General features: G+C 67.6%; 56 protein-coding genes (1 of these 56 cut by a window edge). 22 read left to right on the top strand and 34 right to left on the bottom strand.

What is annotated here, in order from left to right; translation table 11 throughout:
• From ACIBO2_RS54075 to ACIBO2_RS54065, 3 genes are all read right to left on the bottom strand, one after another.
• Positions 1-136: the start of a type II toxin-antitoxin system PemK/MazF family toxin gene (locus ACIBO2_RS54075; protein ID WP_358558248.1), read on the bottom strand. 188 nt of this gene lie to the left of the window's left edge; the window shows 136 of its 324 coding nt (coding positions 1-136); the start codon lies at positions 134-136; the stop codon falls past the left edge of the window.
• A complete protein-coding gene (locus ACIBO2_RS54070; RefSeq protein WP_358558246.1) occupies positions 133-441 on the bottom strand; it encodes a hypothetical protein in 309 nt (102 codons plus the stop codon). The genes ACIBO2_RS54075 and ACIBO2_RS54070 overlap by 4 nt, the downstream gene beginning before the upstream one ends.
• A gap of 163 nt (positions 442-604) precedes the next feature.
• Positions 605-763, bottom strand: a complete 159-nt coding sequence (locus ACIBO2_RS54065) for a hypothetical protein (RefSeq protein WP_358558244.1) — start codon at positions 761-763, stop codon at positions 605-607.
• Between the two features lie 85 nt (positions 764-848).
• Between ACIBO2_RS54065 and ACIBO2_RS54060 the strand changes: the two genes are divergently transcribed.
• From ACIBO2_RS54060 to ACIBO2_RS54035, 6 genes are all read left to right on the top strand, one after another.
• Positions 849-1,457 (top strand): TetR/AcrR family transcriptional regulator, encoded by a 609-nt coding sequence (locus tag ACIBO2_RS54060; protein ID WP_358558242.1) that lies wholly within the window; start codon positions 849-851, stop codon positions 1,455-1,457.
• A gap of 377 nt (positions 1,458-1,834) precedes the next feature.
• Entirely contained in the window at positions 1,835-2,227 is a 393-nt protein-coding gene (locus tag ACIBO2_RS54055; protein WP_358558239.1) for an ester cyclase, read from the top strand.
• A gap of 82 nt (positions 2,228-2,309) precedes the next feature.
• Entirely contained in the window at positions 2,310-2,996 is a 687-nt protein-coding gene (locus ACIBO2_RS54050) for an SDR family NAD(P)-dependent oxidoreductase (RefSeq protein ID WP_358558236.1), read from the top strand.
• Between the two features lie 231 nt (positions 2,997-3,227).
• Positions 3,228-3,584 carry a hypothetical protein gene (locus ACIBO2_RS54045; RefSeq protein ID WP_358558233.1) on the top strand — a complete coding sequence of 119 codons (357 nt, stop codon included), beginning with the start codon at positions 3,228-3,230 and terminating at the stop codon, positions 3,582-3,584.
• 22 nt (positions 3,585-3,606) lie between these two features.
• Entirely contained in the window at positions 3,607-4,170 is a 564-nt protein-coding gene (locus ACIBO2_RS54040; protein ID WP_358558230.1) for a DUF4303 domain-containing protein, read from the top strand.
• A 217-nt stretch (positions 4,171-4,387) separates the two neighbouring features.
• Complete coding sequence (locus tag ACIBO2_RS54035; RefSeq protein WP_358558227.1) at positions 4,388-5,020, top strand: GNAT family N-acetyltransferase; 633 nt, start codon at positions 4,388-4,390, stop codon at positions 5,018-5,020.
• 111 nt (positions 5,021-5,131) lie between these two features.
• On the opposite strand, the gene ACIBO2_RS54030 is transcribed toward ACIBO2_RS54035, so the two are convergent.
• A complete protein-coding gene (locus ACIBO2_RS54030; protein WP_358558224.1) occupies positions 5,132-5,989 on the bottom strand; it encodes a LysR family transcriptional regulator in 858 nt (285 codons plus the stop codon).
• Between the two features lie 68 nt (positions 5,990-6,057).
• Between ACIBO2_RS54030 and ACIBO2_RS54025 the strand changes: the two genes are divergently transcribed.
• Complete coding sequence (locus ACIBO2_RS54025; protein ID WP_397304963.1) at positions 6,058-6,948, top strand: EamA family transporter; 891 nt, start codon at positions 6,058-6,060, stop codon at positions 6,946-6,948.
• A gap of 10 nt (positions 6,949-6,958) precedes the next feature.
• Here ACIBO2_RS54025 and ACIBO2_RS54020 read toward each other — a convergent pair whose 3' ends face one another.
• Positions 6,959-7,729 carry an SDR family oxidoreductase gene (locus ACIBO2_RS54020; RefSeq protein WP_358558218.1) on the bottom strand — a complete coding sequence of 257 codons (771 nt, stop codon included), beginning with the start codon at positions 7,727-7,729 and terminating at the stop codon, positions 6,959-6,961.
• Positions 7,730-7,852: 123 nt separating this feature from the next.
• On the opposite strand from ACIBO2_RS54020, the gene ACIBO2_RS54015 reads away from it, so the two are divergent.
• On the top strand, positions 7,853-8,455 hold the full coding sequence (locus tag ACIBO2_RS54015) for a TetR/AcrR family transcriptional regulator (protein WP_358558215.1): 603 nt from the start codon (positions 7,853-7,855) through the stop codon (positions 8,453-8,455).
• Here the strand turns inward: ACIBO2_RS54015 and ACIBO2_RS54010 are convergent.
• A complete protein-coding gene (locus ACIBO2_RS54010) occupies positions 8,452-9,147 on the bottom strand; it encodes a hypothetical protein (protein WP_397304961.1) in 696 nt (231 codons plus the stop codon). The genes ACIBO2_RS54015 and ACIBO2_RS54010 overlap by 4 nt on opposite strands.
• A 31-nt stretch (positions 9,148-9,178) precedes the next feature.
• The gene (locus ACIBO2_RS54005; protein WP_397305019.1) at positions 9,179-10,063 is read right to left on the bottom strand and encodes an amidohydrolase family protein; all 885 of its coding nucleotides are present in this window, start codon (positions 10,061-10,063) and stop codon (positions 9,179-9,181) included.
• Between the two features lie 187 nt (positions 10,064-10,250).
• Between ACIBO2_RS54005 and ACIBO2_RS54000 the strand changes: the two genes are divergently transcribed.
• Positions 10,251-10,457 carry a hypothetical protein gene (locus ACIBO2_RS54000; protein ID WP_358558210.1) on the top strand — a complete coding sequence of 69 codons (207 nt, stop codon included), beginning with the start codon at positions 10,251-10,253 and terminating at the stop codon, positions 10,455-10,457.
• A 56-nt stretch (positions 10,458-10,513) separates the two neighbouring features.
• Here ACIBO2_RS54000 and ACIBO2_RS53995 read toward each other — a convergent pair whose 3' ends face one another.
• From ACIBO2_RS53995 to ACIBO2_RS53980, 4 genes are all read right to left on the bottom strand, one after another.
• Positions 10,514-10,870 carry a hypothetical protein gene (locus ACIBO2_RS53995; RefSeq protein WP_358558207.1) on the bottom strand — a complete coding sequence of 119 codons (357 nt, stop codon included), beginning with the start codon at positions 10,868-10,870 and terminating at the stop codon, positions 10,514-10,516.
• Positions 10,871-11,958: 1,088 nt separating this feature from the next.
• Positions 11,959-12,972, bottom strand: coding sequence for a hypothetical protein (locus ACIBO2_RS53990; RefSeq protein ID WP_358558202.1), 1,014 nt, complete (start codon positions 12,970-12,972; stop codon positions 11,959-11,961).
• Between the two features lie 169 nt (positions 12,973-13,141).
• On the bottom strand, positions 13,142-13,708 hold the full coding sequence (locus ACIBO2_RS53985; protein WP_397304960.1) for a dienelactone hydrolase family protein: 567 nt from the start codon (positions 13,706-13,708) through the stop codon (positions 13,142-13,144).
• Between the two features lie 96 nt (positions 13,709-13,804).
• Positions 13,805-15,076, bottom strand: coding sequence for an MFS transporter (locus tag ACIBO2_RS53980; protein WP_397304959.1), 1,272 nt, complete (start codon positions 15,074-15,076; stop codon positions 13,805-13,807).
• A 636-nt stretch (positions 15,077-15,712) separates the two neighbouring features.
• On the opposite strand from ACIBO2_RS53980, the gene ACIBO2_RS53975 reads away from it, so the two are divergent.
• On the top strand, positions 15,713-16,414 hold the full coding sequence (locus tag ACIBO2_RS53975) for a Uma2 family endonuclease (protein ID WP_397304958.1): 702 nt from the start codon (positions 15,713-15,715) through the stop codon (positions 16,412-16,414).
• Between the two features lie 11 nt (positions 16,415-16,425).
• Here ACIBO2_RS53975 and ACIBO2_RS53970 read toward each other — a convergent pair whose 3' ends face one another.
• Both ACIBO2_RS53970 and ACIBO2_RS53965 read right to left on the bottom strand, forming a co-directional pair.
• Complete coding sequence (locus tag ACIBO2_RS53970) at positions 16,426-16,608, bottom strand: hypothetical protein (protein ID WP_358558190.1); 183 nt, start codon at positions 16,606-16,608, stop codon at positions 16,426-16,428.
• Between the two features lie 108 nt (positions 16,609-16,716).
• On the bottom strand, positions 16,717-18,090 hold the full coding sequence (locus ACIBO2_RS53965; RefSeq protein ID WP_397304957.1) for an RNA-guided endonuclease InsQ/TnpB family protein: 1,374 nt from the start codon (positions 18,088-18,090) through the stop codon (positions 16,717-16,719).
• Between the two features lie 27 nt (positions 18,091-18,117).
• Between ACIBO2_RS53965 and tnpA the strand changes: the two genes are divergently transcribed.
• The 3 genes from tnpA (at position 18,118) to ACIBO2_RS53950 (ending at position 20,363) form a co-directional block, all read left to right on the top strand.
• The gene (tnpA, locus tag ACIBO2_RS53960) at positions 18,118-18,534 is read left to right on the top strand and encodes an IS200/IS605 family transposase (RefSeq protein ID WP_397304956.1); all 417 of its coding nucleotides are present in this window, start codon (positions 18,118-18,120) and stop codon (positions 18,532-18,534) included.
• Positions 18,535-19,050: 516 nt separating this feature from the next.
• On the top strand, positions 19,051-19,593 hold the full coding sequence (locus ACIBO2_RS53955) for a GNAT family N-acetyltransferase (RefSeq protein ID WP_358552240.1): 543 nt from the start codon (positions 19,051-19,053) through the stop codon (positions 19,591-19,593).
• Positions 19,594-19,721: 128 nt separating this feature from the next.
• A complete protein-coding gene (locus ACIBO2_RS53950; RefSeq protein WP_358552222.1) occupies positions 19,722-20,363 on the top strand; it encodes a methyltransferase domain-containing protein in 642 nt (213 codons plus the stop codon).
• Here the strand turns inward: ACIBO2_RS53950 and ACIBO2_RS53945 are convergent.
• The 4 genes from ACIBO2_RS53945 to ACIBO2_RS53930 are packed head-to-tail and all read right to left on the bottom strand — an operon-like array spanning position 20,360 to position 23,922.
• The gene (locus ACIBO2_RS53945; RefSeq protein ID WP_358552220.1) at positions 20,360-20,908 is read right to left on the bottom strand and encodes a GNAT family protein; all 549 of its coding nucleotides are present in this window, start codon (positions 20,906-20,908) and stop codon (positions 20,360-20,362) included. The two genes, ACIBO2_RS53950 and ACIBO2_RS53945, sit on opposite strands and share 4 nt — an antisense overlap.
• A 35-nt stretch (positions 20,909-20,943) precedes the next feature.
• Positions 20,944-21,774 (bottom strand): carbohydrate ABC transporter permease, encoded by an 831-nt coding sequence (locus ACIBO2_RS53940; RefSeq protein ID WP_357958237.1) that lies wholly within the window; start codon positions 21,772-21,774, stop codon positions 20,944-20,946.
• Positions 21,764-22,675 carry a carbohydrate ABC transporter permease gene (locus ACIBO2_RS53935; protein ID WP_397305018.1) on the bottom strand — a complete coding sequence of 304 codons (912 nt, stop codon included), beginning with the start codon at positions 22,673-22,675 and terminating at the stop codon, positions 21,764-21,766. Before ACIBO2_RS53935 ends, ACIBO2_RS53940 begins: the two co-directional genes overlap by 11 nt.
• Complete coding sequence (locus ACIBO2_RS53930; protein WP_397304955.1) at positions 22,642-23,922, bottom strand: ABC transporter substrate-binding protein; 1,281 nt, start codon at positions 23,920-23,922, stop codon at positions 22,642-22,644. Before ACIBO2_RS53930 ends, ACIBO2_RS53935 begins: the two co-directional genes overlap by 34 nt.
• A 165-nt stretch (positions 23,923-24,087) precedes the next feature.
• On the opposite strand from ACIBO2_RS53930, the gene ACIBO2_RS53925 reads away from it, so the two are divergent.
• A complete protein-coding gene (locus ACIBO2_RS53925) occupies positions 24,088-25,032 on the top strand; it encodes an ATP-dependent DNA ligase (protein ID WP_358552216.1) in 945 nt (314 codons plus the stop codon).
• Here the strand turns inward: ACIBO2_RS53925 and ACIBO2_RS53920 are convergent, their stop codons facing one another.
• From ACIBO2_RS53920 to ACIBO2_RS53900, 5 genes are all read right to left on the bottom strand, one after another.
• Positions 25,033-25,407, bottom strand: a complete 375-nt coding sequence (locus ACIBO2_RS53920; protein ID WP_397304954.1) for a hypothetical protein — start codon at positions 25,405-25,407, stop codon at positions 25,033-25,035.
• Positions 25,408-25,571: 164 nt separating this feature from the next.
• Entirely contained in the window at positions 25,572-27,521 is a 1,950-nt protein-coding gene (locus tag ACIBO2_RS53915; protein ID WP_358552212.1) for a beta-galactosidase, read from the bottom strand.
• Positions 27,522-27,537: 16 nt separating this feature from the next.
• A complete protein-coding gene (locus ACIBO2_RS53910; RefSeq protein ID WP_358552210.1) occupies positions 27,538-28,380 on the bottom strand; it encodes a carbohydrate ABC transporter permease in 843 nt (280 codons plus the stop codon).
• Positions 28,380-29,261 (bottom strand): carbohydrate ABC transporter permease, encoded by an 882-nt coding sequence (locus ACIBO2_RS53905; protein WP_397304952.1) that lies wholly within the window; start codon positions 29,259-29,261, stop codon positions 28,380-28,382. The genes ACIBO2_RS53910 and ACIBO2_RS53905 overlap by 1 nt, the downstream gene beginning before the upstream one ends.
• A 20-nt stretch (positions 29,262-29,281) precedes the next feature.
• Positions 29,282-30,574: an ABC transporter substrate-binding protein gene (locus ACIBO2_RS53900; RefSeq protein WP_397304951.1), complete on the bottom strand. Its 1,293-nt coding sequence runs from the start codon at positions 30,572-30,574 to the stop codon at positions 29,282-29,284.
• A 172-nt stretch (positions 30,575-30,746) separates the two neighbouring features.
• Here ACIBO2_RS53900 and ACIBO2_RS53895 point away from each other — a divergent pair, with 172 nt between their 5' ends.
• Positions 30,747-31,736: a LacI family DNA-binding transcriptional regulator gene (locus tag ACIBO2_RS53895; RefSeq protein WP_397304950.1), complete on the top strand. Its 990-nt coding sequence runs from the start codon at positions 30,747-30,749 to the stop codon at positions 31,734-31,736.
• Between the two features lie 373 nt (positions 31,737-32,109).
• Here ACIBO2_RS53895 and ACIBO2_RS53890 read toward each other — a convergent pair whose 3' ends face one another.
• A complete protein-coding gene (locus ACIBO2_RS53890; protein WP_358552202.1) occupies positions 32,110-32,517 on the bottom strand; it encodes a hypothetical protein in 408 nt (135 codons plus the stop codon).
• A gap of 612 nt (positions 32,518-33,129) precedes the next feature.
• Between ACIBO2_RS53890 and ACIBO2_RS53885 the strand changes: the two genes are divergently transcribed.
• Both ACIBO2_RS53885 and ACIBO2_RS53880 read left to right on the top strand, forming a co-directional pair.
• Positions 33,130-33,936: a UTRA domain-containing protein gene (locus ACIBO2_RS53885; RefSeq protein ID WP_358552200.1), complete on the top strand. Its 807-nt coding sequence runs from the start codon at positions 33,130-33,132 to the stop codon at positions 33,934-33,936.
• Positions 33,937-34,609: 673 nt separating this feature from the next.
• Positions 34,610-35,434, top strand: a complete 825-nt coding sequence (locus ACIBO2_RS53880) for an IS5 family transposase (RefSeq protein ID WP_397304949.1) — start codon at positions 34,610-34,612, stop codon at positions 35,432-35,434.
• A 46-nt stretch (positions 35,435-35,480) separates the two neighbouring features.
• On the opposite strand, the gene ACIBO2_RS53875 is transcribed toward ACIBO2_RS53880, so the two are convergent.
• The 6 genes from ACIBO2_RS53875 to ACIBO2_RS53850 form a co-directional block, all read right to left on the bottom strand.
• Positions 35,481-36,032, bottom strand: a complete 552-nt coding sequence (locus ACIBO2_RS53875) for a hypothetical protein (protein ID WP_358544091.1) — start codon at positions 36,030-36,032, stop codon at positions 35,481-35,483.
• A 278-nt stretch (positions 36,033-36,310) separates the two neighbouring features.
• Positions 36,311-38,053, bottom strand: coding sequence for an ABC-three component system protein (locus ACIBO2_RS53870; protein ID WP_397304948.1), 1,743 nt, complete (start codon positions 38,051-38,053; stop codon positions 36,311-36,313).
• The gene (locus tag ACIBO2_RS53865) at positions 38,043-38,309 is read right to left on the bottom strand and encodes an ABC-three component system middle component 6 (protein WP_358552194.1); all 267 of its coding nucleotides are present in this window, start codon (positions 38,307-38,309) and stop codon (positions 38,043-38,045) included. Before ACIBO2_RS53865 ends, ACIBO2_RS53870 begins: the two co-directional genes overlap by 11 nt.
• Positions 38,310-38,312: 3 nt before the next feature.
• On the bottom strand, positions 38,313-39,260 hold the full coding sequence (locus ACIBO2_RS53860) for an ABC-three component system protein (protein ID WP_358552192.1): 948 nt from the start codon (positions 39,258-39,260) through the stop codon (positions 38,313-38,315).
• A 351-nt stretch (positions 39,261-39,611) separates the two neighbouring features.
• Complete coding sequence (locus ACIBO2_RS53855) at positions 39,612-40,736, bottom strand: NAD(P)/FAD-dependent oxidoreductase (RefSeq protein ID WP_397304946.1); 1,125 nt, start codon at positions 40,734-40,736, stop codon at positions 39,612-39,614.
• Positions 40,737-40,854: 118 nt separating this feature from the next.
• A complete protein-coding gene (locus ACIBO2_RS53850; RefSeq protein WP_358552188.1) occupies positions 40,855-41,637 on the bottom strand; it encodes an SDR family oxidoreductase in 783 nt (260 codons plus the stop codon).
• An 86-nt stretch (positions 41,638-41,723) separates the two neighbouring features.
• Between ACIBO2_RS53850 and ACIBO2_RS53845 the strand changes: the two genes are divergently transcribed.
• Entirely contained in the window at positions 41,724-42,581 is an 858-nt protein-coding gene (locus tag ACIBO2_RS53845; protein ID WP_397304945.1) for a helix-turn-helix transcriptional regulator, read from the top strand.
• A gap of 34 nt (positions 42,582-42,615) precedes the next feature.
• On the opposite strand, the gene ACIBO2_RS53840 is transcribed toward ACIBO2_RS53845, so the two are convergent.
• Complete coding sequence (locus ACIBO2_RS53840) at positions 42,616-43,605, bottom strand: aldo/keto reductase family protein (RefSeq protein ID WP_358552184.1); 990 nt, start codon at positions 43,603-43,605, stop codon at positions 42,616-42,618.
• 338 nt (positions 43,606-43,943) lie between these two features.
• Between ACIBO2_RS53840 and ACIBO2_RS53835 the strand changes: the two genes are divergently transcribed.
• Both ACIBO2_RS53835 and ACIBO2_RS53830 read left to right on the top strand, forming a co-directional pair.
• Positions 43,944-44,771: a hypothetical protein gene (locus ACIBO2_RS53835; protein ID WP_358552182.1), complete on the top strand. Its 828-nt coding sequence runs from the start codon at positions 43,944-43,946 to the stop codon at positions 44,769-44,771.
• A complete protein-coding gene (locus ACIBO2_RS53830) occupies positions 44,768-45,148 on the top strand; it encodes a GntR family transcriptional regulator (protein WP_358552180.1) in 381 nt (126 codons plus the stop codon). The genes ACIBO2_RS53835 and ACIBO2_RS53830 overlap by 4 nt, the downstream gene beginning before the upstream one ends.
• Positions 45,149-45,218: 70 nt before the next feature.
• Here the strand turns inward: ACIBO2_RS53830 and ACIBO2_RS53825 are convergent, their stop codons facing one another.
• Together ACIBO2_RS53825 and ACIBO2_RS53820 are read right to left on the bottom strand one after the other, a co-directional pair.
• Positions 45,219-46,409, bottom strand: coding sequence for a MarP family serine protease (locus tag ACIBO2_RS53825; protein ID WP_397304944.1), 1,191 nt, complete (start codon positions 46,407-46,409; stop codon positions 45,219-45,221).
• Positions 46,410-46,499: 90 nt separating this feature from the next.
• Positions 46,500-47,162: a GDSL-type esterase/lipase family protein gene (locus tag ACIBO2_RS53820; protein ID WP_397304942.1), complete on the bottom strand. Its 663-nt coding sequence runs from the start codon at positions 47,160-47,162 to the stop codon at positions 46,500-46,502.
• Positions 47,163-47,339: 177 nt separating this feature from the next.
• Between ACIBO2_RS53820 and ACIBO2_RS53815 the strand changes: the two genes are divergently transcribed.
• Entirely contained in the window at positions 47,340-48,569 is a 1,230-nt protein-coding gene (locus ACIBO2_RS53815; RefSeq protein WP_397304941.1) for an RNA-guided endonuclease InsQ/TnpB family protein, read from the top strand.
• An 18-nt stretch (positions 48,570-48,587) separates the two neighbouring features.
• Here ACIBO2_RS53815 and ACIBO2_RS53810 read toward each other — a convergent pair whose 3' ends face one another.
• On the bottom strand, positions 48,588-50,102 hold the full coding sequence (locus tag ACIBO2_RS53810) for an FAD-dependent oxidoreductase (RefSeq protein WP_397304940.1): 1,515 nt from the start codon (positions 50,100-50,102) through the stop codon (positions 48,588-48,590).
• A 191-nt stretch (positions 50,103-50,293) separates the two neighbouring features.
• Between ACIBO2_RS53810 and ACIBO2_RS53805 the strand changes: the two genes are divergently transcribed.
• Complete coding sequence (locus ACIBO2_RS53805) at positions 50,294-53,707, top strand: AfsR/SARP family transcriptional regulator (protein WP_397304939.1); 3,414 nt, start codon at positions 50,294-50,296, stop codon at positions 53,705-53,707.
• 8 nt (positions 53,708-53,715) lie between these two features.
• Here the strand turns inward: ACIBO2_RS53805 and ACIBO2_RS53800 are convergent, their stop codons facing one another.
• Positions 53,716-55,086: a PhzF family phenazine biosynthesis protein gene (locus tag ACIBO2_RS53800; RefSeq protein WP_397304938.1), complete on the bottom strand. Its 1,371-nt coding sequence runs from the start codon at positions 55,084-55,086 to the stop codon at positions 53,716-53,718.
• Positions 55,087-55,297 lie beyond the last annotated feature (211 nt).

Raw genomic sequence — 55,297 nt, 5'->3', positions numbered from 1 at the left:
TCCGCGCTACCAGGCAATCATCGATGGCGTTGTTGCGGGCATTGTTGGAGACAACGAGCCATGGCTTGAGGCCGAAACCGAGATCGGCTCGATAGATCCGGCCGCGGACGGGGACGATGTTGGGGGCAGCGTTCACGCTCGCGTTCCACCACCCGTCTCGTTGCCACGGTCCCAGCCACGGCGGGCGTTGCGGTACGCGCGGTCCTCGTCGTCCATCTCGGCTGCCCACGCCGCATACCCGGTGATTCCCATCTGCTGAGTGACGGCATCCCGTCCTGCGCGGACCAACGCGGCGAGGATCTCTGCGTCTGAGGCGCTGGCCTTCAACTCCTGGCCGGTGAGCTGCGCTAGGGCCTGGCGCTCGGGGCTGACAGGAGCGTGCATGCGCTCCAGGGTGGTGACATCCTCAGGTCCCATCGGGACGCTCTTGCGAACGCTCATGCAGCTAAGTGTATAGCAGGGAGTGCAACAAATGATGCTGCATAGTATGCTGCATTGAGGTGGGATTGCTGGATCTTCGCGGCAAGGACATCGCACCCGCCACTTGCCGCGCTCGCACAGAGGCGAGGCGAGGTGGTGGCGGGCCGCGCACGCCTATCGATCGTCACCATTGAGCGAAGGGCGCTCCGGTTGCGGCCGGGGTGTTGTCGTGGCCGTTCCTGGCCATCAGGCCGGATGCTGTGGGCAGTCTCTTCCTACGACCACCAGGTTCGTCGTTGGCGGCCGCGCCGAGTTCGGTCTTGCGCCGGCCGGTGATGAACACGTGTGCGCCCTCGACCGCCGGTCGTACGGCACTGGCCTGCCAGCACCTTCCGCATCGATCGTTGCAGAAGGGTTAGACTGCGGAGGTGGAGACCAGGCAGCGCCGCCCAACCGGCCGACCGCGGGGATTCGACGCCGACGAGGCGCTCGAGCGCGCCCTGCTGGTGTTCTGGGAGCAGGGCTACGAGGGGGCCAGTCTGGCCAACCTGACCGACGCGATGGGCATCTCCACCACCAGCATGTACGCCACCTTCGGCAACAAGGAAGAGCTGTTCCGCAAGGCTCTGGAGCGCTACACCGAGGGCCCGAGCGCATACCTGGCCCGAGCCCTGGACGAGCCGACCGCCCTCGGCGTCGCCACGGCGATCATTGCCGGCACTGTTCGAACCACCACTCGCCCGGCAGGTCCCCACGGGTGTCTGGGTGTCCAGGGTGCCCTGGCCACCGGCGACTCCAGTCGTGGAGCCCGCGACCTCCTCGTCGCGTGGCGCGACAGTGGCTACTCCCGCATTCGAGAGCGGTTCGAACGAGCCGTCGATGACGGCGACCTGCCGCCGGAGGCCAACCCGGCGCTGCTCGCCCGCTATGTCACCGCCTTGGGCTACGGCATCGCCGTACAAGCCGCCAGCGGCGTCGACCGCGACGAACTCCAGGACATGGCCGACGCCGCCCTGCGCAACTGGCCGCCCTGCTGAGAGCCGCCCGGTGTTCGTCTTCGCGAACAACCGTGTCATTAGCGACCTGGTTTCGCGCCGAGGGCATCAGGTGCTGCTGGCGGAGAGTCCCTTGCCGCATCTCGACCAGGCTGATCCCTGAAGCAATGACTCCTGGGTTCTGCGCAGCCTGTCCGGGCTATGACGGTTCCTGACGTTCGCGAGCGAGCCGTCCCGGCCGGTGTCGCATGTCTCCATCCTTACAGGTCCACGCACTTCTGCAGTGATCGATGCGGAACGTGCTACGGTGTAGTTCTGCATCGATCGATGCGGAAGTCGGCCGCGGGTCGACTCCGTGGGACCTCCCGAAGGCAAGCACCGGGATCGCCTTACCCGGTGCCGTACAGAAGGGGACAGCGATGTCCGACAGTGATCTGCGCGGGTTCTACCGGCGCTACATCAGTGAGCTCAACGCCCACAGGTTCGATCAGATGGACCAGTTCATCGACGACCGGCCCACGTTGAACGGTGAGCCTGCCACCCGGGACGATCTCATCGCGGTGCAGAAGGCTGACGTCGAGGCGGTTCCGGACCTGCGCTGGGAGCTCAAGGAACTGCTCTTCGACGGTGATCGCCTGGCCGCGCGGCTGGTCAACACGGGCACGCCGGTGAAGGAGTGGCTCGGTGTGGCACCCACCGGCGCCTCGTTCGAGATCACGGAGTACGCCATCTACCAGGTGCGCGACGGGCGGTTCGTGCACATGACGGCCCCGCACGATGCCGGTGAACTACTCCGGCAGCTTACCGGCTGACCCTTCGGGGGCCGAGGCCCACGACGTGGCGACCGGCCGCACCCAACGGTCCACTCGGGCCACACACTTCGGGAGGGAACCCATGACCGTCACACTGATCACCGGAGCCAACAAGGGCATCGGTTTCGAGACAGCCAAACAACTTCTGGAACTGGGGCACACCGTCTATATCGGTGCGCGCGACATCGAGCGAGGCGAGAAGGCCGCAGCCGCCCTCGGCGCACGGTTCGTGCGGCTCGACGTGACCGACGACGCCTCGGTGCGCAACGCGCTGGCGACGATCAACGCGGCCGAGGGACGGCTCGACGTCCTGGTGCACAACGCGGGCATCCTCGGGAACGAACCCCTCGACGGTCCCACGGCCCTGCGGGTGTTCGACACCAACGCGGTGGGGATCGTACGCGTCACAGAAGCGGCACTCCCCTTGCTGCGCAAGTCCTCGAACCCCACCGTGGTCACCGTATCGAGCAGCGCCGGATCGTTCTGGGCGGTGAACAACCCTGACCGGCCCGAGTTTCACCTGCCGCTGGCGCTCTACTCCGCGTCCAAGGCGGCGGCGACCATGCTGACGGTCCAGTACGCCAAATCCCAGCCCGGCATCAAGTTCAACGCTCTGGAGCCCGGCACCACAGCCACCGACATGACCGCGGCCTTCGGGATCGGAAGATCGCCGGAGGAGAGCGCCAGAGCCGTCGTACGCCTGGCCACTCTCGATGTGGACGGCCCGACAGGAACCTTCCAAGACGAGACCGGGGAACTGCCCTGGTAGTCGCCACGCGGGCGTAGCCCGGTGGTGGCGAGGGGCCGGGGGAGCGAGCCGGTTGCGACATCGCAGCCCGAAACTCATCGCCGAGGCGCGAAAGGCCGCCAGGCGTATCCAGCACACGGCACAATCCGGTCCTCTGCCATCGTGTGAGGACGTCTCCTCCGACCAATTCGTGGCGAGCGGCATGCTCCCGGAGCGGCGGGAAGACGAAGCCCCTTCTCCTGGTGGAATGAGATGCGGCCACGGTTCTTCAACGGCTTTCACCGATGCCTGCCTGTCCTTGCGACCGCAGGCAACGACCTGATCGTGGAACACGTCATCGAATACCGGACCTGGCGCGAGGAGCTATCACGCCTCTTGACTGACTTCGATGTGTTCCTGGTCGGGGTGCATTGCGACCTTGCGGAGATCGACCGAAGAGAACACGAGCGCGGGGACCGTCGTGCCGGGGAAGGCCGTGGGCACGTCGAAATCAACGGTATGCATACGTTCGGTCCGTACGACTACGAGGTGAACACTACGAACGGCGTATCAACCACCCTCGTGCAGTCAGTCGTGACCGCTTGGCGCGCGACGTGCGCTGACCTTTAAGATCGCGCGCTAGCATGCGGCGATGGATTGGGGCGCATTCGAGAAGGCATGGCATGACAGCGGATGTCGCATCCTGAGTGACCTTGCGGCGACGTGTCCGGGCGAGCGACTGTACGGTGCGGCGTTCCATCTCTTCTACATGGACGGCGCCAAGATCCTGCCGCCCGCCCTTGCCGCCAACACTGAGGCAGCGGTGCGCGAGGACTATGGATACTCGACACGGTTCGTCGCGCCGGAGTGGCGGTGGGATGTCCTGGACGCCACGAGCGATGCGATGTCGCCGTGGTATCAGCGTCTCACTGAGGAGTATCTGGCGCCCGCCACCACCGAGCCCGAACGGGATGCGGCGATGGACGCACTCGAGGCGGCGCACGACAGCGCGATGGCCAACGCCTGCAAAGCGATGACCACGACAGCGCGCCGGGGCGGCATTCACGGCTCGCTTCCGCCCGGGTTCGTCGTCGTCATCCTCGAAGGACAACGCGGGGATGAGGAGGCCGGTCTGATCCGGAAGAGCGTAGACCCGCAGATGCTGCCGACAGTCCCCGAACTGGCCGGGTACCTGCGGCAACTCGAGGAGACGTGAGCCCCGACCTGGCCTTGATAATTCCAGGAGCGTTCGCTGAGCCGCCGTGCGGCGGCCCGTCACATCGGCAGGCTACGGGATCGGCTCCAGGCTGTGACTCAAGAGCTCCAGGTCGCTGACGAAGCAGACCGCTTCACCACTGTCCGAGCGTCCGATCCACGTGGGATACACCCCGTCTTCTCCGAGTCCTGAGAGGTCCTGGCCCGGTCGCAGCGCCATGCAAGACCTCCTCGGTATGCCCCCGGCGATTACCGGCTCTATCAGCGACTATGCCAACCTCTATGCCATGCAGATCAGATCCGGTACCCAAGACGACGCCGAGCAGATCGCAGAGCTCCACACCCGTAGCTGGCTTACGGCATATGCCGAGATCATGCCCGCCAGCTATTTGAATGGGCCGCTGCTCGACGAGCGCAAGGCCATGTGGAGCATCCGACTCGCCACCCTCGCCTCGGAACCGGATCGCGCCCGCTGCTTGCTCGTTGCCGTCGATGGCAACGCCCTGCTGGGGTTCGCCTATCTCGCCGCCGGAACCGACGGGCGCCTCTTGCTCGATAACCTGCACGTCCAGCCGGAGCGCAAGCAGTCCGGCATCGGCCGCCAACTCGTGTACCACGCTTTTGGCTGGGCCTCCGAGCAACACCCTGACAAGACGGTCTACCTGGAGGTGCTCCGCGACAACGTCGCCGCGATCACCTTTTACCGGCGTCTCGGCGGCCATCCCACCAATGAGTTCATGGAACGCTTCCCTACAGGATTCGAACTACCTGTCGTCGAGTACACATGGGGTCCTGACATCGTCCAAACCCTCGCCGACAACCGTTCCACTACCGATCAGCTTGCGTCCTAGAGGTCCCCGGCGGGGCAATCTGGCTCCGAGATGATCGACGCGTCGGGATTGAGATCCGTAGATGGCTGAGGTGGAGGCCTTCCGATGCGCCGGCGGACGCCTACTCCGTCTTCAGCCGCCCCGGTAGAGGGCGGTGAGCAGTTCGATCGCCGCCTGGATCGCCGGATGCGGCTCGTCTCGCCACCAAGTGAGGCGTACGGCGATGGGTTCGGCGTCGCGGACCGGCCGGTAGACGACGCCGGGCCTGGGGTACTGGTGCGCGGTCGACTCCGCCGTCATGCCGACACAGCGTCCACTGGAGATCATGGTCAGCCAGTCGTCGACGTTATGGGTCTCCTCAGTCGCCGGGCGGGAGCCGGGTGGCCACAGCTCGGGTGTGGTGGTGCCGGTTCGCCGGTCGATCAGGAGGATGCGCTCGCTGAGGTCGGCAAGGCGCAGCGACCGGCGTGTGGCCAGGGGGTCCTCGGCGGACAGGCCGCACAGGCGCCGCTCCAGGCCGATGATGGCACTCTCGAAGCGGCGGTCCTCCAGGGGATTGCGGATGACGGCGAGGTCGCAGGCGCCCTCCGCCAGGCCGGCGGTCGCGGAGTTGACGCGTACCAGGCGCAGATCCGTCCCGGGGTGCGTCGCGCCCCAGCGGCGCTGGAACGCGGGCGTGTGGCGGCCGACCGCCGACCAGGCATAGCCGATCCGCAGGATGCCGTGGCCCGAGGCGGCCTCCTGGACCAGGTCGTGCACCTCACCCAGCACCCGCCTGGCCTGGGCGACCACCCGCAGCCCGGTCGTGGTCGGTGTCACCTCGCGTGAGGTACGTCTGAGCAGCCTCACCCCCAGTGCGCGTTCGAGCGAGGCCAGAGTCCGGGACACCGCCGCCTGGGAGACACCCAGAGCGATGGCCGCGTCGGTGAAGGTGCCTTCGTCGACGATGGCGACGAGGCACCGCAACTGCCGCAGCTCCACATCATCCATGACTCAAGTGTATAGATCACGCAATAAACGCATTTTGTGCAAGTATCGCGAGGTCCCACCATCTAGTCATGCGAAGCGCGTCCGACACGGTTTCCCGGTCTTCGGGGCCCTTGGTCCCAGCGCCGTCCAAGGGGCGGCTGGCCGGCGTGGTCACGATGGCCGGCAGCGGCCTGTCGAACCAGGTCGGCGCCGCGATCGGTGCCCTTGCCTTTCCCGTACTTGGGCCGGTGGGCGTCGTCGCGGTCCGCCAGTACGTCGCCGCGTTCGTCCTGCTCGCCGTCGGCCGCCCCCGCCTGCGGGACTTCACCTGGGCGCAGTGGCGGCCGGTGCTGGGGCTCGCCGTGGTGTTCGGGACCATGAACCTGTCCCTCTACACCGCCATCGACCGCATCGGCCTTGGCCTGGCGGTCACGTTGGAGTTCCTCGGCCCGCTCACGATCGCCCTCGCCGCCGCGCGTCGCCGCGTCGACGCCTTCTGCGCGGTGATCGCCGCGGCCGGCGTCGTCGTACTGATGCGCCCCCAGCCCTCGGCCGACTACGTGGGGATGGGCCTGGCCTTGCTGGCCGCGTGCTGCTGGGCGTCGTACATCCTGCTCAACCGCACCGTCGGCCGCCGCATCCCGGGTGCGCAGGGCACCGCCACGGCGGCCGGGATCTCCGCGCTGATGTTCCTGCCGGTCGGCATCGTTCTCGTCCTGCACCGGCCGCCGACCGCCGCTGCCGTCGGCTATGCCGTCGCGGCCGGTGTGCTCTCCTCGGCGGTGCCCTACCTCGCCGACCTGTTCACGCTGCGTCGCGTACCCGCCCAGGCGTTCGGGCTCTTCATGAGTGTCAACCCGCTCCTCGCGGCCCTCGTCGGCTGGATCGGCCTGGGCCAGAACCTGGGCTCGACGGAATGGGCGAGCATCGGCGCCATCGTGGCCGCCAACACCCTCAGCGTTCTCGTCCGCCGCGGCTGAATCCGTGCCACTACGCGGCGATGACGGCGACCCCGGTCCTGCCCCCGTCGACGTCCACGACGGTTCCGTGTACGAAGGCCGCTTCGTCACTGGCCAGCCAGACCACGGCATGCGCGATGGCATCCGGCGTGCCGATGCCGCCGGCCGGGGTGCCCTTCATCATGATCTCGCCCGGATGGGGCTCGCCGCCTTCCGCGGCCGGGGGGAGGATCACGCCCGGCGAGACGGCGTTCACCCGCACCCCCATCGGGCCGAACTCCGCGGCCCATGCCCGCGTGAGCGTCTCCATGGCTCCCTTGGTGGAGCTGTAGAGCGCGCCGAGCGGAACGCCCAGGCGCGCGATCCACGAGCCGAGGTTGATGATCACTCCGCCACCTGACTCAGCCATGGCCGGAACGACGGCGGCGGTGAGGAAGAACGGCGCCTTCACGTTCACTCCGTAGACCTTGTCGAACGTCTTCTCGTCGGTGGCGGTGGTGCTGGGGGCCGGATAGATGCCGGCGTTGTTCACCAGGATGTCGATCCGCCCGCCCAAGGTCTCACGGGCCCGATCTGCCAGGTCCTGGGAGGACTCCACGCTGCCATCGAGGTCCGCCACCAGGAAATCGGCCCGGCCGCCGGACGCGCGGATCCCTTCGATGACCTGGGCCCCGCGTTCGCGATTGCGCCCCGACACGATGACGTGGGCTCCCTCGGCGGCGAACGCTTCGGCGATCGCCTGTCCTATATTGCTGGTCGACCCCGTGACCAGCGCCGTCTTGTTCCGCAGTCGTTCACTCATGACGCGATCTCCCTTGTCTCGCTGTGTGTGGCCAACTGTGCCTCCCAGAAAATGGACCAGCAAGTCCAGACCAAAGCTCATGCCGGTATAATGGACCCGTTAGTCCAATGATCTGGAGGGTGGATGCCGGACGCGCCGACCGCGAAGGGCCGCGCCACACGTGCCCGCATCGTCACGGGCGCGGCTGAGGTGCTGCGCGAGCAAGGTGTCGCTCTTACGACACTCGACGACATCCGCAGTCGCACGGGTACGAGCAAGAGCCAGCTGTTCCACTATTTCCCCGACGGCAAGGACGAACTGCTGCTGGCGGTAGCCCAGTTCGAAGCTGACCGCGTCCTGGAGGACCAGCAGCCGCACCTAGGGCGCCTGGATTCGTGGGAGTCCTGGCATCAGTGGCGGGACTTGGTGGTGGAACGCTATGAGCGCCAGGGCGACCACTGCCCCTTGGGGTCACTGTTCCTGCAGGTCGGGCGGTCAACACCCGGTGCACGGGCAATCGTGACGGAGCTGATGCGCCAATGGCAGCGGCAGCTCGCCCGTGGCATGCGCGCCCTCCAAGCGAACGGACTGGTCGGGCCGGCCCTTGATGTGGACCGGACGGCCGCCGCGCTGCTGGCGGGCATCCAGGGAGGCGTGACCATCATGATGGCCACGGGCGACTCGACCCACCTCAAGGCGGCGCTCGACACCGGCATCGAACACCTCCGTGCGGTCAGTGAGATCTAGCTACACCCGTCTCGAAGACGTACGGAGAGGCGTTCTGTGAGCGGCTTGTAGTCGTGCCCGGGGAACAGGACCGGCAATGCGCCGAGCATGTTCTCCATTCGATCGCGCACGCCCTCGAACTCTTCATTGTCCAGCGGCGCTCGGGTGAACAAGAACTGCCAGGAGAAGGCGCCCTTGGTCAGCTGAAGCATCTCCAGGTACGTACCGTAGCCAAGGTCCATTTTCCAGGCGCCATAGCGAGGCTCGGCCACCCACCAGATTTCGGGTTCGCCCCCGCCTGGAAGCAGCCGCAGCGCGGCATAGTGCCCCGTACCTGTGATGGGGTGGCAATCGATAACGCGCAGCTGCGATGACGGGAAAAGCTCCTTGCCCGTCCACGACTCGATCCACTCCTCGCCCAGCCCCGGGCTGCCCGCCCGTGCGAGGTGGGTGAGGTAGAACTCACCGTTGACGTACGGCCCTTCACCCATCCACTGGCGCCCCAGCTCCCGAAAGCGCGGACCACACTGCTCCAGCGCGGCGGGCGCCTTGACCTCCTGCTCGCCTACGAGAGCCGCCCACGAGGCGGCGACATCGGTGAAACCCGTGTCGAGCCCACCCTCCGAAGCGTGAAGGATCTTGATCTGGGGATGGTTGTCCAGGTCGTCGCAGACCTTGCGCCAGCCGGCCTCGTACGCCGTCAGTTCCGTCACCACGTACCGTCCAAACTCACTTGGTGCAGTGCTATAGGCCGAACAGGGCCGCCGTGTTGTCGTGGCATACGGCCCGCAGCCAGTCCGGTCCGAGTCCCAGCCGTTCCAGGGCGTGGAGCTGGTGCAGGTACGGGTAGGGGGTGTTGGGGAAGTCGGAGCCGAGCAGGATGCGGTCGCCAAGCGCGGTGAGCCGTGGCAGGGCTTCGCGGGGGAACGGCATGAATCCCTCGGTGAAGTCGGTGAACGCCATCGTCGTGTCCAGCCGTACCTGGTCGTACCGTTCGGCGAGGTCGAGGAACTCCTCGTACTCGGGCATGCCCATGTGCGCGACGATCAGCCGCAGTTTCGGGTGGCGTGCCAGCACCCGCGCGATGGGCTCGGGGCCGGTGTGCTTGCCGGGCGCGGGTCCGGAGCCGCAGTGCATCACCACAGGGATGTGGGCCTCGGCCAGCAGCGCCCATGTCCGCTGGAGACGTTCGTCGGCCGGATCGTACGCGCCCACCTGGACATGAGCCTTGAACACGCGTGCCCCCGCTTCGACGGCCTCGCGGGCGTACGTCTCGACGTCCGGCTCGGGGTAGAGGGTGGCGGTGTGCAGGCAGTCGGGGGTACGGCGGGCGAAATCGGCCGCCCATTCGTTCAGCCACCTGGCCATGCCGGGTTTGTGGGGGTAGAGCATCGCGGTGAAGGCCCGGACCCCGAACTCACGCAGCAGAGCCGTCCGCTCCGCCTCCTGCTTCCGGTAGGTGATCGGCCACTTCAACCCACCGATCAGCGGCCCGGTGCCGTCGAAGTAATCCCAGACCTTGTGCAGGACACGCTCGGGCATGAAGTGGGTGTGGACGTCGATCAGCCCGGGAAGACCGAGCCCGGCCCAGAAACGGCGGACCTCGCCGGCCTCCTCGCCCAAAGCCATGGGGGTGGAACTCACCCGGTACCGCCTTTCTGTCGAACGACCTGCGACTGGTTCGTCACCTACACATGGCCCGATCTCTAGACGACGACTCTATGCACAATGAGAAGCCATCGCCGTGCTGAGGGCAGGGCCATAGGCGGCTCTTCAGACGAAGTCGTTCGGCGCGACCTACACCCCCAAAAGAGTCGTGTTCCACGGCAAGATCGTGACCGCCGCCGGCGTCTCCTCCGGTATCGATATGGCGCTGGCGCTTGTGGCGCGCATCGCTGACCAGACAACCGCGGAGGCTGTGCAACTCGCCATCGAGTACGACCCCCAACCGCCCTTCGACGCAGGCTCACCGGCGAAGGCGCCTCAAGCCGCCAAGGACCTGCTCGCTCGTGGAATCCGCTGAGGAGGTTCGGCCCCGGACGTACGGGCGTCCGGGGCCGGTCAATGGCGAGAACGCCGTCAGGAGAGGCGCTGAATGGTCCACATGTTCTGGGAGATCCGGGACGGGTGGCCGCAGCTCGTCGGATCCCACTGGGTGTTGATGGTGACCCAGCCGGTGGGCAGCTGGTTGGAGCAGACGGTCATGATCGTGCCGACGGGCTGGTCGTAGTAGGAGGCGATGTTCCACACGTTGTAGGTGATCCTCGACGGATTTCCGCAGCGCGTCGGATCCCAGAAGTCGTTCGTCTTGACCCAGCCGGTGGGCAGGCTTCCGGCGCAGACTGTGTTGACGGCCGCGCCGGCCGGGCTGACGGGCAGGAACAGGAGCGCGGTCAGTGCGCTCAAGACCACACTGATGAACTTGAGGCTTTTCACGGTCTTACCCCCTTCGACTCGACCTCCGCCGGTACGGCGGCTGGCTTGATCACCATTCGCCCCGAGCGGCGCGCTGGATGAGATCTGCCGTGAGTCGGTATGACGCCTCGGGCGGCAAGGTCCTCAGGGTTGGAGGTAAGAAACCGTGTCATGGCGCCGAGATCCCCTTCACGATCCGCCGCAGGTCACCCGCGGGCGCGGTCTCCACGATGGCCAGGCCGAACTCGGGCGTCCAGACGAACGTCCGAGTGGCTGTGGAGGCTCCCTGATCGAGCAGGTTCCCGGCCCGCCCGTTTCGTTACCGAGTCTTGGCAGAATCTCCTCATGCCTAACCTGGCGAGGGTTTCAGCACAGGTCCTGATGCGTGCTGTCGCGCTCTCCCTACTGACGGCCTGTGGAACTAAAGCACCGCCAATCGCGGACCCACCGAGTCCCAGCCGCGCCACCCCCTACGACGAATCGACACGCGTCGGCGGAGACGTGGCACCGCATCAAGCCGAGAACAACGCGTGGAAGTATCCGCCAGACCTGACACCTTCCCAACAGCGGATCGCCGACGCCGCCGCCGAGCGAATACGCCCAGCTCTGAAGAAACTGCGGGCCGCGCAGGACTTCGATCCAGACTCGGTAAAGGCTGCCCTGGAAGCGCTGGGCTATCCAGCGGATTCGATAGGAGCTCACGCATTTGACATCCCGACATTGTGGACGGAGCCTACGCCACCACCTGGAGTGGTCTTTGGCCTCAAAGTACGAGTCGGAGTGTGCCTCACCGGAGACGTACGCCCCGAGCGAGTGCTGATCGAATCTCGCGGCCCCAATGTAGAAACGGGCTGCATGCCCCTGCCGGTAACGCATTAGCTGTGCGTCAACAGCTCAACCGGCCGGCTCACCCTGCCATCCTTCTGGTCACCTCGGGTGGCGAGAAATGCGGATCAGCTTTCTTTGGAGTTGCCCCCTTGATTGATCGATGGCTCGCTTAATGGGAGCAGCTTCCGTAGAGGGCTGCCACAGACAGCCTTCGCGGAGTCGCTCTGGAGTGCTCGCGGTCCGGGTCTCTGATCAAAATGGCGTCACTTCGACCGGAGCGATCAGACGGGCAGGGTCGCGGCCAGCGGTGCGCCGATCTGGATGTTGAAGTACGCCACGAGATCGCCTCCGTCGACGGCTCCCCGATCCGCGTCGATGATCACGACCGTCCCGGCCACGATGCCGGCGAAGCCGGCGCCGGATCGCCGGGACTGCTCGATGCGCTCGGTGACCGGTCCGCGAACCGCCTCGGTGAGGAAGGCGAGGCCGTGCGGGAACTCCTCCTTGAGCGGATGCCGTTGCCGGCCTGCCTCGATCCGGCTGCCGATGCCGAACTGTACCGAGACGATCTGATCGTCATGGAGGGTGACGCGGAAGTAGCCGTTCGACTGGGGGCGATCGCAGTTCTGCTGGGGTGGATAGAAGCAGTCGTAACCACCGGCCCGAAGATCGTCCACGGCCGAGCTCATCGTGGTCGCGTAGTGCTCGGCGCCGAACGGCCAGCGCCGCACGGGGTTGTCGCGGGCGGTGACGACGAGTCCGTCGAGTCCGGAATAGCGGTAGTCCGCATGCGTGTCCCACCACGCGGTCCGAGGAAGGTCGTCGATGGATTGGTCCGTAAGGTCGCGATCGAAGTCGTCGATCTCCTGGCGTACGCGCTCGCCGGTGTCGGGCCAGATCGCGGTCAGTGCTGGTACCGCGGCGGCGATGACTTGATCAGCTGTCTCACGGTTCGCCGACTGCTCGGCGGGTGGGAACCACGCCCAAGCGAGGCGGTCGTCGTGGTCGAGCAGGAACTGCGCCACTTGCGGGTAGACCGTGTCGGCCTGGTCTCGGTGACCGATTCGGCACCACAGGGCACGGCCATCCACGTTCGTCCGGACCTGTGCGCAGAACCAGCCGGCCTGCGTCAACGGCCGAGTGACGGATCTGGCCGTACCGTTGGCCGGGACGGGTTCGGCTCGTGAGTTCTCGCCCGCTGCTTCGTGGTCGTAGACGCTGTTCGGCGGCAGTGACGGTGGCTCGTCCGATCGGGTGCAGCCGGTCAGCGCGAGCGGGCCGAGGATGATGATCATCGAGGCGATCATGATCGTGCGAAGGGCGGGCCAACGCCGGCGTGCGGCCATGGGGTACGGACGGGACACGGGGCTCATCGAAGCCGCTGGACCACTGGTTCGGCAACTTTGCGATCAGCGGAGTCGTATTCGATCTTTCCTGGGCACGAGTCTCCTCAGCATTCGCGACTCACAGATGGTGGAGGAAGGCCAAGCTTCGCTGCCAGGTGAGCTCGGCCGCTTCTTCGTCATGATCACGCAGGCTGGCGTCCGTGTAGAAGTGTCCGACTCCCGGATAAGTGAAGATCTCCACGGCGGCCCCCGCGTCCATGGCGGCCTTCTCCCACGCGGCGACAGCGGCGGGAAGCGCGAACTCATCCGGATCGGCGACGTGCAACCGCACGGGTAGGTCGGCCCGCGCTGACGCGGGAATCCCCGTGATGCCGTGCAGGAGCAGCACACCGGCCGTGTCGGGCCGGTCGGGCAGCAGTTCCCCGACCACCCCGGCGCCCATCGAGACGCCGGCGAGGACTGTGCTCGCGGGCATTTTCCGGACCGCGTCACGGGCTCGCTCCACGATGACCTTCCAGCCGATCCGATTCATCAGGGTGAACCCATGGTCGATCGTCGTGACGACCTGGCCTTCGTACAGGTCAGGAGTGACCACTTCGTGGCTGGCAGCACGAAAACGCTCAGCGGCGGCGCGTTCGACGGCGCGCAGCCCGTACACGGAATGCAGCAAAACGATGTGAGCCATCCCGCCATTCTCTCCAGATGGCAGCGACCCTCCGGGCCAGCAGCAGCTCAGCGGGGGCGCACAGCAGCACGACGTGGTCGACTTGCCGGCCCGGAGTCAGCCGGGGCCGTCCGCCGGATCAGGGAGCTGCCTCCCCAGACGGGCGAGAGGAGACAGAGCCATGAACACCGGAGACAGGGCCAGAGCGACAGCGGTCAGCAGCAGGCTCGTTCGCAGCCCCAGCGCGCCGGCCAGATAGCCGCCGAGAAGCGACCCGAGCGGGGTCAGGCCCATGCCAACGAAGTTGAGTGTCGCGACGACTCGGCCCTGGATCGGGATCGGGGTGATGGCCTGGCGCACTGTCACAACGGTGACGTCGACCACCTGGCTGAAGACGCCGAACAGGAAGTTGACCGCCATCAGCGCGCCGATCGTGACCGCGGAGGAGCCGTGCAGCGCGGGGACGCACAGCATCACGCCATCGGCGAGCACCGCGGCGGAGACCAGTACGGCGCCGTACCCGTACCGCCTCGGCAATCTGGCCGACAGCAGGGAACCCACCAGCGCGCCCGGCCCCATCGCCGCCAGTACGAGCCCGACGGCGGCGCCCGACAGGTGCAGCGTACGCGGCAAGAAGAGCAGGTAGATGGTCATCACGGCGGCGAAGGAGAACTGGAAGAGGGCCGAGGCGATCCCTACCGCCCGCAATGAGGCGTCGTTGACGACGAGGCGCAGACCCTCGTGGATCTGCCGCCACACGCGCGACTGCCCTGAGGCCGGTCTGGGCATCGACTCGGGACGGCGGATCCGCCGGATCGACAGGACGGACAGGGTGAAGAAGAAGACGCTCGCCAGGATGGCGATCGGCGCGGTGACGAGCGACACCAGCGCGCCGCCGATCGCGGGGCCGGCGATCTGCGCGGCGGACCTGCTGGCTTCGAGCGCACTGGTGCCCTGGGCGAGTTGGTCGCGTTTCACCAGTCGTACGAGGGAGGTCTGGTAGGCCACGTCGAAGTACACGGAGAGGGCACCGACGAGGAAGGCGACCAGGACGAGCAGCGGGATGTCGAGCATGCCGAGGAGGTAGAGGACCGGGACGACGGCCAGCACCACGGTACGGCCGACGTCGGCCAGCACCATCACCTCGGGGGAGCGTCGGCGGTCCACCCCGGCGCCGGCGAAGAGCGAGAGCAGCAGGATCGGTGCCTGCTGGACGGCGCGGAGGAGGCCGACCTGCTCGGTGTCGGCGCTGAGCGTGACGACGGCGATGAGCGGCAGGATGACCTGGGCGGCCTGAGCCCCCAGTTGGGAGGTGGTCTGGCCGATCCAGAGCCGGCGGAAGTCTCCGTCTCGCCACACGCTGGGCGGAGTCGGGGCGGGTCCCGTCATCGGCGGCCTCGCACGGGCGAGCACACGAGCACGGCAGGGGACGTCGGCACGGCAGGGGACGTCGGCACGGCAGGGGATGCGAGCACGGCAGGGGAAACGTACGGCACAGGGGTCCTTGAGTCGCTGAGAACGGTGCCCGTCCCGCAGGATCTGGGCAGGAAGGTGCGCTGTGCCGCAGTTGGAGTGCAGCACGCGGTGACAGGTCGGGAAGTGACCTAGAACGTCAGCGCGTGCTCGATTGACCGGGCATCTCAGCTCCTCGAAGGATCATTGGCTGCTCGAGACTAGCCGTCGGCCCATGCGGCGGACAAGGCAATTGATGGCCGCTCATCTCCGTACTGGGTGTAGGCCCATAGGCGGATCCACAACCGGCGGAGGCGCTTCTGATGCCCCCGGGCTACTACTCTCCTCGCGGGAAAGTAGGTGCTATTTTCCTTCCGCCCGCGCTCGTTCTGGGTGCCCACCCGCTTGAAGCTGCTGTTCTACATAGGGTGGCCGGTCAGTCCGCTGCTGGTCTTCTTCGTCGCGGCTGCCCGCTCTCATTACGAGAAGTCGGGTTAGGCGCAGAGGCTGGCGGTGCGGCTCATCGGTCAGGGAAATGAGGGTCGCGTCGCCGGCCAGACGCCTGGTGGTACGGTGACCGTGATCGGTGCGGTGCCCAAGCCGACAGCACGGGTTCGATTCCCGTACCCGCTCCACGTCTTCCAGTTGGCCGAGTTTCGACGTCAGCCCCAAGCGAGGGAGACCGGCATGGCAACACCTTCATGGTACGAGTCGCTTCCCGAAATCATTGGCGAAGCAGAGTATCGAGCGTTGCCCGAGGACATCGCCAGGAGCATCGAAATAGTGCATGGGCATGTGATCAAGTGCGAGTCGCCTGCCCCGCAGCACAACCGCATCGCGCGTCGTCTGGCCGGTTCGATGGAAGCCGCCCGGCCGATCAGCGGGCCGCGTTTGAGCGTTGAGACCGACATCGACGTGGTGCTCTGGCGGGTTCCCAAATTCACCTTCCGACGCCCGGACGTAGTGGTCTACAGGTGCCTGGACGACCCTGGTCAGAAGTCGGATGCGTCCCAGGTCCTGGCCGTCGTCGAGGTCTCCTCACCTGGGACCGTGCAGGAAGATCTCACGGACAAACGCACGCAGTATGCCGCCGCAGGCATACCGCTCTACCTCCTTGTCATGCTCGACGAGAAGTACGAGATCGTCGAAACGAAGGAGTTCCATCTCGACGCCGTGGCCTCCGAGTACAGACTTCATCGGGTGCATCAGGCGGAGCTCGAACTTGAACTTCCCATCAGAGTGACCGTCCCGTTCCTCGTACTGACCGCTCCCTGAGGGGAGATCGGTCACAGAGTGTTCGTGCGGTCGCGGGCCGCGATGGCCAAGGCGATGAACTCGCGGAAACGCGCGAACTCCTCCTGGCTCATCTTCAGCTTCACCCCGCCGTAGACGTCATCGCCATGCCCGGTGCCGAGATGGACCTTGAAGCCGTCGCCGTGCGGTCGGGCGTCGACTCCGAGAAACGCCACGTGATAGCGCATGCTCTCGGACAGGCCCCGGTGAAAGATTTCCAGGGTCCGTCCTGCACCAGGATTTGACCTGCTCCCCGTCCTGAAGGGGCGGGGATTCCCGTGCCGCTATGCGGCAGCTCGTGCCGCTTGCGCGGCCCGCGCTGTGGAACGGGGTGCTTGACGTTTCGCGGACCCGGGTGGGTCTCCACGCCCTGAGACGACCAGCCCGGCCGCCTGTCCTTTGCTCTTGATGTTCCTCGCCCCGACGATGTCGGCGTGCTCGCTGTGCCCGCAAGAGGTGCAGGAGAAGATCGCTTGGCTCTTGCGGCTCTTCCCGTCCACCTTCCCGCACGCAGGTTCCGGGCACGTCTGGGACGTGTACGCAGGGTTGATCTTATGAATGACGCTGCCGGTGTAGCGCGCCTTCGAGCGGAGAGCGACTTCCAGCCCGTACCAGCCCTTGTCGAGAATCGCCGTGTTGAGCCCGGATTTCGCCGCCGCGCCGTTGCGCAGGAACCTGCCCGACCGGTCGGGGTCGGGCTTGGGCTTGACGGCCGTGCTCATGGCCTTGGTGTTCAGGTCTTCGATGACAACGTGCCCGTAGGCGCGGGTGAGCCGGTGCGCGGCCTGGGCGTTGAAGTCAGCGCGCCGCCACCGCACCCGCCGCATGACCTCACTCATCGCGACCCTGACCCTCTTGCGCCGCTTCGATCCCTTCTGCGTGCGGGCGAGTCGGCGTTGCAGCCGTAGATACCGTTCCGCTTCGCCGGGCGTGACATACCCCAGGTCGTCCTTGCGGTCCTGTTTCGTCTCCCGTGGCAGCCGCCTGGAGGAGACACCGCCGCTTCCGGCGTGGCGGCGGTCGAAGAACTCCCCGTCCGAGGTCACGGCGGCCGTGACCACCCCCCGGTCCACGCCCACCCATCCAGGGCAGGCGTGTTCCTGCCGCTCGGCGATCCCATCGTCGACCAGGAAACTGATGAACCAGTGCTTGCCGTCCCGGGACACGGTCGCGGACTTGACGCTCCCCCCGAGCGGGCGCAACATCCGAAACCGCGCCCACCCGAACTTGGGCAGGAACACTCGCCCCCACCTGCGGCCGATCGGCTCCACGGGCAGGTGTCCGGCGGTGGGGAAGCGAAACGAGGGCCGCCACTTCGCCTTCGACTTCCAGCGCACCTTCCACGTGCCATGCTTGCGGCACGCCTGGTCCAGGTCCTTGAGGGTCAGCTGGATCACCTGGGCGGGCGCATCAGCGAGCCAGTCGCAGTACGGGTCCTTCTTCGCCTCGGCGAGCTGCCCGCACTGCTCGGCATAGGTGATCCACCCTCCGCGCCGCCGGTAATCCCGCCGCTGTTCGAGACCGGTGTTCCACACGGCCCGGCAGATCCCGCCCAGCCTTTCGGCGAACGCGGCCTGCCCGGAGTCGAACTCCAGGCGATACTTCCGGCCCGCCAACATGCGCAACACCCCCTCTTCCACGGGATGCTCACGTCTCACCGATTCGAACACATTATCATCTGGTCTATGAGCCAGGAAGCGGAATACCGACGAGGCAGACACGTGGTTTCCGCGATGCACGTCCATCTGGTCTTTGTCACCAAATATCGCCGAAACGCCTTCGACGACGCGATGCTGCGCCGCTGCGAAGACATCATGATCGAGGTGTGCGACAGTTTCGAGGCCGAACTCCGCGAGTTCAACGACGAACACGACCACGTCCACCTGCTCATCCACTACCCGCCCAAGGTCGCGATCAGCAAACTCGTCAACTCGTTGAAAGGCGCCTCCTCGCACTACCTGCGCAAGGAGTTCACCAGCCGCATCAACCACGCCACCATGCACGACCCCTTCTGGTCACCCAGCTACCTCGCCGCCTCCTGTGGCGGAGCACCCCTATCGATCATCAAGGCGTATATCGAACAGCAGCGCCGCCCCACCTGAGGTCCCAAATCCACGCTCCGCGCTCCGGGATGCCCCGTCTACGGCGGGCCATCCCCCAAAGGGGGACCGCATTTATCCCCGGCCTGAAGGCCGAGGCTTTCTGCGGACCTTCGGTAATCGCCGAGCTCGAACTCTGCCGCCATAGCTCCCGCTTCTAGACCGTGTGGATACCGGATCTTAGAGAAGGCCCACCGTACGCTGCGCCAGCACGCGGAAGAAGGGGGGCCCGTCCGGGGTCGCGTACCGCGGCCACCACCTCCGCCCGGGTCCGCAGCTGGTCGATGTCGAGGCGGCCGAGCGCACCCGACGCGGCCAAGGTAACGATCATGGAACTTCCTCTGAAAGGCAGCTCACCGATGGGCAGCTGGAGGACACTCGTTTTCCTACGGTCGGCCGCGGCGAGAGGACTCAACCGGCCGAAGTCGATCAGCTAGCCTGTGGGCTGTGATTCAGAACGATGGCGTCAAAAGCAGCGATGAGAGCATCCTGACCGGTTTTGGGGGAGATTCCGGTCGCGTGACCTTGCGCCGGATGACCGTCGATGATCAGGCTGAGTTCACCGAGCTGGTCAGGTCCAGCGCCGACCTGTACGGCCCGTACATGTCCCTGCCCACCACGCCGCAGGATTTCCACGTCTTTCTCGGAAAATTCGCCGACCCGCTGCTGGCCGAAGGCCTGGTGGTCTGCTTGCGCGACACCGGTGCCATGGTGGGCAACATCAACATCAACAGCATCATCCGCGGGCGCGCCCAGACCGCCTCCCTCGGCTACGCTGCCTTCGCCCCCACCGCCGGTCAGGGGTACATGTCCGAAGGGCTCCGCCTGGTGCTGCGTTACGCGTTCGAGGAGCTGCGCCTGCACCGGCTGGAAGCCCAGATCCAACCCGGCAACCAGGCCTCCCTGAAGCTGGTCCAGCGCCACGGGTTCCGCAGCGAGGGTTGCTCACCCGAGCTGCTCTTCATCGACGGCGCCTGGCGGGATCACGAACGGTGGGTCATCACCAACGCCATGGCCGGCATGGTTCCCAGCGAGCCGCATCCGACCCAGCCCGCGCGTTGAGGATTCCGTCGGGTTCGAATAGCCCACCGAGCTATGAACGGCTCGTTGAGCAGGCCACGGAGGCATCCCTCGGCGGGTGGGATTTCAGCTGGCTGCGCGGGCGGACGAGCGGTGGACAACCGTCGTGGGTGTACGCCGAGCGAGCCTCGTCGCTCCTTCCGACGGCGCGGCGGCTGCTCGACATGGACACCGGCGGAGGTGAGCTGCTCGCTTCGCTGTCTCCGCTTCCCCGGCACACGGTCGCCATGGAGGGATGGCCGCCCAACATCCCCATCGCCGGCAAACGGCTGAGAGCGTTGCGGGTGGCGGTGTTGGGCGCTGCCGCCGATCGGATCCCCGTCCGCGAGGCCACCTTCGATCTCGTGCTCAACAGGCACGGCGCGCTGAATGCCGCCGAGATCGCGCGCGTTCTCGTCCCGCAGGGACGGCTGCTCACCCAGCAAGTAGGCAGCCGTAATGGGCTGGAGCTGAATGACGCCCTGGGCGCACCGCCGCCGATCGATCCGGCGAGCTGGACATTGGAAGTCGCGGTCGATCGGCTCCGCCGCGCCGGGCTGCGGGTGCTGGACGCGCGCGAGGAGATGGTCGAGTACGTCTTTCACGACATCGGCGCTGTCGTCTTCCAGTTGCGCGCGGTCCCATGGCAGGTCCGCGACTTCGACCTCGACCGTTATGACCGGCGGCTACGCGCGCTGCATGAGCGCATCTGTTCCCAGGGCGCCTTCACCGCTCGCGATCATCGCTTTCTCATCGAAGCCGAGCTCCCTTAGCGAAGGCGAAGGTGCTCGTCGATGAGCTTCGAGTACAGGTACATGTCGCGACGTTCACCACCCACCTCCTGCCAACTGCGCAAGAGCCCCTCCCGCAGGAACCCCGCTCCCTCGGCGGCCTTCCAGGACGGCGTGTTCCACGGCTCCACGTGCAACTGCAGCCGTGGAATCCCCAGCCGCTCCAAGCCCCACGACGAGATGGCCCGCAGGGCGGTGCCCGCGACGCCTTGGCCTCGGGCCGACTTCGCCACCCAGTAACCCACCGAGGCCCGCCCATGAAGACCCGGCCACAATCCGATCTGGCCCACGGCTCGGTTGTCGCCGGAATTCGCGATCGCGAAGGAGTAGCCGATCCCGTCGGCGGCCTTGGTCCACTGACGTTGGATGAAGGCGATGCCCTCGGCGGCCGAGTAATTCGGTGGCACGCCGGTGACCAGGGGGATGTAGGCGTCCTCGGAAGCCTCCTGCACCGCCACGACGTCATCCAGCCGCCACGGGCGAAGCAAGAGTCTGTCGCCCGCCGGAAGTTCGGGAACTACCACCATTCCCGCATCATGCCACCCGAGCTGAGCAAAACCCGTCAGCCCTTGAGACCGGTCGTGGAGATGCCCTCGGTGATGCGCCGTTGGAAGATGAGGAAGAAGCCCAGGATCGGCACGAGCGACAGCACGGCCATGGCCAGCATGGGCCCCCACGTGGAGCCGCTGCTGGAGTCGAGGAAGGCCCGCAGCGCCAGCGGCACCGTGTACGTCGACACGTCGCTGAGGTAGACGAGCTGGCTGAAGAAGTCGTCCCAGGTCCAGATGAAGGTGAAGATCGCGGTGGTGATCAGCGCGGGGCTCGACAGGGGCAGGATGATCCGCCAGTACACCTGGATCGGCCCGCAGCCGTCGATCCTGGCCGCGTCGTCGAGCTCCCTGGGCAGCGACCGGATGAACTGCACCATCAGGAAGACGAAGAACCCGTCCACGGCCAGGAACTTCGGCACGATCAGCGGCAGGAACGTGTCGACCCAGCCCAGCGCTTTGAACAGGGTGTACTGCGGCACGATCAGCACGTGGATCGGCAGCATGATCGACCCGAGCATGACGCCGAACCAGACGCCCTTGAACCGGAACGACAGCCTGGCGAAGGCGTAGGCCGCCATCGAGCACGACATGACGTTACCGATGACGGCCGCCGTCGCCACGATGAACGAATTGGCGAAGAAGCCGGTGAAGGGCACGCCGAGGGCGTTCCAGCCATCGGTGTAGTTGTCCGTGACGACGGTCTGGGGCACCAGGCCGGGATCGGCGAAGATCTCGTCGTTGGGCTTGAACGACGAGCTGATCATCCAGAACAACGGGTAGAGCATGGCCAGCGCGCCCACGACGATCAGCACGTGAACGGCCCAGCGTGACCTAGTCGGCATAGTGCACCCAGTACCTAGACGAACGGAAGGCCAGAGCGGTGAAGACCGCGGTCACCAGGAGCAGGATCCAGGCAAGGGCCGAGGCGTAGCCCATGCGGAAGTTCCCGAACCCCTCCTGGTAGATGTAGAGCGTGTAGAAGAGCGTGGAGTCCGCGGGGCCGCCCGTCCCGCCGCTGAGGATGAACGCCGGGGTGAACGCCTTGAACGCGTTGACCGTCTGCAGCACCAGGTTGAAGAAGATGATCGGGCTGAGCATGGGCAGCGTGATCCGGAAGAAGGCCCGCACCTTGCCGGCCCCGTCGACCGCCGCGGCGTCGTACAACTCGGCCGGGATCTGCTTGAGGCCGGCCAGGAAGATCAGCATGGGCGAGCCGAACTGCCAGATGTGCAGCGCCACCAGGGTGTAGATGGCGTACTGAGGCGTGGAGATCCAGCTCGGCCCGACGATCCCGAACGCTGACAGGACGTCGTTGACCAGCCCGTCCGGCCCGAAGATCTGCCGCCACAGAATGGCGACCGCCACGCTGCCGCCCAGCAGCGACGGCAGGTAGTAGGCCGCGCGATACACGCCCACGCCGCGCATGGGCCGGTTCAGCAGCACCGCCACGAGCAGGGCGAACCCGCCAGAAAGCGGCACCGAGGCGACCACGTAGATCATCGTGACCCGCACCGCGTTGCCGAAGTGTGGATCGTCCATGATCCGCGCGTAGTTGTCCAGACCCACCCACGACGGCGTCGTGAGCAGGTCGAAGTCGGTGAACGAGAGGAACAGCGAGGCCAGGATCGGCCCGCCGGTCAGCAGGAGCAGCCCCGCGAACCACGGCAACAGGAAGAGGTACGCCGACCGCCCTTCTCTCCTCTTGGCTGTTATTTCAGTACGCGGCGCGCTTCGTCGAAGAATCGGGACACCCCCTCGGCAACGGACAGCTTCCCGAAGCCCACCTGCTGGTTGATGTTCATGAGCACCTTGTTGTGCAATTCGCCCGCGCCGAGCGGCTGCGGAGGCGGCAAGGGGCCGACCTTGTCGGAGAGCGACTCGATGTAGGCGTAGACGAGCTTCTCCGACGGCGACGCCTTCGGCTCCAGCGCTGCCCGGATCGCCGAAGAAGGCGGTACGCCGCGTTCCGAGCCGAGCGGCGTGGCCACATCCACGTCACTGACCAGCGCGTTGACCAGCGCGATGGCATCCTGCGGCCGTTTGGTGGCCGCGCTGACCGTGAGCAGCATGGACGGCTTGTAGTACTGGCCAGGTTTGTCCCCGGTGGGGAAGGCGTGGACTGCTATATCGTCCTTGGTGACGCTCATGTAGGCGGTGAGCTGGTTGGACCAGGCCCAGTCCATCACCGCCTTGCGGGTGGCGACCAGGCTGTTCTGTACATCGCCCAAGGCCGTGGCCTGCACGTCGGGCGGGGCCGCCGCGCCCGCCTTGCGCAGCCCGTCCCAGAACGTGAACCACTCGGTGAGGTCCTTCTCGTCGTAGGCGAGCTTGCCGTCGGCGGTGAAGAACATCTTGCCCCGCTCCAGCAGCCAGTTCTCGAACGCGCCGCCGTCCTGGGCGCCGTCCTCGCTGGCGTAGACGCCCTTGGGCGCCTTCTCGGCGATCTTCTTGGCCAGTTCGCCGAACTCCGGCCAGGTGAAGGTCTCGGGCACCTCGACGCTGATCTCCTTGGCCAGCGTGCGGTTCCAGATGAGGGCCATGGAGTTGATGCCGAAGTTGACGCCGTACTGCTTGCCGTTGATCTTCCCGGCGTCGACGACGTCCTTCGCGAAGCCGGACAGGTCCAAGCCCTTGCCGAGGTACGGGCCCAGGTCGAGCAGGCTGCCACGCCGGGCGTACTCCCCGATGTAGGAGTAGTCCATCTGGATCACGTCGGGGGCGTTGCCGCCAGCGGTCTGCGTGGCCAGCTTCTCCCAGTAGCCGTCCCAGCCGGAGAACTGCGTCCTGACCTGGACACCGGGCCGCTTCTTACGGAACGCCGCGAGGGCCTGCTGGGTGGCGTTGTGCCTGGCGGTGCTGCCCCACCAGGCGAACTGCATGCTGGCCGCCCCGCCCGATCCGCCGCCACCGCCCGCGCAGCCCGCCAGGGCTAACGCCCCGGCGGCTGCCACACCGACCCGCAGGAATCCGCGTCTGCTCAGATCGCTCATGGCCACGCCCGTTCGTTACACCCAGACAATATTTAACTTAGGACGGTAATGAAAGGGCTACGGGACGTCAATCATTTGCAGTGGGTTGTTTCCCCCGCAAATCCAGCCCCACCCGTGTTGGGCGGAAAGTTGACCTCACGTCCGTATCTCGGCATCGTGAACCGGGTGACCAGCGATGAGACGCGGGACGGAGTGTCGCTGACCAATCTCGACCAGCCGCTGTTCGACGGATCGAACGCGACCAAACGGGATCTGGTCGACTACCTGGACGCGGTACGCGACCGCATCATCCCGGTCCTGCGGGACCGCGCGCTGTCGGTGATCCGCGTACGGCCCGGCCAGGCGCCGTTCATGCAGAAGAACGTGCCCAAGTACGCCCCCGACTGGATCCGTACGGTCTCCGTCTGGGCCGAGGCGTCGCACCGGCAGGTGTCCTACGCCCTGTGCGACGACCGCAGGACCCTGCTCTGGTTCGCCAACCAGCGGGCAGTCGAATACCACCCGGCGCTGTTCCGCGGCGAGCATCCCACCCACCTCGTGCTCGACCTCGACCCGCCGGAAGGGGACGCCTTCCCGCAGGTCGTCCAGGCCGCCCGGCTGGTACGCCAGGCCCTCGACGACACGGGGCTGGCCGGGGCGGTGAAGACCAGCGGGGCGAAGGGACTGCACGTGTTCGTGCCCGTGGTGGCGGGGACCGCGATGGACGACCTGGCCGCGGCCACCCGAGCCCTGGCCACGCGCGCCGAACGCGTCGACCCGGCGCTCGCCACCACGGCGTTCATCCGCGAGGACCGCGAGGGCAAGGTGTTCCTCGACTCCACCCGGGCGGGTGGGGCGACGGTGGCGGCCGCCTACAGTCCGCGCATTCGTCCGGGTACGCCGGTCTCCTTCCCGGTGGCGTGGGAAGACCTCGACCGGGTCGTGCCGTCCGACTTCACCGTCCACACCGCCGCGCGGCTGCTCGCCGACGGCGATCCGTGGGCGGAGCTCATGCCGGAGCCGCAGCGACTGCCCGCGGACCTGGTCGAGGAGGGGCACACGATCCCGATCGCCCGCGTCCAGGCGATGCACGAGGGCAAGCGCCGGGCGAAGGCCAGAAGAGAGGGATGATCACAGGGCGTACGCGAACGCCGCTTCCGCGATCACCAGCAGCGGCACGAGCGGCACGGCGTACAGGGCCGCCTGGCGAGCGCCCGTGTGCCGCTCGGGGATGGCCGTGAGCAGGGCGAGCAGCACCGCGCAGCCGATCGGCGCGAGCAGCCAGGTCGAGAGGGTGATCGTGCCCCACGTGCTCGCCGCGTCGCACTCCGCGGTCTGGTCATAGGTCAGCGCGCCGAGTTCGCACGCCTTGTCCCCGAGGAGCGACACGGCCATCCAGGCGACGAAGCCCGCCAGCCAGATGACGACGGCGAGGACGGAGACCAACGCGACGGTCGTGCCGCTCGGCGAAGTCGTGCGGCTGAAGGACGGGGAGGGGGCGATCACGCCAGGACTCTAATGCTGATCAACCTCGGCGGGGCCGAATTTGATCAACCTCGCGCCCGGCGGACGGTCCTCAGCGCCCGATCGCCACCGAAGGACCCGCCGCGCGACGTGGCGCGGCGCCGAGGGCCCGCGGGGTCCTCCAACCCTCAGCGCCTTCAGCGCCCTCAGCGCACGACGGCCACCCCGCCCGCGGGGACCTCGCCCGTGAAGGGGCCGCCGGTCAGCAGGTCCGTGCCGGTCAGGCCGGGCACCGTGACGGGCGCGTCGCCGTGGTTGATGAGGAAGACGCAGGCGCCGCGCCGTACCAGCTCCAGGGTGTCGGGCAGGTCGCGCGGCCGGGAGACGCCCGCGCGGTCGAGCACCTCGCCCAGCAGGGCGCGCAGGTCGTCGCCGCCGAGCGCGGCGGCCAGGTAGCTCGCCGTGCCGCCGCCGAACGCGTTGGCGGTCATGGCGGGATGCCCGGCGTCGGGGCCGTCGGTGAAGTGCCGTACGGCCACCGCGCGTTCGAGGCGGACCCGCTCGGACCAGATCCGGCCGGTCGCCCCGCCGGTGAGCGTCACGGTCTCCAGCTCGCGCAGCGGGTGGAACTCCTCGACCGAGAGCCCGAGCACCTCACGCAGCGCGCCGGGGTAGGCGCCCGCGTGGACGGTGTCGTTCTCGTCGACGATGCCGGAGAAGTACGACACGAGCAGGTGGCCGCCCGCCTCGACGTAGCGCTGCAGGTTCTTGGCCGACCCTTCGGCGAGCAGGTACGAGCTCGGCACGACAACCAGCCTGTATCCCGAAATATCGGCGGAAGGGTGGACGAAGTCCACCGTGACGTGCTCCCGCCAGAGCGCCTCGTAGAAGGCGTCCACCCGCTCGTGGAAGCGCAGGTCGCCCGAGGGTCGCCACTCCAGCTCCAGCGCCCAGTACGACTCCCAGTCCCAGACCATCGCCACCTCGCTCGTGACCCGCTCGCCCTTGACGGGAGCCAGGCGGCGTACGTCGGCGCCGAGCGAGACGACGTCGCGCCAGATCTGCGAGTCGGTCCCCGCGTGCGGGATCATCGCCGAGTGCCACTTCTCAGCGCCGTACCGTGAGGCCCGCCACTGGAAGAACAGCACCGAGTCCGAGCCCCTGGCCACGTGGGCGAGGCTGTTGCGGCGCATCTCGCCGGGCCGCTTGGCGATGCCGCGCGGCTGCCAGCTGATCGCGCTCGTCGAGTGCTCCATGAGCAGCCACGGCCCGCCGCCGGCCAGGGAGCGGCTCAGGTCGGCCGACATGGCGAGGTGGATGTGGTTGTCGGGCTGCTCGCCGTTCAGGTAGTGGTCGTTGGCGATGACGTCCAGCTCGGGGGCCCAGCGCCACAGGTCCATCGACTTGCAGTTGACCGTGCCCGCGAAGTTCGTGGTGACCGGTTTGCCGCTGCGGCGCAGGATGTCGCGCTGCAGCCGGTAGTGCGACAGGTGCTCCTCGTTGGCGAATCGGGCGTAGTCGAGGCGCTGCGCCGGGTTGACCACGGTATGACTCCACCGGGGCGCGTCGATCTCGTCCCATTCGCCGTAGTGCTGACCCCAGAAGGCGGTGCCCCAGGCGGTGTTGAGCGCGTCCAGGCTCTCGTATCGGTGCCGGAGCCATTCACGCCAGGCTGCCACGCTCGACTCGCAGTAGCACTCGCCGAGCGGCGCCCCGTACTCGTTGTGCACATGCCACATCACCACGGCCGGATGCTCGCCGTAGCGCTCCACCAGCCGCTCGGCCAGTCGCGCGCTGGCCGCGCGGAAGGCCGGGTGGCTGGAGCAGGCGGTCTCGCGCGCGCCCGCGCCGACGCGCAGGCCCTCGCGGGTCATGGGGGAGGCGTCGGGGTACTTTCTGGAAAACCAGGCGGGCGGCACCGTGGTCGGGGTGCCCAGGTTCACCGAGATGTCCGCGCTGTGCAGGCGGTCGATGATGGTGTCGAGCCAGCCGAACTCGTACTCGCCCTCGGCGGGCTCCATCAGCACCCACGCGAAGATGCCCAGGCTGACCAGGTTCACCCCGGCCTGCCGCATCAGCCGTACGTCCTCCTCCTGCACCTCCAGCGGCCACTGCTCCGGGTTGTAGTCCCCGCCGAACGCCATGCCCTCGATCATGTAAGTCCCCCATTTTTCATGCCTTGACGGCGCCGCTGCTGAGGTCGGTGCGCCAGAACCGCTGCATCGTGAGAAAGAGCGCGATCAGCGGAATGAGTGCCAGAAACGTCCCGATGAGGATGAGGTTGTACAGACTCGGATGGTTGGCCCCGGCGGCCAGCATCGTGTAGAGCCCGACCGTCAGCGGGAACTTGCCGTCGTCGCCGAGCATGATGAACGGCAGCAAGAAGTTATTCCAGATCGCCACGAACTGAAACAGGAAGATGGTCACCATCCCCGGCCCCATCAGCGGCAACGCCACCCGGGTCAGCAGTGTCCAGTGCGAGGCCCCGTCGATGCGCCCGGCTTCGAGCAGCGAGTCGGGGATGGCCGCGCCGGCGTACACGCGGGCCAGATAGATGCTGTACGGATGCAGGATCTGCGGCAGCAGGACCGACCAGTAGGTGTCCGCCAGCCCGACCTTGGCGAACAGCAGGTATTGCGGGATCGCCAGCACCACCGCGGGCACCAGGATGCCGCCGATCAGGATGTTGAAGATCAGGTTCCGGCCGGCGAAACGGTACTTGGCCAGCGTGTAGCCCGACACCGCGGACACGGCGGTCGACAGCAGCGCCCCGCCCCCCGCGTACAGCAGGGTGTTGAGCATCCACAGCCAGAACACCCCCTCCCGATAGGCGGCCAGATCGGCCAGGTTCTGGAAGAACCCGGTGCCGGGCGAGAACATCGAGGTCGAGAACAGCTCGCCGGACGTCTTCGTGGCGGCGATCACCACCCAGCTCACCGGGAACAGGCAGTACACCGCGCCGACCAACAGAACCCCGGTCGGGACCAGCCCGTACGTAGAGGCGGAGCGGGCCATCAGGCCTCCCCGAACGCGCGGTTCTTCACCACGCGCAGGAACCCGAACGACAGCACCAGCGAGATCCCGGCGATCACCACGGCCGTGGCCGCCGCCGAATACAGGTCACCGGTCACGAAGGCGTCCCGGTAGATCTTCATCAAGGGGCTCCAGGTCGAGCTGATCGTGTTCGTGAGCGGCCGGAGCGCGGTGGGCTCGGTGAACACCTGGATCGTGGCGATGACCGAGAAGACGGTGACCAGGATGATCGCCGGAGCCAGGATCGGGATCTTGACCCGCAGCGCGATCTGCAGCTCGGACGCGCCGTCGATGCGCGCCGCCTGGTAGAGGTCCTGGGGGACGGCCCGCAGGTTCGTGTAGAGCACCAGCATGTTGAAGCCCGTGCCGCCCCAGACCGCCACGTTGGCCATCGAGTACACGACCGCGCTCTGGCTCAGCGGCGAGACCCCGAACAGCTCGCTGATCGGGCTGACGCTCGGCAGATAGAGGAAGCCCCACATCAGGCTGGCGGCCACGCCCGGCACCGCGAACGGCAGGAAGATCGCGATCCGGGAGAAGCGCGCCAGCCGTACCCTGGCCGCGTCCAGCATCAGCGCGAACACCAGCGCCAGCCCCAGCATCACGACCAGGACCAGCACGCCGTAGCCGAGCACCCGCAGCCAGCCGGTCCACAACTCGCCGTCGCCGATGGCGGCGGCGTAGTTGTCGAGCCCCACGAAGATCTCCCGCTTCGACCCCTTGCCGAGCCCGAGCCCCGACACCTTGGTCCGGCGCAGGCTGAGGTAGCCGGTGTAGCCGATCGGCAGGGCCAGGAACAGGGCGAACAGGGTGACGGCCGGGGTCAGGAACAGGTACGGCGCCCAGCTTTTCCTCGGGGTCATTGGGCGAACTTGACGCTTCGTCATTGGGCGAGCTTGAAGCCGGACTTGGTCATGTCCGCGACCGTGGCGTCCTGGACGCTCTGGAGGGCGCCGCTGAAGGAGGTCTTGTTCAGCGCGGCCTTGTCGAAGGCGTCCTTGAAGGCGTTGTAGGCCACGTTGACGTTCGGGCCGAAGGTGAAGCCGCGCGCCCCCGCGCCGAACCCGGCTGCCTGCTTCCAGAAGTCGGGGATGTTGGAGAAGTACGCGGGCGGCTCGGAGAGCAGGTCGGCGCCCTTGGTCGCGGCGGGATAGACGGCGCCCTCCTTCACCAGCAGGGCGAGCGCTTCAGGGTCGCTGTTGAGCCAGGTGGCGAAGGTGGCCGCGGCCTCCTTGTGCTTGGAGCCCGCCGACACGGAGACGGCCGAGCCGCCCCAGAAGCCGCTGAAGTTCTCGCCGGCGTTCCACTGCGGCAGCCGCGCTATCGCCCACTTGCCCTTGGACTTGGGCGCGTTGCTCGACAGGGGGCCGGGCGCCCAGATGGCCGACGGCCAGGTCAGCAGCTTGCCGTCGTTCAGGGCCTTGTTCCACTCGGGGGTGAAGTAGGGCATGTTGTCGATGACGCCCTCTTTGACCAGACCGCCCCAGTAGTCGGCGAGCTTCTTGGTGGGCTCATCGTTGATGGCGACCTTCCACGCCTCGCCGCTGATCGACCACCACTGCCCGCCCGCCTGCTGGGCCAGGCCCGCGAAGGAGCCCGGGTCCTTGCTGGAGAACGTGCCGAGGTACACCTTCGGGTCCTTCGCGTGCACGGTCCTGGCCGCGTCGGCGTACTCCTGCCAGGTCTTCGGTACGGCTATGCCGTACTTCTTGAACAGGTCTTCGCGGTAGTAGAGCAGCATCGGGCCGCTGTCCTGCGGGATGCCGTAGACCGCGTCGGTGCCGAGCGTGACCAGCCCCCAGATGCCCTCGCTGAACTGCGCCTTGACCGGATCCGCCGCCGTCTTGATGTCCGCCACCGCCTCGGCCGCCACGAACGACGGCAGCGCCTGGTACTCCGCCTGGACGAGATCCGGCGGGTTCCCGGCCTTGGCGGCGGTGAGGAACTTGGTGGCCGAGTCGTCCCCGCCCGCCTGGGTGCTGGAGGTGACCTGGATGTCGGGGTGCGCCTTGTTCCAGACCGCGACGACCTTGTCCATGCCGGGCACCCAGTTCCAGTAGGTCAGGGCGACCTTCTGTGTGGTGGAGCTCGATGGGGCGGCACTCTGCTGAGCGCCACCGCTGGAGCAGCCGGCCACGAGGGTGACGGCCGCGGCGACAGCGGCAAGCCTGTTCATGTGCATGGGTACCTCGACCTGGGGGAGTCAGTGTCCTGGGGGTCTGTGAACGTTCACAGCGTGTGTCCGGCCATCTGCGCCTGTCAACCCCTCGTTACGGGGTCGTTAAACGGCCCAAAAGGTGTGTGCACGTTCACAGCGTGTCGGCGTTGGACCGTGAGATGCTGAACGCGTGAAAAGGCCGACCATCCATGACGTGGCCGCGGCGGCCGGGATCTCACGCGGCACCGTCTCGCGGGTCCTGAACGGCGACCGTTATGTGAGCCCCGCGGCCCGGATCGCCATCGAACGCGCCATCGCCGAGACCGGCTACGTCGTCAACCGCAACGCCCGCAACCTGGTCAGACAGCGCGCCGGATCGGTCGTCATGGTCCTGTCCGAACCCCCCTTCGAGGACCCCAACTACACCACCACCATCCGCACCGCGATCCGCCGCCTCGGCGAACGCGACCTGTCGCTGGTCATGATGATCGCCGGCGACGACAGGGAACGCGAACAGGTCCTGCGCTACGTACGGGGCGGCCACGCCGACGGCGTCTTCCTCTTGTCCACCCACGCCGGCGACCCCCTGGTCGACACGCTCCACGGCGCCGGCATCCCGGTGGTCTCCTGCGGCGCCGTCATCGGCAGGGAGACGGTGATCCCGTACGCGGCCTGCGACGAACGGGGCGGCGCCCGCCAGATGGCCGAATACCTGGTCTCACAGGGCCGCAAGAAGATCGCGATGATCACCGGCCCGATGGACACGCCGGGCGGCATCCAGCGCCTCGAAGGCTTCGCCGACGTCCTCGGCCGCAAGGCGTCCAAGAAGCTGATCGAACACGGCGACTGGACCCACGCCAGCGGCGAGACCGCCATGGCCCGCCTCCTGGAACGCGTACCAGACCTGGACGCGGTCTTCGCCGCCTCGGACGTGATGGCTTCGGGGGCCCTGCACACGCTGCGGGCGGCGGGCCGGCGCGTGCCGGAGGACGTGGCGGTGGGCGGCTTCGACGACTCATCGGTGGCGATCTCCACACATCCACCGCTGACCACGATCCGGCAACCGCTGAGGGACGTGGCTCAGGAGACGGTACGCCTACTGCTGGCCCTGATCGACGGCGCCGACCAGGTCGACTCGATAGCCCTCCCCACCAGCCTGATCGTCCGAGAGTCGGCCTAGCCTCTTTCTCCCACCCCTTACCCGATTCGGTGGTTGGCCGTTTGCTGCCCGCCCGCCCACAAAGGCCCTCCGCTTCGCTCCGGACGTCCTCCCAGGCGGGCTGACGCCCGCCCCCTGAAGGGCCTCGCTGCGCTCGGACCGCCTTTCAAGAACGCTTCGCCGGGTTGGCTGGTTGGCGCGGCCTGACCTTGGCGGCAACATCATCTAGACCGGCACCGACTCCCATGGCCTGACCCAGACCCGAGGCGGAGTTGGCACCGTGGTCGGGACGCAATCGGGGGCGGGGACGAGCGGCCGTGGGAGCACCGCAGGATCGCAGGCTTCTGCCCCGGGCGCGGTAACGCTGGAGAGCCCACCGGCGCCGCCACATCTTCTATGGGGTCATCGCCGCCAGACGGACGCAGGTTGGACATGCGCGAGCAGCGATGGGGGAGAACGGCATCGACCAGTCGCAGATCGGCAGCGGAGACACCGGCTCCAAGCACAGGCTGAGCTTCGTGTCGAGTCGTACGGCATGTTGCACGGCTTCTCGTCCTGCGCCGGACAGCCCGAGCCGGAAGCCATCGGAAGGCTCCAGAGGCCCAGGCTTCACCGTGTACACGAGCAGGTCATCCCATTGGATGGGCCAGCGTCGCGCGATACTGGCCAGCTCGTTCAGCTCGCCGTCGACTTCGATGAGGGCCAGAGTCTCGTTGCGCAGGATGTTCACCACCGTCCCGTGCAGTCCTGCCAGCCATGCGCCGAAGGCCCGGGTTCGCGCCGGACTGTGCAACATGTCCACGATCTTGACGCGGCACCCCAGCCATTGGCGATAGGAGCTCACAGGGCGCCCGCGTCTGCTGCGCTGGTAGCGGAGGACGGATCGTCGATTGCCTCCGAGAGCGGATGGTGTCGGCGGAGATCGACGTATCGGAAGGCCACCCGCCGAGCGGCCCGTGAAGGTTCGATGGCTGAATGCCGGGCGTATACCACTCGCTTGCGACCGTCGTCCCAGCCCGCACGCCACCAGAACCACTCGCCGTCGCACCACACCACCAACCCCGCCCAGACCGAAACCAGAGCGAGGTCGTACCCGTCGTGCGTGTCTGCCGTTATGCCGTGTTCTGTCTGCAGTGCGTCGCGTAGGAGGTCTGCGGACAGCCTGGCTTGAGTTATCTTGCCGTTCTTAGGCACGGCAGTAATCTGGTTCTGCATCGTTGACGCCCCAAAGCTCTCGATGCGTTTCAGACCCTCGTCTGTGGGCGGTGTTCCAGCACCGTTCTCCCATAGGCGGGGGTCTCCTTAAGACCCCCGCTATAGGGGGGCTAAAGTCGAGAGTAGATCCTGGATTCAGCTCCTCGCAATAGGGGGGCTAAAATCGGTCGCCATCGACCACCGAGGAGGCAATGCCCGGATGGACTTGAAGACGCTGAGGGAAGTTGCCGAGGTGAGCGACCCCGTGGAACGAGCCCGGATCCTCAGCCGACTCATGACCGAGGAGCAGGGCTTGGTCACCGAGGCGGCGAAGATGCGACGGCAGGCCATCGCCGAGGCTCGCGAGTCGGGCATGAGCCTGGAGGAGATCGCCGGTCGGCTCGGTGTCTCTCCCGGCCGCATCTCGCAGATGAGGAAAGGACCGGCTGCCCGAGCGCCGGAAGGGCCTGCGTCGCCCGCACCCAGGGTGCTGGTGCAGCGGGCCTTGCCGACCGAGCCCGCCGTACGAGGCTCGAAGTCTCTCTTTCTCGCCGAGGCCGAACGGCAGGGACTCAAGGCCGACCGCCGGATGCTGTACGTCGGGCTGGAGCCCGCTGGCGATCACGTAGCGGCCTGCTTGCGGGTCGAGTCCGGTGCGGAGATCGTCGCTCGGCGCAAGATGATGACCGCGAACGACGTGCCGGTACGGATCGCGACCAGCTACTTCCGCGCCGACCTGTTCGGTGACACCCGCCTTGCCGAGCCGGAGTTCGTACAGCCGTCGCTTCAGTCCGCGCTGATTGCCCTGGGCTATGCCTTCGGCCACGCGGAGGAGAACCTGACCGCCCGGCCGCCGACACCTTTCGAGCGCGAGACGTTGGAGCTTGAGCCCGGCGAGTGGATCGTCCAGGTTCTCAGGGCGAGTTATTCCACCGAGGACACGCCCGTCCACGTCCTGGAGACGATCTGCGCCGCCAACCGGCACATCTTCCCGATCGGGCAGGTCTCCGGCTACGACGAATTCTGAGTGACTCAATGAACGCCATCCTCACCGGACAGCCCATTCTCGACGCCCTGGCCGGCATCCAGATCATCCCGGCTACCCCGGCTGGACGGCGACAGCGGGTACCGCTCCTGCCGTCACATCACCTGGAAGCGGGGCGGCATGTGATGGCCGCCGCGATCCTTCGCACGCCCAGTTAACCAGTCCAAGGACAGTAACGGACTGCGGGCCGCCGCACGTCAGGAGTCCGGCACGTCTGAGCTGGCCGTGTGGTGGGTCGGATTGGGTCACGCGAGGACTCCCAGTCGCGGACTGCGCGGTGGATGCTGAGCGGAGCGGTGATGGCTATGTCCTGGGCCAGGCGAGGCGCAGCGGGTCGGACGCTGCCCTTTTCGCCGGCGATGCTTGCGGCTGACCGCAGCATGGACCCTTACGCTCTCTGGTCGGCAACTGTCGAGGTCGTGAAGTTGGCCCGGGTGAGCAACCAACGCTCATCCGGGCGGGCTTTACCCGCACCGGTGACGTTCCCTTGGCGCCGGTCCCACGGCAGATCTCGGTGCTGGCTCTCTTCCTTTATGCCGCTTGAACGTGGGTTCTCGGAAAGCCGTAGGTTTGTGCCTTAGAGCGTGTTTGAGAAGATCGTCCATGTTCGGTGTGGTGGCGTGACGATGGGTGCCGATGCCGTCAGGGTGGACGAATGCCCCCAGATCGCTACCCTTCGGACTTGACCGACGCGCAGTGGGAGCTGATCGAGCCCATACTCCCCAAGCCGAACACCGGCGGGCGTCCGGAGAAGCACTCGCGCCGGGAGATCGTGAATGCGATCCTGTACGTGGTGCGCTCGGGCTGCCCGTGGCGGTACCTGCCCACCGATCTGCCGCCCTGGCAGACGGTGTACTGGTACTTCCAGCAGTGGGAACAGGCCGGCGTCACCGAGGCGCTGCTGAGCGAGCTGCGCATCAAGGCCCGCCGTCAGGCCGGACGAGACGATGAGCCGTCGGCGGGCATCATCGACTCGCAAAGCGTCAAGGGCGCAGACACCGTTGGCCGGACTAGCCGCGGCTACGACGCAGGCAAGAAGGTCAACGGTCGTAAGAGGTTCATCATCACTGACACGACCGGCTTCCTCGTCACGGTCGCAGTGCTGGCGGCGAGCTGGCAGGACCGTGACGGCGCCAAGATGGCCCTGCTGTCGGCGTACCTGACTACTCCGGTCCGGCACGTCTTTGCCGACCAGGGCTTCGCAGGAAGGCTGGTGGACTGGGCACGAGACACCCTGCGCACCACGCTGGAGATCGTGCGCAAGCCCGCTGACCAGCGCGGCTTCAACATCATCTCCCGCAGGTGGGTGGTGGAGAGGACGCTGGCCTGGCTGACCGCCTGCCGCCGCTTGGCCCGCGACTATGAACGCGACCCCGCCGTGTCCGAGGCCATCATCCGCTGGGCCGCCATCGCCGGTATGGCCCGCCGCCTCACCCGAGGAGGACCCGCCCAACGCCAACCGCGCCACGCCTGCGACTGACGTCGATCACCACCTGAACGCTCGATCACCCGGAGCCTGCCAACCATTAGACGAATTCTGTGATGGGCTGGAACTGGTGGGTTGTGGCAAGCGGGCCGTCAAAGTAGACGGAGTCGAGGTTTCCGGTCATGGCTGCAAAGAGGTACTGGCTGCACGACAGGGGGTGACTCTCCCATTCGGGGCCGCGTCCTTCGTTCATGATGACAGTCCAGTCGTCCGGTGCCTGGCCAGACTGAAGGACCCAGTAGAGGAAGTGGCCGCTCCCTTCGAAAAAGGCCCAGGGCAACACGCGCGCCCCGTCTTCGCGGAGCTCTGCGGGCTTGTCCTCGAACTCCCAGAGGTCGGCCAGCACCTCGTCGCGTTCCTTGGCCGCAGACACCAAGTTCAGATCGTCTTTGAAGATCTCGTGGTGGTCGCATCCAGGTTCCAGAAGCCAGATCTCCTCATCGAAGACTCCCGCGCCGTAGATATCGGCAAGTTGCTTGTAGTCGGCGGGCAGCGGAGTGCCGAGCTCGTTCTCTACAGACTCCCAGTTCCGGGATCGTGGGGTGGTTCGAGGGGGGATGAGCTCGGTGATCCGTGAGACGGCAGAAGGCATGAGAACGGTCCTTTGACGAGGAAGGTCGACAAGGTACGTACCGCAAGGGATAGCCGGACCGCAACATGTAAAGGATTGGGTTCACGACCTTCCGCCGCGGACGTTCCTCCGGGCGACCACCGGTCTTCGGACCCGGCGTGGGACCCCGATCCCCGGCTTCACTTTGCGCCGGTCAAGTGCGAGGCGTAAGGAGGCCACGGCACCCGACCACCCTGGCGACATATTGCACCGCCGTCACACCGCCACACCGAACATGGACGATCTTCTCAAACACGCTCTTAGAAGCGGAAGCCGAGTAGGCCGCCATTCGGCTGATCGGTGAGACGCGGTTCGATGACGTATGGGGCGGGGTTGAAGCCCTTGGCCTCAGCCTTATGGAGGTCGTCGGAGTTCATCGAGACGATGTATTGCATGCCCTCGTCGTCCATCACGTTGGCGGCGAGCTCCAGTGCTGCAGAGACCTGACGCTCGTCTACACCGTCATATAGGTGGCTGTCATGGACGAGAAAATCCGGGCCACGACCGTTGCGGTGGGCAATTACGGCGGCGGTGAGGTCGAAGCAGAAGATGACCATGTTGTGTATGCCGCGGCTGCCATCGGCGTCGATCCGCGTCTCGATGTCCAATCGCTGCTTGCGTGCCTCGAAAGCGAGGTACGGATTGTGTGACTGGCCGTAGAGCTGGCGTGCGAAAACATTGAACAGCCGACTGGCTTCGGAAGTGAGGGCCGATCTGTTGTTCAGATCGTCGGCCATCGCCATCTCCAAGGCCAGTCGACGGCTTTCGATCTCCCGGCGACTTGCCTCCAGTGTCTGGGCAGCCTGGAATCGGTTCCGCAACGCCTCCAGCGTCGCCTGTTCTCTGGCCAGTACAGATTGCAGCGAGGTGAGCGCATCGAGGGCGCCTCCCTCGTTGAGGGTCTGGAGTAGTGAGGCGAGCCGCTTGCCCAGACGTTCCCGTTCCTGTTCGCGCTCCGCCAGTCGTTGCTCGACGCGCTGGGTCTCTTCCCGGAGCTGCTTCTCGCGATTGTGCACAACGGTCTGGTGGAAGGCTCGCACCTCGTCGAAACGACGCCGAACCTCACTGCCCAGGACGACGTTCAGCTGGTGAAAGGCCTGTTCGAGATAGCGGTCATCGGGCTCCATATTATCGGTGGAGGCACGCACCATCTGCTGAAGGTTGTGGCGTTCGACCTCATCGAGGTCGCGAAGCTCACGGATTTGTCGGTCGACCGCGTCCGCATCCCGGCGCAGATCCTCGTATCCGGGCACTACCTGGAAGGCCTGGACCTGTTGCCGAAGTTCGATGATCCTCTGTTCGACTGCGCTGATCTCGCCCCGAAGCTCAGCCGAGCGGCCAACGATCTTCCCCCACACAGGGTCTTTCGCCGCCTCCACCAGCTTCTTCCGCGTCGCGTCCTGCTGCGACAGCGTTCGATACTCGGTGGTGAGGCCGATGTCAAGGCCGAATAGGTGGCTGAGACAGATCATCGCTTCATGCGGTGACTGCCCAGAGAAGGTGCTCGTAGGCTCGAGGAAACCCCCGGAGTTCACCCGGCGCATGGCGAACGACAGCAACGTACGCCCGCTTACCGGCGTTTCGGGCGAAGGGATCCGGTACAGGTCGCGGGCTATGGCCCACTGCCAGTCCTTCAACGTGATCTCCGCCGAGAACTCCTGCCCGAAGAGATCAGGGGTGGCAGAGCGCGATACATCGGGCTGGAGGTAGACCTTCAGGGACGACGGCCGACGTTCGATCTTGATGGGGTCGGATCGCCCGGGCCAGTCCATGATCAGCTGGAAGCGATGCCGAGCGAGGGCCTTGTGGGTCCAGAGTGAGTGCTTCTGGCTGGTTGCTCCCAGCAGGTAATGCAAGAGTTCGACCATACTCGACTTGCCCGCGCCGTTTCGGCTGTCGGTGTCGGCGGAGTGTGTGGTGCGGTCGGCGATGAGGAGATTCAGCCCCGGTCGAAAATGCAGGGTCTTGAATCGCTCGTCGTCGGCGCCGAGGCTACGCAGCATTTTCCCGGGGACGGAACGTCAGCAGCTCCATGTGGGCATCAAGGTCGACCAGCCCCATCGCGTACAGGACGTCGAGCGCCAAGGCGAACCACCAGAAGGGCACCGGGGTGTCGTGCTTGTGATCCGCACGCCATGCCAGCAGCCTTCGCCACGCCTGGGTCACGGTGATGGGTTGTGCGCCCGTAGCGAGGATGATCTGCGCTCCTACGGCAAGCAGCGCGCGTTGGGGCGCGACTCCCTTGGTTGGAACGATCATCTGCTACCTCAGCTCGGGGATGGTAGGCCATGAGGATGGTGGCATCTTGAAGATGTCACACTCCCCAAAGAAGTACATCAGGACGACGAGTGCGTTCAAGAACTCGGCGAAGCCCTTGGCTTCGTTGCCGAGAATATGGCCGATCAGCTCTTCCAGGATCCGATCCGGGTCGCTGTGGGCCTCGGCGAGCATCAAGTAGTGCTCGCGGAAGCCAGCCGCGACATCGTCGCGCTCCGTCGGATCAACTACGTTCTGGTAGTACGTCTCGACGCACGGTACGTACGCCATCGCGTTCGTCATCTGGGTCATCGCGTCGGGTGAGAACTCGTTGAATTCCATCTTCTGATGCGACGGGATGGGAATCTGGCCCAGACCGAAATGTGGTATGCGCTCGCGTGCCAGGTGCTCAAGAAGCGGACGTACATCCTTCAATGCGACGCCTGTGACCACCTTCTTCGCAGGGAACTCGCAGCCGAGAAGGTCCTCGACTTGGTAGCGGGAGAGTTGGTTCAATTCGTGATTGAACCGCCGGAAGCCGAAGTTCTCGAACGAAATATGGGTGAAGCCCTTCTTGGCCTCCGTCAGCGCCGTCGAGACGACCGGGTCCATTCCCCGCCGGTCGCTGTGAACGAAGACGAACGTGTCGAAGGCTCCGGGCCGCTGCCGTATGGCGCTGGCGAGGTCACTTTCTATCTTTGACTGGATCTTCTTCTCATCGACGATCTGAGGTCCGTAGCAGGCGAACAACTTCTTGCCGTCGATCATCAGGCCATCGGCGCCAAGGTCTCCGAGCTTTCCGCGCGTGCGGATATCAAAGAAGCCCTGGTTGCGCTCGCACATCAGATTGAGAAAGAACTCCTCGAAGCTGTTCCCATGCAGGGAATCGAGCTTCGCGCTGAGCATGAAGCGGACATACAGGCGCTCCCAGAGTTCTAGGACGTGGGTCTGCATCCGTGCGGCTCCAGGTGACCGGCCTTTATCGGATCTTTGAAAGCCGATGATAGTCGGATGCATCGCAGAAGGAGTTACGATCACCCGATCAAGTCGAGCCGCTTGTGGTGCTGATCGAAGCGCACGGCGAGGGGTGTAAAGCACTCGGCGGAGCGATCTGTGGGTTCTGGCGAGCCTATGCCCGATTTGGGGAGACCCCCGGCCGGACATGCGAGTTCCGAGACGCTAAAAGATCTTGATGTTTTATGGGTCGAGCAACACTCCCAACCTGCACAAGCAGCAGATCCGGACCTGCACTCAGTTACGGGCTTGGGCGGCGCTTGCCCGGACTGTCAAGACTTGCCCGGACTGTCACGCGGAGAACCGCTCCGGACGGAAGTCCGCGAGCAGCTCATCTCTCTCCCCACTGACGATCTCCGAAGCAAGCAGTCGCCCGATGACCGGCCCGAGCGTGATGCCGCTGTGGGAAACGGCCTCGTAGTAGCCGGGCACAGACGGCACCGCTCCCACCGAAGGGAATCCGTCGGCTGGGATGGGCCGGTTGGATACCCGCGTCTGTACGACGCGGGAATCGCCGAGCTCGGGAACGACCTGCCGCGCCGATTCGTGGAGCAGCCGGGCGAGTTCCGCCGGATCCTCGACCGTGTCGATGAGTGCGTCGATCTCGCGGCTGTGCAGGACCATCGAAGCGTCCCCGTCAGGACGGATCTCGATGTGCGGCGCGTGCATGGCCCGGTGGATCGGGACCTGAGCACAGCTGATCCGGGTGACGACGCCGGGTTCCCGGCGCATCGGCAAGTGCCGGGCGATGAGCCCGGCGACGTGCGAGGCGCTGGGGCCCGCCGCGTTCACGACGATGTCAACGTCGAGACGGCTGCCATCGGAGAGAGCGACTGTCCGGATGCTCCCGTCGGCACCGGTGCCGATGTCACGGACCGTGGTGCCCAACCGGTGCTCGGCGCCGGCCGCGACGGCCTGGCCGACCAGGCGGCCGACGAGATGACGTCCATGCACCCAGGCTTCATCGGGGTAGAACACGACGGGAGCCTCGTCGGGCATCGTGAGAGCGGGTTCGAGGCGGCGGCGCACCTCGGCCCCCGTGCACACCTCGACCCGGTAGTCCCAGTCGGCCAGCAGCCCGACTGTTTCCAGGAGCTTCGCCTGCGCCGCGGGATCGTCTGTCCAGCGCAGGTGGCCGCTGGGATACCACCATGAGTCCGGCCCGATGGTCTCGGCGAGCTCACGGTAGGCGGCCATGCCCGCGACGTTCAGGTCGAAGTAGGACCTGCGCACGGTCTTGTTGCTGGCGTTGACCCACGAGAAGGACCAGTTGGTGACGCCTTCGCCCGGCTGGCCCGCGTCGATGAAGACCACCTTGGCGCCGTGCCGGGACAGGTTCCAGCCCACGCTGGCTCCGAGGATGCCCACTCCGATGACCGCAACACGTTCAGGCCGCTTCACGGACTCGATCCCCACGAACGCCCCTTTCCTAGATCACGGGCGAACTCTCATTTCTAGCACGCCAGCCCTATGAACGGGACCGGCAAAAGCTCCGAAATCGGGTATCGAAGCGGCGGGCACGGGGTTAGCCCTTTCAGGCGCCGGCGCCGCCATCCACCGGCACGATCGCGCCGGTCACCATCGATGCCCGGTCACTGAGCAGCCACGCCGCCACCTCGGCGACTTCGTGGGGCTCGGCCATCCGTCCGAGCGGGACCGATGCCTTCACCTGCTCGAGGATGCCAGGGGTCGCCGCCTCCCAATCGTCGATCATCTTCGTGGCGGTGCCGCCGGGGGTGATGCCGTTCACCCGGATGCCATCACGGGCCCAGCTCACCGCGGCGGTCTCGGTGATGCTGTTGAGCGCGCGCTTCATGGCGCCGTACGCGGGAAGTACGGGGTTCGCGCGGCGGCTGCCGATGCTCGAGGTGTTGACGATCGCTCCGCCACCGTCGCGTCGCATGAGTGCGGCCTCAGCCGTCATGGCGGTCCAGTGCGCCCGGAAGTTCACCGCGAACTGCTGCTCCAGGTCCTCATCGCTCGTGGTGTCGAGCGGACCGGGCCGCTGGGCCACCGCGCCGTTGTTGAAGGCGCCGTCGAGCCGTCCGTGCAGCTCCTCGACGCGGTCGAGGGCCGCGCGGATGCTCGTACGGTCGGCGAGGTCCAGGGTGACGGCGTCGGCGACGCCGCCCTCGGCGCGGATCTCGGTGACGATCTGCCGCAGGGCGTCGGTGCCGCGGGCGGCGAGTACGACGGCGGCTCCCTCGGCGGCGAAGAGCCGGGCCGCGGCCGCCCCGATGCCCCGGCTGGCGCCAGTGATGAACACGACCTTGCCGGTGAGCAGGCCGATGGGTGCGATGTCAGTGGTGTTCGTCATGACGACAGTGTCAGGCCGGCCACCAGGCCGGATGCAGGCACAGACGGTACCAGGATCGATCGCCGCGAAGCGTGCACACTGGGCATATGGACAAACAGGAGCTCGGGGCGTTCCTCCGCAGCCGTCGCGAGCGGCTCCGGCCGCAGGACATCGGCCTGTCCTCGGGCCCGCGACGCCGGACACCGGGACTTCGCCGCGAGGAGGTCGCGGTCCTCGCGCACATCTCCACGGAGTACTACGTCCGGCTCGAACAGGGCCGGGCGCCGCGACCGTCGGGCGAGGTCCTCGCCGGGATCGCGGACGCGCTGCGGCTCACGGACGCCGAGTCCGACCACCTCCACGTCCTGGCGGGGACCGCGCCGAGCCGTACCGGACTGCACCGGCGCGACGTACGCCCGAGCATCCTCGCGCTCCTTGAGCGGCTGCCGCAGACGGCCGCTTTCGTGATTTCGGCCACGTTCGAGGTGCTCGCGTGGAACGACCTCGCGGCCGCGCTCATGGAGGACTTCGCCGAGCTCGCCCCACGGGACCGCAATCTCGCGCGCCGGGCATTTCTCGGCCCTACGCGCCCCGATGCGACGCTGTACGGGGTCTCCGACGCCGCGGAGTTCCGGCACCAGGTCGTCATGGGGCTGCGATCCACCCTCGCCCGCTACCCGTCCGACCCCGCGGTGACCGAGCTCGTCGACGAGCTCCGCGACGCCAGCCCCGAGTTCGCCCGGCTCTGGGAGCGGCACGACGTGCAGGCCGCGCCAACGCTCACGAAGACGTTCCGGCACCCGGTCGTCGGGGAGATCGCCGTTGACTGCGACTCGCTCGCGCTCACGGACCGCGACCAGCACCTCGTGCTCTACAGCGCGCCCTCAGGATCCCCTGGCGCCGAAGCCCTGGCTCTGCTGAACGTCCTTGGCACCGAGTACGTCAAGGCGAACAGGTCACGCTGACGCACTCCGCCCCAGGCCGCGACCTGTCATCCCGTTACGGGCTCGTCGTCAGCGCCGGGCTCGTTTCGATGACGCCGTCCAGCACCTGATCGATGCGCCCCAGAAGATCGGCGTCGAGCCGGACCCCGGCCGCTTTGACGTTCTCCCTCACCTGCTCGGGCCGCGACGCACCGATGATCGCCGAAGCCACATCGGGGCGCCGCAACACCCAGGCCAGCGCGAGCTGCCCCAGGGACAGCTCGGCCTCATCGGCCAGGGGAAGCAGCCGCTGCACCCGTACCAGCACGTCCTCACGCAGGAAGGGCTGGATAAAGCTGCCCGCACCGCTCAGGTCCGCGCCGCGCGACCCGGCGGGCGACGGCTGCCCAGGGCGATACTTGCCCGTCAGTACGCCCTGCGCGATGGGGGACCAGGCGAGCTGGCTGAGCCCTTCTCGCTCGCACGCCGGCATGACCTCGGCCTCGATCACCCGCCACAACGCGCTGTACTGCGCCTCGTTGGAGACCAACGGCACGTGCAACTCCCGGGCGAGCGCGGCGCCCCTCGTGATCTGCTCGGCCGTCCATTCGGAGACGCCGACATAGAGCACATGGCCCTGCCGGACCAGGTCGGCGAAGGCCAGCATGGTCTCCTCCAGCGGCACCGTACGGTCAAATCGATGCGCCTGGTACACATCCAGATAATCGGTGCCCAGCCGCCGTAGCGACGCGCGTGCCGACTCCATGACGTGCTTGCGGCCAAGTCCTTTGTCATTGGGCCCGCCCGGCCCAGTGGGCCAGAACACCTTCGTGGATATCTCCAGGTTTTCCCGCCGCTGTCCTTTCAGGGCGCGGCCGAGCACCGACTCGGCCGCGGTGTTCGCGTACGCGTCCGCGGTGATGAACGTGGTGATACCCGCGTCCAGCGCGGCCGCGACGCACGCCCGCGCACGTTCTTCCTGGTCCGGGGTGTCGTGTGCGAGCCAGTGCCCATAGGAGATAGCGCTGACAGAGAGACCGCTACGGCCGAGACGACGAAATTCCATGCATTTACGTTAGCCCTTCATTTCGTATGCCCAAGCCTTTATCGAGCCGATTTGACAAATTAAATCAAGGCGCTCTAAGGGAAAATCAAGAGAACATATAATGGCGAATTTGTCAAACTATGCGCGGGAGATTCATGGGATTGGTTCGAGCGCGGCGCGGCGCCCTCGAACTCCGGGATCCCTTCGCCGGATTGGCTACTCCGTACACCCAGAGCCTCGCCTCCGCGCCTGGAGGCGACTCGTCCGCCTTGCGTCAGGCGATGCCTGGTCGCCCTGTTGACTTTGTCGCAAGCTATGGCGCAACATGTTGATACAAACCTTGCGACAAAGGAGACGGTATGGCGAACAGTTCCATGCCGAGCGCCGACCCGCGGCCGGCGGAGGTCCGAAGCACGGAGACCTGGCTGCGGCAGCACGGCCTCGGCGGCAGCCCACCGACACCGTTGCTGACCACACGACTGGCGGTACGGCGGCGGACGCGGCTCCTCGGCAGTGTCCTGCTGGCCGCGCTGTATATCGCGGCCGCGCTGGCACAGGCCACTGACCTGATGGCCACTGCCGCATCCGGCGGACTTTGGCCGGCGCGGCCGACGCTGGTGCTGGCCCTGAGCGTGTCGATCATCGGGCTGGTGCTGGCCCGGATGCTGCTCGACGCCTGGGTACGGCGTGTCGACCGGCAGGCCGGGGCCGCGCTGGCGCGGCGAGTGGCCCATCCGGTACAGCTCGGCTGGCGGGCCCTCCTTGGAAGGAGGTACGCCGTCCTGGTGGCCGGTATCTTCGCCGGTGCGCTCGCGCTGGGGGTGAGCGCACTGTCCGTCGATGAGGGCAGAGTGCGGTACATGGCTGTCGTGCTGCTGGTCGCCGTGGCCGGGGCCGGCCTCGGCCTGGCTCTGCAGCTACGCGAGCTGCTGGCCCGGCCGGTCGTGGCCGAGGACGAGGTGTCGCTGACGGCCGACGTCATCATGCGCATCGAGGACGCGCGCGACAGCAACGCGCCGAGCGTGCTGTTGGGGTTGCCGGTGGTGTTGCTGTCCGGGGCCGCGCCCGGCTGGTGGACCGCCGCCTCCCTCGGCTTCATGGTGCTGGGCCTGGCCGCCATCATCGCCGCCCATGCCAGGACGCCGTCGTGCGCGGACACAGCGCGGCACGTGGTCGGCGTCGAATGATCGTCATCGACGCGGGCTCGCCGGTGCCGCCGTTCGAGCAGCTGCGGGCCCAGCTCGCCCGGCAGATCCACGACCGTACGCTGGCCGTGGGCTCCCGGCTGCCGACCATCCGCCGGCTCGCGGCCGACCTCGGCCTGGCCGTCAACACGGTCGGCCGGGCCTACCGGGAGCTTGAGGAGGCCGGGCTGATCGAGACCCGGGGGCGGGCGGGGTCGTTCGTGTCGGCGGCGGGGGAGGAGGCCCGCGAACGAGCCCGCCAGGCCGCCGCCGACTACGCGGCCGTCGTGGCGAGCGTCGGCATCGACGAGAGTGAGGCGCTCTGCATCGTCGAGGCGGCCCTGAGATCCGGCGACGCGGCCGCTTCCGCCTCATTCTGACTCGGCGCTCGGGCCTATATGGCCCGAGCGCCGAGTGCTTGGGCCTGCGAGGCCGTGATCCGCCATGGGATCAGTCGCAGACCTGAGTGCTGACGGGCTTGGTGGCGGTCGCGGCCTCACGGGCGTCGGCGGCGACTTCGCTGGCGGTCAGTACGTAACCGATGTCCTCCTGGCTGGTGACGGCGGCGAAGGTCACGCCCAGCACCCGCCCGTCGGTGGCCAGTAGAGGACCGCCCGAGTCGCCGTGCTCGACCTTGCCCCGGATGAGGTACACCTCCCGTGTCACCTTGGGCCCACGGTAAATGTCGGGGATGGCGGCGCTCTGCCGCGCCGCGACCCGGGCCGGCTGCGGAGTGAACCCGCGGCCCTGGGGGTAGCCCGCGATGATGGCGTCCTCGCCCTTGTCCGCCTCGCCGTCGAAGGTCAGGTGCGGCAGTCCGAGGCCCGGTACGTGCAGGACCGCCACGTCCCGCCGCGGGTCGTACAGAACCACCACCGCTGGGCGAGGGCGCTCCTCGTGATCGATGATCTGCAACTCCGCGTCCACCCCCGCGACCACGTGCGCGTTGGTCATGATGTGATCGGGCGCGTACACGAATCCGGAGCCGGTGATGCGCTTACGGCACGAGCTCGCCGTCCCCTGCACCTGCACGATCCCGGCACGTGACTGCTGTAACGCGGGGCTCCTCAGCACTGCCGCGCTCGGTGGTGGAACGTCGACGAGCGGCTGGCCGGCGATCACGTCCAGCACCGGCGGGAAGCCGGACCGGTCGATGAACTGCTTGAACGGTTTCTGCCAGTCGCGCGCCGCGTCCGGGACCGCCTGATCAACCGTGGCCAGGAGCAGCGAGCCACGAATCTGTTCCACGACCGGCACCAGCGAGGTGGCTACCAGCAGGCTTCCGACCAGCCAGGCGATGACCAGCACCGAAAAGGCGGCGATCAGCATTCCGCCTACCGCGTCCAGCCTCCGGGCAGGTTCGTCCCGCAGATGGGAACGCAATACCGCCCCCACGGTAGATGTAATGAACTGGCCGATCATCGCGGCCAGGAGCACGATTACCAGGGCCAGTAATAACTGCGGGACGTCTCCGTCCACAACCGCGCCCGCGATGGGCGGCGCGAGGTTAATCCCGAACACAACTCCGCCGATGAAACCGATGAAGCTCGCCGCCCCGACGACGAACCCTTGGCGATATCCGGAGAAGCCGAAGGCGATCACCAGGGCGACCAACACGATGTCGAGCAGATCACCGATCACTAGGCAAAGGTAAGCCCGATCTTTATCTCCGTGGTCGCGCGGAGATAAAGATCGGACGGTGATACGCGAATTACCGCCGGCGAGGCCCGGTCACGCGACCAGGCGCAGCCAGGCCGCCGCGAGTGCGGCGTGACCGGCCGGTGTCGGGTGCGCGCCGTCCGCGGCCCAGTACTCCGGCCCGGTCGTCGCGGCGAGCTCGGCGAACATGCCGTCGGCGGCGAGCAGGTGCGCGCCGTACTTGCGGGCGAGTTCGCGGACGACCTGGTTCTTCGGGTCCAGGTCGGCCCGCCACTCCTTCCTCTCCTTCTCGCCGATGTGTACGTCGCCGACCTCGACGAGGCCGCTGATCGGCAGGAGGGACGTCTCGATGAGGATCAGCTCGACGCCAGCCTCGGCGAGGGGTGCGAGCAGGCGGTCGTAGCCTGCCGCGTACTCCTCCGTGGAGATCACGTAGCCGTCCGGGTCGTAGGTGTGCCAGGCCACGTCGTTGCCGCCGACGAGGATCGACACCACGTCCGGGCGCGCGTCGAGCACGTCCGCCTGCCAGCGGGCTTCGAGATCCATCACCTTGTTGCCGGCGATGGCGGAGTTCAGCCAGGTAACGGGCCGGTCCGGGTGCCGCAGTCCCCACTCGCCCGCGACGCGCAGGGGGTAGCCGAAGCCGAGGCCGTCTTCGCTCTCCAGCCGTTGGCAGTCGGTGACCGAATCGCCGGTGAACATCACGGTGCTTCCCGGTCGGAGGGTGATCGTCATTTGTGCTCCTGAATCTCGGTCGAGGAGAGGAAATTTCATCTGAATGGTGGCGCGGACGCCCTGTCCTTCAAGGCCGTGAGGAAGCGCCACCCCCTCCTTTCGAAAACAGTATGGAAAGGTTCGGTCACGTTCGGTAATGTGTGCGGTGAGTGATGAAGCTGTGACAGGAGGTGTGCGATGGCGATCCGCCGCTCCGCCACCAAACGCCACGGCCTGCCCACCGTCGTGCAACTGCGGCTCACGCCCACCCCGGCCCAGGCCGACGCGCTGGCCGCAGCGGTGCAGGTGTGCAATCAGGCGGCCACCGTCGTCTCCCGCCTGGCCTTCCAGCACCGCGTCTTCACCATGGTGGAGTTGCACCGCCTCGCCTACTACGAGGTGCGCGGGCAGCTTGCCGGGCTGGGCGCGCAGGCGGCCGTGCGGGCGATCGCCCGGGTCGCCGGCGCCTACGCCAACCGGCGCGCCAGCAAGAAACGGGCTCACATCTTCCGCCCGCACGGCGCGGTCCCCTACGACGCCCGGCTGATGAGCTTCAACCGGGACGCCCGCACCGTGTCGCTGTGGACCCCCACCGGCCGCGTCACCATCCCCTACACCGGCCGCCCAGACGACCTCAAAGCCATCGACACGCTGCCGATGGGGGAGGCCGACCTGATCTACCGGCGCGGCCTGTGGCTGCTGCAGGTCGCGCTCACCCTGCCCACACCGGCGACGCGTGAGCCGGTCGGCGGCTTTGTGGGGGTGGATCAAGAGGTGGCGAACCTGGCGGTCACCTGCGACGGCGTGGTGCTGCCCGGCCCGGCGCTGCCGGGGCCGGTCGGCGGTAATGGCCACGTCCGCACCCTGCGCGAGCGGCGGCACCGCCAACGCCGCCGGTTGCAGAAGAAGGGCACGTCTGCGGCTCGGCGGGTGCTGCGCCGTCTGTCCGGTCGTGAGCACCGGATGATGACCGACCTCAACCACCAAATCTCGACGTTTGTGGTGCGTGAAGCCGAACGCACCGGCCGCGGCATCGCCCTGGAGGACCTTCAGGGCATTCGCGGGCGGGTAAGGGCTCATCGGTTCCAGCGGCGCACCCTGCACGGCTGGGCCTTCGCCCAGCAGATCACCTTCACCCGCTACAAGGCCGCCCGCGCCGGAGTCGCCTTCGTCCTGGTCGACCCCGCCTACACCTCGCAGGCCTGTCCGGAATGCGGGCATATCAGCAGGGCGAACCGGCCGGCGCGGGGACGGTTCGTCTGCACCAGGTGTGGCCTCGCTGGGCACGCCGACCACATCGCAGCCCGCAACATCGCCACACGCGGCATAGCGGGCTGGGCTGTTATCAACCAGCCACACGCTACCGGCCTCCCCTCAGCCAGACGGGACCGCGAGAGCAAACCACCAGATTCAGCGGGTGGTAGTTGATTTCGGGGCGGTGCGGCGTTAAATCGCCGGGCTACCGAACCAATGGCCGGCGGCCCGCTCGAACGCGTCACGATCAGGGGCGCGATCACCGGCCCAGGCGACTATGCCGTCGGGCCGGACAAGCAGGGCCCCGAATCCGAAGTCGTTTCTCGCCGGACCGGCTACATACCGCATCCGGTTTTCCCAGCCCATCGCTGAATCGTGCAGGCGTCGGTCGGCGCTGAAATCGAGCGCGACGCCTCGGCCGTCCCGCATCAGTTCGCCGAGGCGAGTGCCGTCCTCAAGGCAGAGCTCCGGGGCGTTGCGGCCGACCAGCTGCTGCTCGCTGCCGAGGTCATAACGGAGCGATGATCCCGATGTCCTCTCGAACACGTACGTCGTTCCGTCACGGGTTCCGAGCAGGTCGCGGACCACCGCCTGGATCGCCTGGGCATGCGGGTCCGGCCGCATGACCGCCGCCTGGGCGCGCGTCCAGTCCAGTACCCAGGCGCCGATCGGATGACGCTCGCGGGTATAGGTGTCGAGGAGCCCGTCCGGCGCGTACCCCTGCACTGTCGCCGCGAGCTTCCACCCCAGGTTCAAGGCGTCGCCGATGCCGAGGTTGAGTCCCTGCGCCCCAAGGGGAGAGTGGATGTGCGCGGCGTCGCCCGCGAGCAGGACGCGTCCCTGCCGGTAGGTCGTCGTCTGCATCGCCCGATCAGTGAAGCTTGAGGCGAGATGGACATCGCTCAGCGTCACGTCGGTGCCGGACACACGGCGCAGAACCGCCTGGAGATGCTCGCGAGTCGGCTGCCGCGAGCGGTCGAACGTGCCGCCGTCGAAGTCCAGCATGCCGATGTACCCGTCCGCGGGCGTCCGGAGGTACATGCCGGTCGGCGTCAGGTTGAATCCGGGGCGCAGCTTCTCGGGATCGGCGATGGTGGCGAGCACGACATAGCCGGTGAACTGCGGCTCGGTGCCGACGAAGTCGAAGCCCGCGAGCCCGCGCACCGCGCTGCGTCCGCCGTCGCAGCCGACGAGCCAGCGCGCCGCGTACTCGTGCTCGCCGGCTCGAGCGACCACGCTCTCATCGGTCCGAGCGATGGCGGAGACCGTGACGCCGCGCCTGACCTCCACGCCGAGCTTGGCCGCCCGCTCGGACAGCACCGCCTCGACCGCTTCGAGGTTCGTCATCACGCCGTCCATCGCCGGGCTGGGCAGCCGGAACGGCAGGGCGGCGACGTCGACCTTGGCCGGATCGAGCATCATGCCGGCGAAGTGGCCCACGCCACGAGGGGGTGACGGCTCGTCCGTGTCGGAGTTCCCGCCGGAAGGGATGCCTGAGGCCGTCAACAGCGGGTGCAGCATCTCCCGCCGATAGAACGCCTCCACCGACGCCGCGGACAGGCCCCGCATCCCGAGCGGGTCCGCCTTCCACGGGGAGCCGGGCTCCGGCTCCCGCTCAAGCACCAGGACAGAGCAGCCCGCGAGACCAAGCTCGCAGGCGAGGAACAGACCAACCGGGCCGGCGCCCACGATCACTACGTCGTGCACGGAAGCCCCCTTTCCGAAAGTTATTGGAACGCTATTCCAGAGCGTTTTGCGCGGCCCCTCCGCGCGCCCCACGACGTTCTCCGGGGCATGCGAAGACTGACGCGGGCCGCTCACACGGGGCACACACGGCGCTCACATGGTGACAAGTCCTGATTTGGACACTCGATGGCACGCGCGCGAAGATTCGGAAGATGGACGGGGATGCGAGGCTTCGCGTCACGCTGCTCGGCGCCTTTCAGGTGTCTCGCGGTGACGCCGCCCTGCCTGTTCCCGGCGCGCGGTCGCAGGGCCTGGTCGTACGGCTGGCGCTGGCCGGCGGGCGCGCGGTCGAGCAGGGCGTCCTGATCGACGCGATCTGGGCCGATGACCTCCCGGCCGACCCCGCTCACGCCCTTCAGGCCCTCGTCTCGCGGCTGCGCCGATCCATCGGCTCGGCCGGCGACGTCGCGCAGGTCGCGGGCGGCTACCGGCTGAGCGTGGACGCGGCCGATGTGGACGCGCTGCGGTTCGAGCAGCTCGCCGCCGCCGGTCGTGACCGTCTGCGCGCCGGCGACCCCAATGGCGCGGCGGCCGTGCTCGGCGAGGCTGTGGCGCTGTGGGGCGACCGTCCCGGAGCCGAGCCTGCGGTCGTCGCCCAGGTCGCGCCCACCGTCGCGACCTGGCTGGCCCACGCCTCGATCGAGGCCGTCGCCGATCTCGCCGACGCCGAGTTGTCCCTGGGCCGTGCCGACGCGGCCGCCGTCCGCCTGACCGCCCTGCTCACCGAGCACCCAGTTCACGAGCGGGCGGCCGCGCTGCTCATGGACGCGCTCGCCGCCCAGGGTCGCCAGGCCGACGCTCTGGCCCTGTACGAGCGGGTCCGCGAAACCCTGGCCGACGCCCTCGGCACCGACCCGGGCACCGCCCTGCACGAACGCCACCTGCGCCTGCTGCGCGCCGAGCGGCCCGCCCCGGCCGCCGACGTCGCGCCGACCGAGCCAAGTAACCTGCCCGCGCCGCAGACCAGGCCGGGCAATCTGCCCGAGCCGCAGACCGGGCCGGGTAATCTGCCCGCGCCGCAGACCGGGCCGGGTAATCTGCCCGCGCCGCAGACCGGGCCGAGTAGCCTGCCCGAGCCGCAGACCAGGCCGAGTAACCTGCCCGCGCCGCTGACCAGCTTCATCGGGCGCGACGACGACCTCGCCCGGATCGACACGCTGCTCGCCGCCGGGCGCCTGGTCACCGTGCTCGGCCCCGGTGGCGCCGGTAAGACGCGCCTCGCCGTCGAGGCCGCCCGCCGCCACGGCCACGACTACCGTGACGGCGCCTGGCTGATCGACCTCGCCTCGGTCACCGAGCCGGCCAAGGTCGGCGCGGCCGTGCTCGCCGGGATCGGGCTGCGCGGCGGCGCGATGTTCGAGGCCAGGACGCGGGTCGAGGGCGACGAGCTGGACGTGCTCGCCGACCGGCTCGGCGGCCGGGAGATCCTGTTGCTGGTCGACAACTGCGAGCACCTGGTCGACGCCGTGGCCCACCTGGCCGCGGCGCTGCTGTCCCGCTGCCCGGAGCTGCGCGTACTCGCCACCAGCCGCGAACCTCTCGCGGTCGACGGCGAGGCGCTGGTGCCGCTCGGCCCGCTCGCGCTGCCCGGCCCGGACGACGGCGTCGAGCAGGCCCGGCGGGCGGCGTCGGTACGCCTGTTCACCGAGCGGGCGGCGGCCGTACGCCCGGGCTTCGACGTGGACGACACGACGCTGCCCGAGGTCCGGCGGGTGGTCCGCGGCCTGGACGGGATGCCGCTGGCGCTGGAGCTGGCCGCCGCCCGGCTGCGGACGTTGTCGCTGCCCGAGCTGGCCGACGGGCTGTCCGACCGGTTCCGGCTGCTCACCACCGGCAGCCGTACCGCGCTGCCCCGGCACCGCACGCTGCGCGCGGTCATCGCCTGGAGCTGGCAACTGCTGAGCGAGCACGAGCGTACGGTCGCCGAACGCGTCTCGATCCTGCCCGGCGGCGTCACGCCGGCCTCGGCCACCGCGCTCTGCGCCGGCACCGCGGTGCCGGTCGCCGAGATCCCCGAACTGCTCGCGGGCCTGGTCGACCGGTCCCTGCTGCAGCTCGCGCCCGACCCGGGCCGCTACCGCATGCTGGAGACGCTGCGCGAGTACGGCGCCGACCGCCTGGCCGAGACGGGCGACCTCGGCGCCGTCCGCGACCTGGCAGCCGGCCACTTCGCCGAGCTGATGGCCCGGTACGACCCGCGGTTGCGCGGGCCCGGCCAGCTGACGGCCATCCGGGTCATCAGCGCCGAGTACGACAACACGCTGGCCGCCCTGCGCCGTCGGTGCGCGACCGGCGACGCCACCGGCGCGGTCGCTCTCGCCCTGAACCTGACCTGGTACTGGCAGATGTTCGGCCGGCACCCCGACGCGGCCTACTGGCTGGGCGAGGCGCTGGCGGTGCCCGGAGGCGGCGAACCGACGCCCGGCCGCGACTGCGCCCACGCGATCCACCTGATCAACCGGGCCGACACCCGGCCGGGGCTGACCACCGAGGAGGTCGCGGACGACCAGGCGCGGCTGCGCGAGCTGGCCGACCGGCTGCTCGCCTACCCGGAACTGCCGGGCCCGTGCGGCGCGCTCACCGCGCTCACGCTCGCGTTCCTGCGGGAGGAGGAGACCGTGTACGCGAAGATCGCGCGCCTGGCCGACGGCGACGACGTGTGGCTGTCCGGGCTGGCCCGCATGTTCCGCGCCCAGTTCGCCGAGAACGCGGGCCAGTTCGACACCATGCGCGCCGACGTGGAGGCGGCCCTGGCCTGCTTCCGGCAGGCCGGCGACCGCTGGGGTCAGGCCACCGTGCTGCCGATGCGCGCCCAGCAGCGGCAGTACGACGACGACCTCGACGGCGCGCTGGCCGACCTGCGCGAGGCGCAGTCGCTGGCCGGCGAGTTCGGCTCGCTCAGCCTCAGCGACGAGGTGTTTCTCCACCTGCGCTGGATCGACCTGCACCTGCGGCGTGGCGACACCGACTCGACGATCGCGATGGTCGGCTCGGCCCGGGAGCTGGCACTGCGCGCGGCCTCGCCGGAGCTGTCGGCCCTGGTCGACGCGTGGGAGGCCGCCTTCCGGGTGCGGCTCGGCGACCTGGACCGGGCGCGGGAGCTGCTCGACGAGGCCGAACGAGCTCTGCACGGCGACACCAGGTTCCCCGGTGACCACGCGCGGGCGCTGGCCGGCAGCGTACGGGCCGCGCTCTGTCTGGAGTTGGGCGACCTGGCCGGCGCGGAGAAGATGCTGGCGAAGGCGTACGCGGCGGCGCTGGACGCCCGGGACCTGCCGATCCTGTCGCTGGGGGCGGTGAACGCGGCCGCGCTCGCCCAGGCGCACGGGCGGCATCACGAGTCTGCCGTCCTGCTCGGCGTCGCCTCCCGGCTGCGCGGCACGCACGACCGCACCGACCAGCAGGTTCGCGAGCTCACTCGCCGTGCGCGGGCCGTGTTGGGGGAGGAAGCCTTCGCCACGGCGTACGGGAAGGGCTGGGAGCTGGACGGGAAGACAGCCGTGACCGAGGTCGACCCGGCCAGGCTGCGCCGGGAACTCGGGACGGCCGGCTCAGATCCCGAGTGATCAGTCGGTTATTGGATGGGCACCGCGGTGCCGGAGACCTTGACGCGGGAGTCGCCGGGAATGGTGCTACAGGTCAGGAGGCTGGGCCGCCCCATGTCGACACCCTGGTGAATGGTGAGAACGGTGCCGTCTTCGAGGCGTCCCAGCATACGCAGGTAGCCGGTGAAGGCGGCGGCCGCGGCGCCGGTGGCCGGGTCCTCGACGACGCCGCCAGGTGGGAACGGGTCGCGGGCGTGGAAGACGGTGGGGGACTCGGGCCAGAAGAGGTGGACGGTGGTCCATCCCAAGTCGGCCATGATCTTGCCCAGGGCCTCGAAGTCGTAGTCGAGATCGGCCAGGCGGCTCCGGCTGGCCGCGGCCAGGACGAGATGGTCGTTGCCGGCGTTGGCGACGTGCGCCGGGTAGGCGGGGTCCAGGTCGTCGGCCGACCAGCCCAGTGCGGCGAGCACGGGCCGTACCTCCTCTTCGGAGGCTTGGCGGGTGGAGGTCGGCGGGCTGGTCAGGGTGGCGGTGATCTCCCCGGTCGGATCCGCGGCGATGTCCACCGGGACCGGGCCCGCCTGGGTGGTGAGGTTCACGGTTCCGGGGCCGATCCGCTCGCCGAGCGCGACCGAGGCGGCGATCGTCGCGTGGCCGCAGAAGGCGACCTCGGCGAGTGGGCTGAAGTACTGGATCCGGTACTGGCGCTCGTCCGTGGGGTGCAGGAAGGCCGTCTCGGAGTAGCCGAGTTCGGCGGCGATGGCGAGCATCGCCGCGTCTGACAACGCCCGGGCATCCAGGACCACTCCGGCGGGGTTGCCGCCGGCGGGAGTAGTGGTGAAAGCGGCATATCTCAGGACTTCGCTCATGTAGTCATCATGACTTTCGGGTGGTTGCTCCGCACCTGGCGTGGCTTTGGCGTCTTCTTCCTCCACCTGCACATAACCCGCGGAATGCACGGCCACGCCCAAGACCGTGCCAACCAGGATCGCGATCCCGGCGATCGTCATGATGTGCCAGAAACCGGCGACCACCCCGGCGTACCCGAGCCCGAGCGCGGCCTGCTGCGCCACCAGCACGAAAACGGAGCTCGTCGAGCGCCGACGGAAGGTCTCATGCTGGTTCAACACGATAAGAGCGGACAAGAGGGGGATGGCTAAGGAGAAAGCGACCACGCAGATCTGGGCGGACAGATCAAGGGCAGCGCCTCCCGGAGTCAGGAACGGCTGCACCAAGACCACTCCGATGGCGATCAAGCCGCCGTACATCAGGTTGTTCTGCCGCAGGGTCTGCTCCTGATGGGCTGCCGCCCGTTTTCGCCACCATTCTCCTTGCGCGGCGGCTTGCCGCCTCCACCATGCTTCGTCCCGGATGTTCTCGTCCAGGCTGTTCTCGTCCATGGCGACCATTGTGCAGACAGCGCGAGCCTGCCTCCACCGGCGTCCGCCGCCCGGAAGGCGAGCCGGGGGGGGGGGGGGGGGGCGCGGCCCCCCCCCCCCCCCCCCCCCCGCGCCCGGGGGGGGGGCCCCCCCCCCGGGGGGGGGGCGGGCCGGGGGGGGGGGGGGGCGGCCGGGGGGGGGGGGGGGCGGGCCCCCCCCCCCCCCCGCTCCG

Source organism: Nonomuraea sp. NPDC050022, from assembly GCF_044460705.1.
GTDB lineage: Bacteria > Actinomycetota > Actinomycetes > Streptosporangiales > Streptosporangiaceae > Nonomuraea.
The sequence above is the reverse complement of the archived record's forward strand: the minus strand, read 5'-3'. Positions and strand labels throughout refer to the sequence as shown.

Coding starts and splice junctions, on each gene's coding strand:
- ACIBO2_RS53830 (WP_358552180.1), top strand. CDS start 44,768: ATGATCGTCATCGACGCGGGCTCGCCGGTGCCGCCGTTCGAGCAGCTG.
- ACIBO2_RS54040 (WP_358558230.1), top strand. CDS start 3,607: ATGGATTGGGGCGCATTCGAGAAGGCATGGCATGACAGCGGATGTCGC.
- ACIBO2_RS53865 (WP_358552194.1), bottom strand. CDS start 38,309: ATGATCGTTCCAACCAAGGGAGTCGCGCCCCAACGCGCGCTGCTTGCC.
- ACIBO2_RS54035 (WP_358558227.1), top strand. CDS start 4,388: ATGCAAGACCTCCTCGGTATGCCCCCGGCGATTACCGGCTCTATCAGC.
- ACIBO2_RS53880 (WP_397304949.1), top strand. CDS start 34,610: ATGCCCCCAGATCGCTACCCTTCGGACTTGACCGACGCGCAGTGGGAG.
- ACIBO2_RS53940 (WP_357958237.1), bottom strand. CDS start 21,774: ATGCCGACTAGGTCACGCTGGGCCGTTCACGTGCTGATCGTCGTGGGC.
- ACIBO2_RS54050 (WP_358558236.1), top strand. CDS start 2,310: ATGACCGTCACACTGATCACCGGAGCCAACAAGGGCATCGGTTTCGAG.
- ACIBO2_RS53905 (WP_397304952.1), bottom strand. CDS start 29,261: ATGACCCCGAGGAAAAGCTGGGCGCCGTACCTGTTCCTGACCCCGGCC.
- ACIBO2_RS54005 (WP_397305019.1), bottom strand. CDS start 10,063: ATGGCTTTGGGCGAGGAGGCCGGCGAGGTCCGCCGTTTCTGGGCCGGG.
- ACIBO2_RS53840 (WP_358552184.1), bottom strand. CDS start 43,605: ATGGAATTTCGTCGTCTCGGCCGTAGCGGTCTCTCTGTCAGCGCTATC.
- ACIBO2_RS54045 (WP_358558233.1), top strand. CDS start 3,228: ATGCGGCCACGGTTCTTCAACGGCTTTCACCGATGCCTGCCTGTCCTT.
- ACIBO2_RS53985 (WP_397304960.1), bottom strand. CDS start 13,708: ATGGCTCACATCGTTTTGCTGCATTCCGTGTACGGGCTGCGCGCCGTC.
- ACIBO2_RS54015 (WP_358558215.1), top strand. CDS start 7,853: ATGCCGGACGCGCCGACCGCGAAGGGCCGCGCCACACGTGCCCGCATC.
- ACIBO2_RS53805 (WP_397304939.1), top strand. CDS start 50,294: ATGGACGGGGATGCGAGGCTTCGCGTCACGCTGCTCGGCGCCTTTCAG.
- ACIBO2_RS53815 (WP_397304941.1), top strand. CDS start 47,340: ATGGCGATCCGCCGCTCCGCCACCAAACGCCACGGCCTGCCCACCGTC.
- ACIBO2_RS53800 (WP_397304938.1), bottom strand. CDS start 55,086: ATGGACGAGAACAGCCTGGACGAGAACATCCGGGACGAAGCATGGTGG.
- tnpA (WP_397304956.1), top strand. CDS start 18,118: ATGAGCCAGGAAGCGGAATACCGACGAGGCAGACACGTGGTTTCCGCG.
- ACIBO2_RS53850 (WP_358552188.1), bottom strand. CDS start 41,637: ATGACGAACACCACTGACATCGCACCCATCGGCCTGCTCACCGGCAAG.
- ACIBO2_RS53930 (WP_397304955.1), bottom strand. CDS start 23,922: ATGAGCGATCTGAGCAGACGCGGATTCCTGCGGGTCGGTGTGGCAGCC.
- ACIBO2_RS53910 (WP_358552210.1), bottom strand. CDS start 28,380: ATGGCCCGCTCCGCCTCTACGTACGGGCTGGTCCCGACCGGGGTTCTG.
- ACIBO2_RS54055 (WP_358558239.1), top strand. CDS start 1,835: ATGTCCGACAGTGATCTGCGCGGGTTCTACCGGCGCTACATCAGTGAG.
- ACIBO2_RS53980 (WP_397304959.1), bottom strand. CDS start 15,076: ATGACGGGACCCGCCCCGACTCCGCCCAGCGTGTGGCGAGACGGAGAC.
- ACIBO2_RS54030 (WP_358558224.1), bottom strand. CDS start 5,989: ATGGATGATGTGGAGCTGCGGCAGTTGCGGTGCCTCGTCGCCATCGTC.
- ACIBO2_RS53845 (WP_397304945.1), top strand. CDS start 41,724: ATGGACAAACAGGAGCTCGGGGCGTTCCTCCGCAGCCGTCGCGAGCGG.
- ACIBO2_RS53945 (WP_358552220.1), bottom strand. CDS start 20,908: ATGGTGGTAGTTCCCGAACTTCCGGCGGGCGACAGACTCTTGCTTCGC.
- ACIBO2_RS54020 (WP_358558218.1), bottom strand. CDS start 7,729: ATGAGTGAACGACTGCGGAACAAGACGGCGCTGGTCACGGGGTCGACC.
- ACIBO2_RS54070 (WP_358558246.1), bottom strand. CDS start 441: ATGAGCGTTCGCAAGAGCGTCCCGATGGGACCTGAGGATGTCACCACC.
- ACIBO2_RS53875 (WP_358544091.1), bottom strand. CDS start 36,032: ATGCCTTCTGCCGTCTCACGGATCACCGAGCTCATCCCCCCTCGAACC.
- ACIBO2_RS53835 (WP_358552182.1), top strand. CDS start 43,944: ATGGCGAACAGTTCCATGCCGAGCGCCGACCCGCGGCCGGCGGAGGTC.
- ACIBO2_RS53885 (WP_358552200.1), top strand. CDS start 33,130: ATGGACTTGAAGACGCTGAGGGAAGTTGCCGAGGTGAGCGACCCCGTG.
- ACIBO2_RS54025 (WP_397304963.1), top strand. CDS start 6,058: ATGCGAAGCGCGTCCGACACGGTTTCCCGGTCTTCGGGGCCCTTGGTC.
- ACIBO2_RS53990 (WP_358558202.1), bottom strand. CDS start 12,972: ATGATCATCATCCTCGGCCCGCTCGCGCTGACCGGCTGCACCCGATCG.
- ACIBO2_RS53860 (WP_358552192.1), bottom strand. CDS start 39,260: ATGCAGACCCACGTCCTAGAACTCTGGGAGCGCCTGTATGTCCGCTTC.
- ACIBO2_RS53915 (WP_358552212.1), bottom strand. CDS start 27,521: ATGATCGAGGGCATGGCGTTCGGCGGGGACTACAACCCGGAGCAGTGG.
- ACIBO2_RS53820 (WP_397304942.1), bottom strand. CDS start 47,162: ATGACGATCACCCTCCGACCGGGAAGCACCGTGATGTTCACCGGCGAT.
- ACIBO2_RS53870 (WP_397304948.1), bottom strand. CDS start 38,053: ATGCTGCGTAGCCTCGGCGCCGACGACGAGCGATTCAAGACCCTGCAT.
- ACIBO2_RS53900 (WP_397304951.1), bottom strand. CDS start 30,574: ATGAACAGGCTTGCCGCTGTCGCCGCGGCCGTCACCCTCGTGGCCGGC.